The sequence below is a fragment of the Mesorhizobium huakuii genome, assembly GCF_014189455.1.
GTDB lineage: Bacteria > Pseudomonadota > Alphaproteobacteria > Rhizobiales > Rhizobiaceae > Mesorhizobium > Mesorhizobium huakuii_A.
The window spans coordinates 57,672-115,342 of record NZ_CP050299.1; the positions used below are offsets into that span (position 1 = coordinate 57,672).

46 protein-coding genes and 12 pseudogenes (2 of these 58 cut by a window edge) are annotated in these 57,671 nt (G+C 59.7%); 35 read left to right on the plus strand and 23 right to left on the minus strand.

The window, feature by feature from the left end; genetic code table 11:
• A protein-coding gene (locus HB778_RS38080) for an MFS transporter (protein ID WP_183465740.1) crosses the window boundary here: on the plus strand, positions 1-950 show its 3' portion. It extends 268 nt beyond the left edge of the window; 950 of the gene's 1,218 nt are visible here — the last part of the coding sequence; the start codon falls outside the window, past its left edge; it ends in the stop codon at positions 948-950.
• Between the two features lie 1,058 nt (positions 951-2,008).
• Here HB778_RS38080 and HB778_RS38085 read toward each other — a convergent pair.
• Positions 2,009-3,076, minus strand: a complete 1,068-nt coding sequence (locus HB778_RS38085; RefSeq protein ID WP_183455280.1) for a hemin-degrading factor — start codon at positions 3,074-3,076, stop codon at positions 2,009-2,011.
• 701 nt (positions 3,077-3,777) lie between these two features.
• Here HB778_RS38085 and HB778_RS38090 point away from each other — a divergent pair.
• The 17 genes and pseudogenes from HB778_RS38090 to HB778_RS38170 all read left to right on the plus strand — a co-directional run bounded on the left by HB778_RS38090 (position 3,778) and on the right by HB778_RS38170 (position 20,940).
• Positions 3,778-4,098 carry an iron-sulfur cluster assembly accessory protein gene (locus tag HB778_RS38090; RefSeq protein ID WP_183455281.1) on the plus strand — a complete coding sequence of 107 codons (321 nt, stop codon included), beginning with the start codon at positions 3,778-3,780 and terminating at the stop codon, positions 4,096-4,098.
• Positions 4,099-4,853: 755 nt separating this feature from the next.
• Positions 4,854-6,071 (plus strand): cysteine desulfurase NifS, encoded by a 1,218-nt coding sequence (gene nifS / locus HB778_RS38095; protein ID WP_183465741.1) that lies wholly within the window; start codon positions 4,854-4,856, stop codon positions 6,069-6,071.
• Positions 6,068-7,219, plus strand: a complete 1,152-nt coding sequence (gene nifV / locus HB778_RS38100) for a homocitrate synthase (RefSeq protein WP_183455283.1) — start codon at positions 6,068-6,070, stop codon at positions 7,217-7,219. Before nifS ends, nifV begins: the two co-directional genes overlap by 4 nt.
• 6 nt (positions 7,220-7,225) lie before the next feature.
• Positions 7,226-7,501: a hypothetical protein gene (locus HB778_RS38105; protein WP_183455284.1), complete on the plus strand. Its 276-nt coding sequence runs from the start codon at positions 7,226-7,228 to the stop codon at positions 7,499-7,501.
• Between the two features lie 31 nt (positions 7,502-7,532).
• Complete coding sequence (nifW, locus tag HB778_RS38110; protein WP_183465742.1) at positions 7,533-7,913, plus strand: nitrogenase stabilizing/protective protein NifW; 381 nt, start codon at positions 7,533-7,535, stop codon at positions 7,911-7,913.
• A 184-nt stretch (positions 7,914-8,097) separates the two neighbouring features.
• Positions 8,098-8,949, plus strand: a complete 852-nt coding sequence (locus HB778_RS38115) for an electron transfer flavoprotein subunit beta/FixA family protein (RefSeq protein WP_183465743.1) — start codon at positions 8,098-8,100, stop codon at positions 8,947-8,949.
• 16 nt (positions 8,950-8,965) lie between these two features.
• Entirely contained in the window at positions 8,966-10,075 is a 1,110-nt protein-coding gene (locus HB778_RS38120; RefSeq protein ID WP_183455287.1) for an electron transfer flavoprotein subunit alpha/FixB family protein, read from the plus strand.
• A gap of 10 nt (positions 10,076-10,085) precedes the next feature.
• The gene (locus tag HB778_RS38125) at positions 10,086-11,393 is read left to right on the plus strand and encodes an FAD-dependent oxidoreductase (protein ID WP_183455288.1); all 1,308 of its coding nucleotides are present in this window, start codon (positions 10,086-10,088) and stop codon (positions 11,391-11,393) included.
• A gap of 11 nt (positions 11,394-11,404) precedes the next feature.
• Entirely contained in the window at positions 11,405-11,704 is a 300-nt protein-coding gene (locus HB778_RS38130) for a ferredoxin family protein (protein ID WP_183455289.1), read from the plus strand.
• Between the two features lie 167 nt (positions 11,705-11,871).
• A complete protein-coding gene (gene nifA, locus HB778_RS38135; protein WP_183465744.1) occupies positions 11,872-13,611 on the plus strand; it encodes a nif-specific transcriptional activator NifA in 1,740 nt (579 codons plus the stop codon).
• 239 nt (positions 13,612-13,850) lie between these two features.
• Positions 13,851-15,331 (plus strand): annotated as a pseudogene (nifB, locus tag HB778_RS38140) (nitrogenase cofactor biosynthesis protein NifB).
• Positions 15,332-15,361: 30 nt separating this feature from the next.
• Positions 15,362-15,556: a 4Fe-4S binding protein gene (locus HB778_RS38145; RefSeq protein ID WP_183455291.1), complete on the plus strand. Its 195-nt coding sequence runs from the start codon at positions 15,362-15,364 to the stop codon at positions 15,554-15,556.
• Between the two features lie 68 nt (positions 15,557-15,624).
• The gene (locus HB778_RS38150) at positions 15,625-15,945 is read left to right on the plus strand and encodes a nitrogen fixation protein NifZ (protein ID WP_183455454.1); all 321 of its coding nucleotides are present in this window, start codon (positions 15,625-15,627) and stop codon (positions 15,943-15,945) included.
• A complete protein-coding gene (nifT, locus tag HB778_RS38155) occupies positions 15,942-16,154 on the plus strand; it encodes a putative nitrogen fixation protein NifT (protein WP_183455292.1) in 213 nt (70 codons plus the stop codon). The genes HB778_RS38150 and nifT overlap by 4 nt, the downstream gene beginning before the upstream one ends.
• Positions 16,155-16,189: 35 nt before the next feature.
• Positions 16,190-17,101 (plus strand): SIR2 family NAD-dependent protein deacylase, encoded by a 912-nt coding sequence (locus tag HB778_RS38160; RefSeq protein WP_183465745.1) that lies wholly within the window; start codon positions 16,190-16,192, stop codon positions 17,099-17,101.
• A gap of 68 nt (positions 17,102-17,169) precedes the next feature.
• Positions 17,170-19,038, plus strand: a complete 1,869-nt coding sequence (locus tag HB778_RS38165; RefSeq protein ID WP_183455294.1) for an ABC transporter ATP-binding protein — start codon at positions 17,170-17,172, stop codon at positions 19,036-19,038.
• Positions 19,038-20,940: pseudogene (locus tag HB778_RS38170) on the plus strand (ABC transporter ATP-binding protein). The gene HB778_RS38165 and the pseudogene HB778_RS38170 overlap by 1 nt, the downstream one beginning before the upstream one ends.
• 141 nt (positions 20,941-21,081) lie before the next feature.
• Here the strand turns inward: HB778_RS38170 and nifA (HB778_RS38175) are convergent.
• Positions 21,082-22,902: a nif-specific transcriptional activator NifA gene (gene nifA / locus HB778_RS38175; protein ID WP_183465746.1), complete on the minus strand. Its 1,821-nt coding sequence runs from the start codon at positions 22,900-22,902 to the stop codon at positions 21,082-21,084.
• 651 nt (positions 22,903-23,553) lie between these two features.
• Here nifA (HB778_RS38175) and HB778_RS38180 point away from each other — a divergent pair.
• A complete protein-coding gene (locus tag HB778_RS38180; RefSeq protein WP_183465747.1) occupies positions 23,554-24,471 on the plus strand; it encodes a LysR family transcriptional regulator in 918 nt (305 codons plus the stop codon).
• Between the two features lie 527 nt (positions 24,472-24,998).
• Entirely contained in the window at positions 24,999-25,970 is a 972-nt protein-coding gene (locus HB778_RS38185; RefSeq protein ID WP_183465748.1) for a LysR family transcriptional regulator, read from the plus strand.
• On the opposite strand, the gene HB778_RS38190 is transcribed toward HB778_RS38185, so the two are convergent.
• The 5 genes and pseudogenes from HB778_RS38190 to HB778_RS38210 form a co-directional block, all read right to left on the minus strand.
• The gene (locus HB778_RS38190; RefSeq protein WP_183455299.1) at positions 25,967-26,770 is read right to left on the minus strand and encodes a TIM barrel protein; all 804 of its coding nucleotides are present in this window, start codon (positions 26,768-26,770) and stop codon (positions 25,967-25,969) included. The two genes, HB778_RS38185 and HB778_RS38190, sit on opposite strands and share 4 nt — an antisense overlap.
• Before the next feature lie 166 nt (positions 26,771-26,936).
• Complete coding sequence (locus tag HB778_RS38195) at positions 26,937-27,968, minus strand: LacI family DNA-binding transcriptional regulator (protein ID WP_183455300.1); 1,032 nt, start codon at positions 27,966-27,968, stop codon at positions 26,937-26,939.
• A 130-nt stretch (positions 27,969-28,098) separates the two neighbouring features.
• Positions 28,099-29,055 carry an omptin family outer membrane protease gene (locus tag HB778_RS38200; protein WP_183465749.1) on the minus strand — a complete coding sequence of 319 codons (957 nt, stop codon included), beginning with the start codon at positions 29,053-29,055 and terminating at the stop codon, positions 28,099-28,101.
• A 3-nt stretch (positions 29,056-29,058) separates the two neighbouring features.
• Positions 29,059-29,262, minus strand: coding sequence for a PepSY domain-containing protein (locus HB778_RS38205; protein WP_183455302.1), 204 nt, complete (start codon positions 29,260-29,262; stop codon positions 29,059-29,061).
• Positions 29,263-29,367: 105 nt separating this feature from the next.
• Positions 29,368-29,918, minus strand: a pseudogene (locus HB778_RS38210) (coproporphyrinogen III oxidase); the annotation flags it as partial.
• Position 29,919: 1 nt separating this feature from the next.
• On the opposite strand from HB778_RS38210, the pseudogene HB778_RS38215 reads away from it, so the two are divergent.
• A pseudogene (locus HB778_RS38215) lies at positions 29,920-30,120 on the plus strand (hypothetical protein); the annotation flags it as partial.
• Positions 30,121-30,521: 401 nt separating this feature from the next.
• Here the strand turns inward: HB778_RS38215 and HB778_RS42360 are convergent.
• Together HB778_RS42360 and HB778_RS42365 are read right to left on the minus strand one after the other, a co-directional pair.
• Positions 30,522-30,674, minus strand: a complete 153-nt coding sequence (locus tag HB778_RS42360; protein WP_244662219.1) for a hypothetical protein — start codon at positions 30,672-30,674, stop codon at positions 30,522-30,524.
• 122 nt (positions 30,675-30,796) lie between these two features.
• Positions 30,797-30,928, minus strand: a pseudogene (locus tag HB778_RS42365) (transposase); the annotation flags it as partial.
• Between HB778_RS42365 and HB778_RS42370 the strand changes: the two are divergent.
• Entirely contained in the window at positions 30,870-31,040 is a 171-nt protein-coding gene (locus tag HB778_RS42370; protein ID WP_183455496.1) for a hypothetical protein, read from the plus strand. The pseudogene HB778_RS42365 and the gene HB778_RS42370 overlap by 59 nt on opposite strands.
• 32 nt (positions 31,041-31,072) lie before the next feature.
• Here HB778_RS42370 and HB778_RS38225 read toward each other — a convergent pair.
• Positions 31,073-31,540 (minus strand): annotated as a pseudogene (locus tag HB778_RS38225) (IS6 family transposase); the annotation flags it as partial.
• Positions 31,541-31,575: 35 nt separating this feature from the next.
• On the opposite strand from HB778_RS38225, the pseudogene HB778_RS38230 reads away from it, so the two are divergent.
• A pseudogene (locus tag HB778_RS38230) lies at positions 31,576-32,557 on the plus strand (fumarate reductase/succinate dehydrogenase flavoprotein subunit); the annotation flags it as partial.
• A 57-nt stretch (positions 32,558-32,614) separates the two neighbouring features.
• Here the strand turns inward: HB778_RS38230 and HB778_RS43715 are convergent.
• Positions 32,615-33,302 (minus strand): annotated as a pseudogene (locus HB778_RS43715) (IS6 family transposase).
• A gap of 85 nt (positions 33,303-33,387) precedes the next feature.
• Here HB778_RS43715 and cysQ point away from each other — a divergent pair.
• The 3 genes and pseudogenes from cysQ to HB778_RS38250 all read left to right on the plus strand — a co-directional run.
• Entirely contained in the window at positions 33,388-34,044 is a 657-nt protein-coding gene (gene cysQ / locus HB778_RS38240; protein WP_348524815.1) for a 3'(2'),5'-bisphosphate nucleotidase CysQ, read from the plus strand.
• A gap of 288 nt (positions 34,045-34,332) precedes the next feature.
• Positions 34,333-35,217, plus strand: coding sequence for an aldose 1-epimerase family protein (locus HB778_RS38245; protein ID WP_183465751.1), 885 nt, complete (start codon positions 34,333-34,335; stop codon positions 35,215-35,217).
• A 397-nt stretch (positions 35,218-35,614) separates the two neighbouring features.
• Positions 35,615-36,118, plus strand: a pseudogene (locus HB778_RS38250) (IS6 family transposase); the annotation flags it as partial.
• A gap of 273 nt (positions 36,119-36,391) precedes the next feature.
• Here the strand turns inward: HB778_RS38250 and HB778_RS38255 are convergent.
• Positions 36,392-37,615, minus strand: a complete 1,224-nt coding sequence (locus HB778_RS38255; RefSeq protein ID WP_183465752.1) for an IS110 family transposase — start codon at positions 37,613-37,615, stop codon at positions 36,392-36,394.
• A 498-nt stretch (positions 37,616-38,113) separates the two neighbouring features.
• On the opposite strand from HB778_RS38255, the pseudogene HB778_RS38260 reads away from it, so the two are divergent.
• A pseudogene (locus HB778_RS38260) lies at positions 38,114-38,819 on the plus strand (IS6 family transposase).
• Positions 38,820-39,044: 225 nt separating this feature from the next.
• Here HB778_RS38260 and HB778_RS38265 read toward each other — a convergent pair.
• Positions 39,045-40,403, minus strand: a complete 1,359-nt coding sequence (locus tag HB778_RS38265; RefSeq protein ID WP_183455305.1) for a dicarboxylate/amino acid:cation symporter — start codon at positions 40,401-40,403, stop codon at positions 39,045-39,047.
• A 367-nt stretch (positions 40,404-40,770) separates the two neighbouring features.
• Here HB778_RS38265 and HB778_RS38270 point away from each other — a divergent pair, with 367 nt between their 5' ends.
• The gene (locus tag HB778_RS38270) at positions 40,771-41,196 is read left to right on the plus strand and encodes a hypothetical protein (protein ID WP_183465753.1); all 426 of its coding nucleotides are present in this window, start codon (positions 40,771-40,773) and stop codon (positions 41,194-41,196) included.
• Positions 41,197-41,358: 162 nt separating this feature from the next.
• Here the strand turns inward: HB778_RS38270 and HB778_RS43720 are convergent, their stop codons facing one another.
• Entirely contained in the window at positions 41,359-41,736 is a 378-nt protein-coding gene (locus HB778_RS43720) for a DUF309 domain-containing protein (RefSeq protein ID WP_432421299.1), read from the minus strand.
• Between the two features lie 572 nt (positions 41,737-42,308).
• On the opposite strand from HB778_RS43720, the gene tnpA (HB778_RS38280) reads away from it, so the two are divergent.
• The 6 genes and pseudogenes from tnpA (HB778_RS38280) to HB778_RS38305 all read left to right on the plus strand — a co-directional run.
• Positions 42,309-42,758 carry an IS66-like element accessory protein TnpA gene (gene tnpA, locus HB778_RS38280; protein ID WP_183455045.1) on the plus strand — a complete coding sequence of 150 codons (450 nt, stop codon included), beginning with the start codon at positions 42,309-42,311 and terminating at the stop codon, positions 42,756-42,758.
• Positions 42,739-43,047, plus strand: a complete 309-nt coding sequence (gene tnpB, locus HB778_RS43725) for an IS66 family insertion sequence element accessory protein TnpB (RefSeq protein WP_183465754.1) — start codon at positions 42,739-42,741, stop codon at positions 43,045-43,047. Before tnpA (HB778_RS38280) ends, tnpB (HB778_RS43725) begins: the two co-directional genes overlap by 20 nt.
• Before the next feature lie 167 nt (positions 43,048-43,214).
• Positions 43,215-43,403, plus strand: coding sequence for a hypothetical protein (locus HB778_RS38290; protein WP_183465755.1), 189 nt, complete (start codon positions 43,215-43,217; stop codon positions 43,401-43,403).
• Positions 43,381-45,471, plus strand: coding sequence for a recombinase family protein (locus tag HB778_RS38295; RefSeq protein ID WP_183465756.1), 2,091 nt, complete (start codon positions 43,381-43,383; stop codon positions 45,469-45,471). The genes HB778_RS38290 and HB778_RS38295 overlap by 23 nt, the downstream gene beginning before the upstream one ends.
• A gap of 37 nt (positions 45,472-45,508) precedes the next feature.
• Positions 45,509-45,703 carry an IS66 family insertion sequence element accessory protein TnpB gene (tnpB, locus tag HB778_RS38300; RefSeq protein ID WP_183459725.1) on the plus strand — a complete coding sequence of 65 codons (195 nt, stop codon included), beginning with the start codon at positions 45,509-45,511 and terminating at the stop codon, positions 45,701-45,703.
• Positions 45,704-45,757: 54 nt separating this feature from the next.
• Positions 45,758-46,568, plus strand: a pseudogene (locus HB778_RS38305) (IS66 family transposase); the annotation flags it as partial.
• Between the two features lie 70 nt (positions 46,569-46,638).
• Here the strand turns inward: HB778_RS38305 and tnpC (HB778_RS38310) are convergent.
• From tnpC (HB778_RS38310) to tnpA (HB778_RS38320), 3 genes are read right to left on the minus strand one after another with little or no spacing between them, the layout of a single operon-like run.
• Positions 46,639-48,210, minus strand: a complete 1,572-nt coding sequence (gene tnpC, locus HB778_RS38310) for an IS66 family transposase (RefSeq protein ID WP_183454979.1) — start codon at positions 48,208-48,210, stop codon at positions 46,639-46,641.
• A gap of 54 nt (positions 48,211-48,264) precedes the next feature.
• The gene (gene tnpB / locus HB778_RS38315) at positions 48,265-48,618 is read right to left on the minus strand and encodes an IS66 family insertion sequence element accessory protein TnpB (RefSeq protein ID WP_183454978.1); all 354 of its coding nucleotides are present in this window, start codon (positions 48,616-48,618) and stop codon (positions 48,265-48,267) included.
• The gene (gene tnpA, locus HB778_RS38320) at positions 48,599-49,048 is read right to left on the minus strand and encodes an IS66-like element accessory protein TnpA (RefSeq protein ID WP_183455045.1); all 450 of its coding nucleotides are present in this window, start codon (positions 49,046-49,048) and stop codon (positions 48,599-48,601) included. The genes tnpB (HB778_RS38315) and tnpA (HB778_RS38320) overlap by 20 nt, the downstream gene beginning before the upstream one ends.
• 75 nt (positions 49,049-49,123) lie before the next feature.
• Between tnpA (HB778_RS38320) and tnpC (HB778_RS38325) the strand changes: the two are divergent.
• Positions 49,124-49,896 (plus strand): annotated as a pseudogene (gene tnpC / locus HB778_RS38325) (IS66 family transposase); the annotation flags it as partial.
• Between the two features lie 67 nt (positions 49,897-49,963).
• On the opposite strand, the gene HB778_RS43730 reads toward tnpC (HB778_RS38325), so the two are convergent.
• From HB778_RS43730 to HB778_RS38355, 6 genes are all read right to left on the minus strand, one after another.
• Positions 49,964-50,254: a hypothetical protein gene (locus HB778_RS43730; RefSeq protein WP_432421303.1), complete on the minus strand. Its 291-nt coding sequence runs from the start codon at positions 50,252-50,254 to the stop codon at positions 49,964-49,966.
• 170 nt (positions 50,255-50,424) lie between these two features.
• Positions 50,425-51,237 carry a cold-shock protein gene (locus tag HB778_RS43000; RefSeq protein WP_280515989.1) on the minus strand — a complete coding sequence of 271 codons (813 nt, stop codon included), beginning with the start codon at positions 51,235-51,237 and terminating at the stop codon, positions 50,425-50,427.
• 1,256 nt (positions 51,238-52,493) lie between these two features.
• The gene (gene pmtA, locus HB778_RS38340; RefSeq protein WP_183455309.1) at positions 52,494-53,090 is read right to left on the minus strand and encodes a phospholipid N-methyltransferase PmtA; all 597 of its coding nucleotides are present in this window, start codon (positions 53,088-53,090) and stop codon (positions 52,494-52,496) included.
• 435 nt (positions 53,091-53,525) lie between these two features.
• Complete coding sequence (locus tag HB778_RS38345) at positions 53,526-55,154, minus strand: putative bifunctional diguanylate cyclase/phosphodiesterase (RefSeq protein WP_244662175.1); 1,629 nt, start codon at positions 55,152-55,154, stop codon at positions 53,526-53,528.
• Between the two features lie 366 nt (positions 55,155-55,520).
• Positions 55,521-56,467 (minus strand): IS630 family transposase gene (locus HB778_RS38350; protein ID WP_183465598.1). Its coding sequence is split into 2 segments (ribosomal slippage): positions 55,521-56,128 and positions 56,128-56,467, totalling 948 coding nucleotides; the frame shifts between segments, so codons are not numbered across the junction.
• Between the two features lie 342 nt (positions 56,468-56,809).
• Positions 56,810-57,671 carry the 3' end of a bifunctional diguanylate cyclase/phosphodiesterase gene (locus tag HB778_RS38355; protein ID WP_183465759.1) on the minus strand. Its footprint extends 1,559 nt past the window's final position, so 862 of the gene's 2,421 nt are visible here — the last part of the coding sequence; the start codon falls outside the window, past its right edge — the gene reads right to left on this strand; its stop codon occupies positions 56,810-56,812.

Below are 57,671 nucleotides of genomic sequence, written 5' to 3' on the forward strand. Positions count from 1 at the left end.
TGGACCGCAGGATCGTACTGTGGGCGATGACGCTGCTGCAGATCCTGTCCAACGTTCTAGCGGAAGTCGCGTGGTCGCTGCCGGTTTTCCTGGCGGCGCGCGTCGTGCTCGGCATCGCGCTCGGAGGCTTCTGGTCGATTTCGGCATCGGTGGCAATGCGGCTCGTTCCAAATCACCTCCTGCCGCGTGCCATGTCAATCATCCTCACCGGCGTTTCCGTCGCTATCGTTTGCGCGCCTCCAATGGGCGCCTATGTCGGCGACATCTGGGGATGGCGAGCCGCCTTCACGATCGCGGCAGTCGTTAATGCCGTTACACTGCTGGTGCAATTCGTAACGATCCCGATGCTGCCTCCGGTGGAAATAGCTGGATTCCGCAGTCTGCTGGATTTGGCCAATAAGCCGATGATCAAGATGGCGCTTTTGGTCGTCCTGCTGGTCGCTTCTGGGCACTTCGCCAGCTTCACCTACATCCGCGCCTTCCTTGAGAGGATTCCCGCGCTCGATAGCAAGACAATCCCGCTGGTATTGCTCGCTTCCGGCATAGGCGGCTTCTTCGGGAATTTAACCGGCGCATTCCTGGCCAAACATAGCCTCAAGGCAGTCGCGGCCCTGCCACCCTTGCTCATAGCAATAGCCGCTACCTCGCTGCTGATGGTGGGAGCATCGGCCTCCGCCTCGGTGGTAGCAATTGCCGTATGGAGCTTTGCCTTCGGTGCGGTGCCGGTGGGATTACAGACGTGGATGGTGCTGCGCGCCGTTCCCGGGCAGGCCGAAAGCGCTGGTGTGCTGATGGCCGCAACGTTCCAAGTGGCCATCGCGGCCGGCGCGATTTTCGGCGGACTACTGGTGAAATATGCCGGCGTTCACAGTGTCTTTGCCTACAGCGCGGTTGCCACGTTCCTCGCCGCCCTCACAGTTTTCCTGCTTGGCCCGAAGCGCGCAACCTAGACCGCCCGACAGGCAATGCCTTCAGCTCAGCGCGCTGAGAGATGCAATCGCATCAGCCGCCTGGATCGCGGCTACTGTCACTTCAACGTCGGCTTCAGATCGGGCATGGACAAGCGCCAGCGCCCTCACCGGCCCACCTCCGCGCCTACGGGGAGCGGTCAGCGTTCGCCCGGGCGGACTTGGTCAGGGTTACGCAGCCCGGGCGAGCGCGGATCGCGCTTGACAGCTGATGGTGACCAGGCGCGGTTCTAGAAGCGTCGACCCGTTTCCGGTCTCTCGCAATGGCGGCGACACGCTCGAGGAGCGACGTCTCCCCGGATCGCGTTATTCTGGTTGCCAGTTTCGGACGGCTTGATCGCCTCCAGCTCATCTGGTCCCGCCAACCCCGGGCCTCTATCCGGCAACTGGCCCGGCCGTCCAAGGCATGCCGACCTGCTGTACATCCAGCACTACCATCAATGCTGAAAACACTGGATTTTGTCCGTAGCTAGATGTTGCGCCTCCAGAGGTTGTACAGGTCACAGGCAAGGAATGGCGCAATGAATACCTTGCGTGCGGCTGCATAGACCAAGCGTTCGCGGCCTTTCCGCGTCCTTTGATCGAGGCCATCTGCTTTTCGGCCTATGCCCTGTCGGCACCGGACTTCCTGGCCCTGGCGTCGACCGCGCCTTGCTGGCGACGCGGATCTTTCGAGTATGCCTTTGTGGAGGCCGTGCTCTGGCACAGTGATAATGGGACCAATCGATTTCACGTCCATCACTTGCCCTCCGTCGAGCAAGGCCAGAATGTTGGACCCTGGAGCGACAGACCCCCCTGCGCGGGGCAGCTGAGCCATAGCTTCAGCGCGGCGTTCGGGTCGTCGAAACGGGAGCTATGATGACCATACTCTCCAACGGCATAGGCAATCTCGCCGATGGAACCTCCAATCGAGGCGATCCGCGGCGGATCCGAAAAGACAGCTGCGCCCTCGGTGGCAGCGGCAGGCAGAGCGGTAGCCAGCAGAACCCACATTACCGGCGCGGGCACCGAGCGAAAACGGAAATCACCATGCATCGGTCTTACCTCACGCGGTCCGTCGGGGTTGGAATACGCGGCAGGGTCTCGGCCAGGAGCCGCCAGTCGCCGCGCTCGCATTCGCCTTCGGGGCGTTCGCCGAAGAACTGGATGATCATTCTGCCGTCGGCGCCATAGGCTTCGAGTGAGGTGAGGTGACCGTCCCTGGTCGGCTTGCGCACGGCCCAAACCTCGCGGATGTGGTGGGTTGTGAGATGCAGGCGGAAGGTTTCGTCCAGCACATTGATCCGCGGCCCGATGGGCTTGACCGACTTGATCGGGCCGGAATGGATCTGGATGCAGCCACGATTGCCGACGAAGCACATGATCGGCATCTCGTCTTCGCTCGCGCATTGGAACATGGCGCCAACGGCGGCATTGTCGAGTTGCCAGGCGTAATCCTGGCCAACCATGCGCAGCGCCCGGCAGCGACTGAGCTTCAGCGTCTTCAGCATGTCGAAGAACTGATGCACGTCGGTCAGCCGGCTCCAGTGCTCGCGCAGCTCCGTGACCATGGCGGCTTGGTCCGGAATCTCTGCGTCAGAGTCGGCTCCGTTTGCCTTGACCCACAAGATCGGCTCCTGGTTCGAGGATGCGAGCTCCGCCACCAGCTTTTGATAGGCGTAGAGGTTGGAGGCCGGCCTGACATCCACCTGATGCACTGCTGCGCCGGCAGCGTCGAAGAATTGCAGGCTGCGGCGGATGTTGCCGTCGTCGCGCTTTTCAACGGCAAAGCCATGCGCCCAACCCTTCGGGAAGATGCGCAGGTTGATGGCGTCGCCGAGAACCATGGCATGGTGGTTGCCGGTTACGACCTTGTTGTACAAGCCAATCTTCTCGTGCACGGCACTTTGATTTCGGGTCACCGCCCTCACCTCGCCCACGGCTTCGAGGCCTATCAGCAGATCATTGACGCGCGGCTCGATGCGCGCCGCGCCGGAACCGCAATGCGCCGCGACCAGCTCCGCTTCCGAAATGCTCAATTTGGCGGCGAGATCATGCTCGCGGATTTTCGGACTGTCTTCCTGTGCCCGCCGGATTTGGTCCGGAGAGGGTTTCTCGCGCTGGTCCATGTCTTACCCTGCTTCCACATAATTGTTGAGGATCAGCGGTCCTGTTCCAATCGAGCCCGCCCGTGTGCTCGATGCCGATCTCTTGCTCGGCCAGGACCACCGGCTCGAAAGGCGCTGGCTGCTCTACGACGGCACAACGAGACTGACAGTGAGATGTCGGTCTCCCATCAAGCGGTCGCCGGCGACTGGCCGGTAGCGAGCGATTGTAGAGGTCGACGCCAACCGACCGATCCCGCGTTTGGGGGTGGACGGGCGGGGCTGCTTTCCTTCAGAAAGCGGATCTGGTCAAAACCTGACATCTTGCTTCCCTTACATCGTTCCACTGATCGCGAGGCCACCCGCGAATCAGTGTCGGTCGGCAGTTGTGCCGCCTTCCAAAGCGGGGCTTCAAAAGTCGTGCCAATTGCGCAGAAGCGACCTCGGAAAGACGTTCGCATACGGGTCAAGGGTTTAGGCAGGAGTGGCACGACCCACGCCGAGACCACTGTGTCGCGGGTTGTGTCGCCCAGCCGTCTTCCAGGAACGAGGACGGGATTGCTACGGCGCAATTCACGTGACGAGCGACGTGCGCACTTCCGACAATGTCGCATATCCGACACAGGGCTGAAGGGCCAAGCTTTTGTTTTAAAACCGGTTTACTTTGGCATGGCACGTGCACTGTCGTCCGCAAATGCGTAACGGATTGAGGAGAAATTCGAGCCATGATTACGCTCACCCACACCGCAGTTGCTGCCGTCAAGACCGTCCTTTCCCGCGCCAGCGAGCCGGCGGAAGGCTTTCGTATCATGGTCCAGACCGGCGGCTGCGCCGGCTTCAAATACTCGATGGGCCCCGAGAGCGTCTTGCGCGAGGGCGATGCGATCATTGAGGCAGATGGGGTCAAGGTATTCGTGGACGTAGGGTCTCAGCCCCATGTAGCAGGCATGACCGTCGACTTTGTCACGGGGTTGGAGTCCTCCGGCTTCGTCTTCGATAATCCCAACGCGCGGGAGAAGTGCGCTTGCGGCAAGTCCTTCGGCTGATCGCCCGAGAAGCCGCATGTGGAACTTTAGCGGGAAGGCCAAGGAACACTTCAGCCGGACGCATGCCGACGTTCTGGAAACAGCCAATTCAGGAGGTAAGCTCGGGACCATCCGCTACGGCGACATGTTTGAATCTCTCATCGGCATCGACCGGGGGACGTCAAGGATCACTGCCGCCGAGCGCCGGACCTTCAGCGGCCGCGCCGCGGTCGCCTCATTGTCGGCGGCTATCGAACTCACCATCGGCAAACCGCCATGGAGCAGATCAGTTGCTACACAAAGGCTGCCCGCGACTGCCTCGCAGCCATCGTGGAAGTGCTTGTACTGGTCCAGGGAGAAATGCCCGCGGCGGGGTCTATTGCGGCAGAGCAGGTCTAGACGCCCGCCAAAACAGACGCCCGCGCCCTCAATAAGGAGGCAAGGTCGAAGCCCGTCTCGGGACCGGCGATCGCTTCAGGTGGGATGCGCGGAACGTCCCCGCCCGAAACAGTTCAGCTCCTGGAGGGCCCGAAGTTGCCGGCCGCCCAGTGACGGCGCTGCAGCAAACTCGACTGATAGTAGACGCTGTCGGGCGTTAACCGGAGGCCCTCGCCGGGGAGGCGAACTTGACGATATCGACGGCGACCATGTCGACGTCAGACTTTCGGACGCCTGCACCGGCCGCCAGTCTCCACCACCCACCAAGGGCCTGCGCCAGAGCTCCATGCGACCGATCTCCCGCGTCGCTTCGTTCTGGTCAACTGACGGATCACAGCATGAGACCTGTCTATCTCGACAACAACGCCACGACACGGGTCGATCCTGAGGTCGTTCAAACGATGTTGCCGTTCTTTACGGATCGATTCGGCAACCCTTCGTCGACGCATGATTTCGGCGCCTCGGCCTTTGCGGCGGTGAAAAAGGCGCGCCTGCAGCTGCAAGCGCTGATCGGCGCCGAGCTCGACCATGAGATCATCTTCACATCGGGCGGGACGGAAAGCGACAATGCAGCGATTCTTTCGGCGCTGGAGGTGTTGCCCAGCCGGACAGAGATCCTGATTTCGGCGGTCGAGCATCCTGCGGTGCTGACACTCTGCACGCATCTTGAGAAGACGCGGGCCGTCACGGTGCACAGGATCCCGGTGGATCGCCAGGGCCGGCTCGACCTCGACGCCTACAGGGCCGCCCTGAGCCCACGCGTGGCAATCGTCTCGATCATGTGGGCAAACAACGAGACCGGCACGATCTTCCCTGTTGGCGAGCTTGCTGAGTTGGCCAAGGAAGCCGGCGCCCTCTTCCATACTGATGCTGTGCAGGCGGTCGGCAAAGTTCCGATGGACCTGAAATCGACCGCAATCGACATGCTGTCGCTGTCCGGCCACAAGCTGCATGGCCCGAAAGGGATTGGAGCGCTTTTTGTAAAACGTGCCGTGCCCTTCCGCTCGATGATCAAAGGCGGGCACCAAGAGCACGATCGGCGTGGGGGCACCGAGAATACGCCTGGCATAGCCGGGCTGGGCATGGCGGCCCAACTCGCCTTGAAATTCGTGGACGACGCGACCACACGGGTAAAGTCGCTGCGCGACCGCCTTGAAGACGGGATACTCGAGCGCGTCCCAAACACCTTCGTCAATGGCGATCCGCTGGAGCGGTTGCCAAACACCGCAAACATTGGCTTTGCACATGTCGAAGGCGATGGAATCCCACTTCTCCTCAGCCGCGCCGGAATTGCGTGTTCCTCCGGCTCCGCATGCACCTCCGGCTCATTGGAATCGAGCCACGTTCTGAGGGCGATGAAAACGCCGCACGGCGCAGTCCGCTTCTCCCTCGCGCGCGACAACGGCGAAGCGGACATCGACCGAGTGCTCGAGGTCTTGCCGCCGATCGTGGAGAAGGTGCGTGGCTTACCCAGTCCTGGTCCGGCGAGGCGAGGTAATGAAGATCATCAATCGGGTCTAGGCCAGAGCGGCAGCAGAATAGACTTCCTTTCATGAACCGTGGTGTCTTCCTCAACGATACCACCTTGCGCGATGGCGAGCAGGCACCCGGCGTTTCCTTCACCATTGCGGAAAAGCTGGAGCTCGCCGAGTCTCTCGCGGCAGCCGGCATCCCAGAGATCGAGATCGGCACGCCGAGCATGGGCGGCGACGAGATCGAAACAATTCGCGCCGCGGTCGCCAGGAGTCTCCCGGTGCGGCTCACGGCCTGGTGCCGGATGACGTCGCGGGATCTCGAGGCGGCGATCGAGAGCGGCGTCACCGCCGTCAATCTGTCGCTGCCTGCATCGGACATCCAATTGGCCGCCAAACTCGGCCTCGATCAGGGGGCAGCGCTCCAGATCATCGCGCAGATGGTCGGGCGCGCAGCCGCCCACGGCTTTTTCGTTGCCGTCGGCTGCGAGGATGCCTCGCGAGCCGATCGGGATCATCTGGCCCGCGTCATTGAGACGGCCGCGCGAGCCGGCGCAAGCCGCGTCAGGCTGGCCGATACGGTCGGCGTTCTCGACCCTTTTTCGACCTTCGAGATTGTCGCTCAGCTCGCGGCGCTGTCTCCCATCGACCTCGAATTCCATGCACACAACGATCTCGGCCTTGCGGTCGCCAACACGCTGGCAGCAATCCGCGCCGGCGCCCGCCATGCCTCCGTCACCGTCCTGGGGCTCGGAGAGCGGGCGGGCAATGCCGCGCTGGAAGAGGTGGCCACCGCGATGGCCGTTCTCGACGGCGCGGATACAGGCATCGAGCTGACCGCATTGCCGGACCTCGCGGCCCAGGTGGCTTGGGCCGCCTGCCGGCAGACCGCGGCCATGAAGCCGATCGTCGGCGCCGATGTTTTCAGCCACGAGTCCGGCATTCACGTCGCGGGGCTGCTGAAGGACCCGCGTACCTATCAGGGGCTCGATCCGGCTCTCGTGGGCCGTTGCCGGCGAATCGTCATTGGCAAGCATTCCGGTGCGACCGCGATCGCCTATGTGCTGGGCGATAGTGGCCGCGATCTCGACCCGGATCTGGCAGCCGCGATGGTTGCCCGCGTCCGCCGCAAGGCGACCGAGACCAAATCCACCGTCACCGCAACTCAACTGGTCGAGCTCTACGACACACTGCGCAGCGAGGCAGCCGGCCGAGACCTTGGAAAGGAGTAGGTGGCGATGTCATTTATCCTCGACCATTTCCTCCGGATTGGTAGCCGCGCGGGGCGGCGTAAAGCCGCTCGGCTCGCCCTGATGGTCCATAAGGTCATTGCCGATGTGAAGGCGCGCGACCGCCGGGTCGGCGCCCATGCGCTGATGGAGAACGTCCCGCCTCGCGTGACGCTGGTCGGCGTTGCGGCGTTCCTGAATGGCCGCTTCGATCTCGACGTCACCTGCCCGATGACGGCATCCCATTCGCGACTGCAGATTAGCCGGTGCGACGAACGCACCTGACACCACGGTTTCCGACCCAAGGGAGAGTGCAATGACTTGTTCTGCTGATGGCCATACCGTCGACGTGACGGACATTCTCGCGCGACTGAAGGGCCTTTCGGCTGCGGAGGAGTTCTTCGCGGTCCTTGGCGCTTCCTATGACCCGAAGGTGCTCGACGTCTCACGGCTCCATATTATGAAGCGCGTGGGGGAATACCTTGCCGAAGAAGATTTCTCCGGTCTGCCTGACCAGGTGATCGCCGCGCGGGTGCGCACCAAGCTGGAACGCGCCTACGAGGACTTCGCTGCTTCCTCGCCGCTCACGCACCGTGTCTTTAAGGTGCTTAAGGACCACGATCCGAACAAACCTGCCATGCCGGGCCGCACCTTCGTCCCGTTCGACGCCGCATTGAAGCGGTTCGAAAAGGAATGAGCGCGACACGATTGCGACGCGACATTGTCGAGAAGCCGACAAATCCGGTCATCACGACGCCGCCCTCAGCGCAACCAACCGAACTTCCAGGAATATAGGCACGCAAAACAATTGGCACGAATGATGCGGGGGAGAAGATGAACTGCCAAGTCCGTATCCCGATAGGAGCCTAGAGAAACCGCCAATGCACATCGTAATCTGCATCAAGCAGGTGCCGGACTCGGCACAAATACGGGTCCATCCGGTGACGAACACGATCATGCGCCAGGGTGTTCCGACCATCATCAACCCTTATGACTTGTTTGCCCTGGAAGAAGCACTCAGACTGCGCGACGCTTATGGTGGCGAGGTCACCGTGCTCAGCATGGGTCCGCCCATGGCAGAGGACTCGCTACGCAAGGCGCTCGGTTACGGAGCCGATCGGGCGGTGCTCTTGACCGACCGTTATTTTGCCGGCTCGGACACGCTGGCGACCTCCTTCGCTCTTTCCCAAGCAATAGCGAAGGTTGGCGAAACGTTTGGCCCGCCCGACATCGTGTTCACCGGCAAGCAGACGATCGATGGCGACACCGCCCAGGTCGGGCCTGGCATAGCCAAGCGCCTCGACCTCCAACAACTCACCTACGTCGCGAAAATCGGCTCCATTGATCTTGCTGCCCGCGAGATCGAGGTCGAGCGCCGCTGCGAAGGCGGCACGCAGATGCTGAAGAGCAGGCTGCCTTGCCTCATCACCGTGCTGGAAGGCACAAACGAGATCCGGCGGGGCTCGTTCGAGGACGCGCTGTGCGCCGCGCGCAGTCAGATCGTCAAGTGGACTGCGGTCGCCGCTGGCATTGAGGACCTTACCAGATGTGGGCTGCGCGGCTCGCCGACGGTCGTCAAGCGCGTTTTTGCCCCGACTGCGCGGGCGGAAAAAGCGGAGCAAATCGAGACCGCGGAGAAGACCTTGCGCGATGCCGCTGACGAACTCATCGCCGCAATCTTCACCCGTCAGCCGCCGCTGGAACATGAACTCGCCTTCAACAACGGCGCGTGACGGCCAGGAGTAGACAATGTCGACAGCGAATCGAGAACCCGCTCGCCCTGCCGCCGGCCGTGCCGGCATAAAGAAAGAACTGCCTGACCGTTTCAAGGACTACCGGCACGTCTGGGTCTTCATCGAACTCGAACGTGGCCAAGTCCATCCCGTGTCTTTCGAACTGCTCGGCGAAGGCCGCAAGCTGGCCGACAAGCTTGGCGTCCAGCTTGCGGGCGTCGTGCTCGGACCGCCAGGAGAAGCCACCTGGTATGCCGTTGCCGAGGCGTTCGCTTATGGCGCCGACCTTGTCTACATCGCCGAGGCACCGCTGCTCGCCGATTATCGAAATGAGCCGTTTACCAAGGTGATGACGGATCTGGTCGATACCCACAAACCCGAGATCCTTCTTCTCGGAGCGACCACGCTCGGCAGGGATCTTGCCGGGTCCGTGGCGACGACCTTGCAGACCGGGCTCACGGCCGACTGCACCGAACTTGACGTGGATACCGACGGTTCGCTCGCGGCTACCCGTCCGACTTTCGGCGGTTCCTTGTTATGCACGATCTACACGCTCAACTACCGGCCGCAGATGGCGACAGTGCGAGCGAGGGTCATGCCCATGCCGCAGCGCACGGATAAGCCCGTCGGGCGTATCATCCAGCACAAGGTATCTCTGGCCGAGGACGAGATCGTGACCAAAGTCCTCGGCTTCCTGCCTGATAGCCAGTCGGCAAAGGCAAATCTCGCCTATGCCGACGTCGTGGTTGCGGGAGGCCTTGGCCTCGGCGCGGCGGAGAACCTGCAGCTTGTGAAGAATCTCGCTCGAGCAATTGGCGCCGAACATGGCTGTTCGCGCCCGCTGGTCCAGAAAGGCTGGATGCCGGCTGATCGACAGATCGGCCAAACTGGCAAGACCATCCGGCCGAAGCTTTACATTGCGGCGGGGATTTCCGGCGCCATTCAGCACCGGGTTGGAGTTGAGGGCGCCGATCTCATCGTGGCCATCAACACCGACCCGACCGCGCCGATTTTCGATTTTGCCCACCTCGGGATCGTGACCGATGCCATCCGCTTCCTGCCCGCACTTACGGAAGCCTTTACCCGGCGGCTGTCTCCGCACAGTCGCGACAAGCTTGCAAGCTAAGGAAGAGGATATGATCGAGGAGAAATTCGACGCCATCGTCGTCGGGGCCGGCATGTCCGGGAACGCAGCTGCTTACATCATGGCAAGCAACGGCCTGAACGTGCTGCAATTGGAGCGCGGTGAATATCCGGGCTCCAAGAACGTTCAGGGCGCCATCATGTACGCGAACATGCTGGAGAAGATCATCCCCGATTTCCGGGATGATGCGCCTCTTGAGCGGCATCTGGTTGAACAGCGGCTTTGGGTGATGGACGAGACCTCCCACACCGGGATTCACTATCGGTCGGATGACTTCAACGAGGTAAAGCCCAACCGCTACACGATCATACGCGCCCAGTTCGACAAATGGTTTTCGCGCAAGGTGCGCGAGGCCGGGGCGACGGTTCTGTGCGAGACGACCGTAACGGAACTCGTCCGTGATGCCCAGGACAAGGTGGTCGGCGTCCGCACGGACCGGGCCGGCGGGCCGATCTTCGCGGACGTGGTCGTTCTCGCAGAAGGTGTCTCGGGACTGCTTGGCACGCGCGCCGGCCTGCGCAAGATGCCGAAACCAGAAACCGTGGCGCTCGCCGTAAAGGAAATGCATTTCCTGCCCGAAGAGGTCATTGAGCAGCGGTTCGGCGTCAAGGGCGATGAAGGCTGTGTCATCGAGGCGGTGGGGACGATCTCCCGCAGCATGGCTGGGCTCGGCTTCCTCTACACCAACAAGGAGTCAATCTCATTGGGCATAGGCTGCCTCGTCTCCGATTTCGCCGCGACGATGGAGAGCCCTTACGTCCTTCTCGATGCGTTCAAAAACCACCCATCGATCCGGCCGCTGATCGCCGGCTCTGAGGTGAAGGAATATGCCGCGCATCTCATTCCCGAAGGCGGCCACAAGGCGATTCCGCAGCTCTTTGGCGACGGCTGGGTCGTGGTCGGTGATGCCGCCCAATTAAACAACGCGATTCACCGCGAAGGTTCGAACCTCGCCATGACCTCCGGCCGGATCGCGGCTGAGGCAATCGTCGGGGTCAAGCGCCGCAACAATCCGATGACCAGACGAAACCTCACCATCTACAAGACCATGCTGGACAACTCCTTCGTGGTCAAAGACCTTCGGAAATACAAAGACATGCCGGCCTTGATCCACACGAATTCCAGCAACTTCTTCACGACCTATCCGCGCTTGATATCCCTGGCCGCGCAGAACTTGATGCGTGTCGACGGCACACCGAAGATTGAAAAGGAAAAGGCCACCACGCGCGCCTTTATCAACGTGCGTTCTCGCTGGGGGCTGGTCAGCGACGCGGTCCGCCTGGCATTGGCCTGGCGCTGAAGGAAGACAGGATGACGATCGCAGTGACGAATTTACGCGTCGAGGACAAGCTTTACCAGAACCGCTATCTGGTCGATCCTGGCCGGCCGCATATCAAAGTGCGACCGCACGAGAGCCCGAGCGCGAACTTGCGCGCGCTTACCCACATCTGCCCGGCGAAATGCTATGAGTTGAACGACAAGGGTCAAGTGGAGATCACCGCCGACGGCTGCATGGAGTGCGGCACTTGCCGGATATTGTGCGAGAGCAATGGCGAGATCGAGTGGAACTACCCGCGCGGCGGCTTCGGTGTCCTCTTCAAATTCGGGTGATCGGCGATCGCACCGTTTCGGCTGCACCTGAAATGCAAGCAAACGCCAAACCATTTTTTAGACCGATCTCGCAGTTTGAGAGGAGCTCATGAATTCTGTGCTTTCGAATTTCAGAATCCAAAATGGCGCATGGAAGGAGCACTCTGGAAGACCCCTGAGGTGTTTCCATGGCTCTCATGCCGAGCGATAGGCTCGAAGAAGAAGGACCTTCGAACACCCTGCCTGAACCACGGATCAACTCCATCCACGAACCGGACATCTCCCCCAGGGGATTCTACGAAATATCGCAGGTCCTGACTGCCCCCACCCGGCTTGAGATTACGATCGCCAATGTCGTGAATACCCTTTCTTCATTTGTGCAATTGCGCCATGGAGCCATCGTCGTCCTGGACGCCGAAGCAGCGCCGGGGATTACCGCAATCGTCGGCAGTTCCCACCCATCTCAATCAGAAATTGGCCGCGTCATACCGCAAGCCGCGATAGACCGGATCGTCGCTACGGAGGCGCCGCTCATAATACAGGACGTTGGCAAGTCCGAACTATTTCAGGCTGAGGTTCAGCCGTCTTCGAGTGGCGGCACGATCCCAATTACCTTCATCGGAATCCCGCTAGTAGCTGAGCACGAGATCCTTGGAACATTGTCGATCGACCGCGTCGGTGAGGGCGAGAGCATCTCTTCCGGCGACGAGGACGTACGGTTCCTGACCATGGTGGCCAACCTTGTCGGCCGCACCATTCGTCTCCATCGTATGCTGAGTATGGATGGTCAGCGATACATTGGGGAGCAAGGGCGACCGGAGAAGTCGTTCGACGAGAACAGGGCCGACGCAGCCCGGCATCGGCATATCAAAATCGACGGGATCATCGGGGAAAGTCTCGCACTCAAGCGGGTACTCGAAACCGTCTCGGTCGTGGCGAGAACCAATTCCACAGTGCTTCTGCGGGGCGAAAGCGGCACTGGCAAGGAATTCTTTGCCCAAGCCATCCACAAGCTTTCAGCCCGGGGGAAGAAGGCTTTCGTCAAATTAAACTGCGCAGCACTGTCTGAAAGCGTTCTGGAATCAGAGTTGTTTGGGCACGAAAAGGGCTCCTTCACCGGGGCTATCTCGCAGCGCGCCGGCCGCTTCGAACTGGCAAATGGCGGAACGCTGCTACTTGATGAAATCGGCGAGATTTCGCCTGCCTTTCAAGCCAAGCTGTTGCGCGTCCTGCAGGAAGGCGAACTAGAGCGAGTCGGCGGCACGAGAACGCTTCAGGTCGATGTCCGGCTCATATGCGCCACCAACAAGGATCTTGAGACGGCTGTCTTAAATGGGGAGTTCAGGGCCGACCTTTATTACCGCATCAATGTCGTGCCAATCATTCTACCCCCGCTCAGAAAGCGCGCCGGCGATATTCCACGCCTTGCGAACGCGTTCCTCGAGCGGTTCAACAAGGAAAACCATCGCGAGCTCGCCTTCGCGCCGCTGGCGCTTGACCTGATCTCGCAATGCTATTTCCCTGGCAATGTCCGCGAGTTGGAAAACTGCGTTCAAAGGACAGCTACACTTGCGCGTTCGACGACGATCACTCCATCGGATTTCGCTTGCCAGAACAACCAATGCCTTTCTTCGCTTCTCTGGAAAGGTGCCGGCCCTTCGCATGGCGGCAATGCCACGGACGAGCTCTCGAAGATGCCGATCCGGCGCATCGAGGCCCCGGAAGGGTTCTCGCCCGTGAAGGCCTGCGATCCCAATGATCCCGCTTGCCCAGCAAAGGGCCGGCACCTGACGGAACGCGAGCGGCTGACCGACGCGATGCAGAAGGCCGGTTGGGTTCAGGCCAAGGCGGCTCGTGTCCTGGGCCTCACGCCGCGGCAGGTCGGCTACGCTCTGCGCCGGTATGGTATCGAGGTGAAGAAATTCTAGCCAGGCGTGCTGGCGACTTCAAACGTCAGTTCGGAGTGTCTTCCTCACGCTGTGCGTGCCCAGGACGCGGTGCCTCCTCGACCCGATTGGCTTGTGCACTGTCACAAGCCGGACAAAATTGTGCCGGAGCAAACCGACAGAATGCGACACTCAGAGCCAATCGGGAACTAGAACCGCTCTTTGAGCCGGCATAACTCTTGCGCCTTGAACTGCGACGTTACCAGCAACGGAGCCGTTTGATGTCCGCACCGACAATTTCGCTTGAGGGCCTGACCAGCACGACAGGCTTCGACGAGTTGCTGGCGACCGCGAGATCCGGTGGCTGCGCATCTTCAACCTGCGGCGTGGCGGGAAAGCCGGAGGACATGGATCCGGCTGTCTGGGACAAGATCAAGGATCACCCGTGCTTTTCGGAAGAAGCGCATCACTTTTTCGCGCGCATGCACGTCGCGGTCGCACCGGCCTGCAATGTCCAGTGCAACTACTGCAATCGCAAATATGACTGCGCCAACGAAAGTCGGCCTGGCGTCGTTTCGGAAAAACTGACACCCGACCAGGCGCTGCGCAAGGTGATCGCGGTCGCCAACGAGGTGCCGCAGCTTTCCGTACTCGGGATCGCCGGACCGGGCGATGCCTGTTACGACTGGAAAAAGACAAGGGCAACCTTCGAAAGCGTCGCCAGAGAGATCCCCGACATCAAGCTTTGCGTCTCAACCAATGGGCTCGCGCTGCCTGACCATGTCGCCGAGCTCGCCGACATGAACGTCGATCACGTGACTATCACCATCAACATGGTCGACCCGGAAGTCGGCGCAAAGATCTATCCTTGGATCTTTTACGATCATCGGCGCTACGCCGGCATCGAGGCCGCCCGAATCCTGCACGAGCGGCAGATGTTGGGCCTGGAGATGCTCACCGCGCGCGGCATCCTCACGAAAATCAATTCGGTGATGATTCCCGGCGTCAACGACGAGCATCTGATCGACGTGAACAAATTGGTCAAGGAGCGTGGCGCGTTCCTGCATAACGTCATGCCGCTGATTTCCGACCCGGCGCACGGTACGCACTACGGCCTGACTGGGCAGCGCGGTCCAAATGCAACAGAGTTGAAGGCGCTTCAGGATCGTCTCGACGGCGGCGCCAAGTTGATGCGCCACTGCCGGCAGTGCCGGGCCGATGCCGTCGGCCTGCTCGGCGGGGATCGTGGCCAGGAATTCACGCTCGACCGGATTGCCGGCAAGGACACCTACGACTCCAGCAAGCGCGAGGCCTATCGACAGGTGGTCGCGCACGAGCGCCGTGATCATGTGGCGGCCAGGAGCGCGGCGATCGGAATGGTCAAGGCAGCAGGCTCCGGCAAGTCCCTTCTCGTCGCGGTGGCGACTAAGGGGGTGGCCGTGTCAATGAACACTTCGGCCATGCAAGGGAATTCCAACTTTTTGAAGCCTCGCCGAAAGGGATCAGAATTGTTGGGCATCGCAAGGTCGAGCAGTATTGCGTCGGCGGCTGGGGCGAAAAAGCCACCCTCGACGGCGTCATCGCTGCGCTGGAAGGCATAGACATCGTGCTCTGCGCCAAGATCGGAAATTGCCCGAAGGATCAGCTCGCGGAAGCGGGAATCCGAGCAACGGACGCTTATGGTCATGACTACATCGAAACCGCAATTAGCGCAGTTTACGCCACCGCGTTTGCGATCGGACCACTGGCTGCAACGGCCTAGCCGTCTCATTCCAATCCACCAGGAGATAAAATGGCTTTCAAGATCATCGCGTCCCAATGCACCCAATGCGGCGCCTGCGAGTTCGAATGTCCCTCTGTAGCGATCAAATTCAAGGGCGAGGCCTATGTGATCGATCCCAACAAGTGCACCGAATGCAAGGAGGCCGCCGACACGCAGCAATGCGTATCGGTATGTCCGGTGCCGAAGACCTGCGTTCCTGCTTGACTCCGTTTCGGCTTCGCCGCGACCGCGTCGCCTCAGAAGGAGGCTCTAACTCGAAAGGAATGAATCGCATGTGGCTCGGACGCGAACAGGACATCGAAATCCGCAAGCCGCCGCGATTTACGCCGGGTGAGCGGGTGCGTGCCACACGACACATAAAGAATGACGGCACCTATCCTGGCAGGGAGATCGGCGAAAACCTCGTGCGGAAGGGCGACGAAGGTTATGTGCGCGACATTGGCACCTTTCTCCAGCAGTTCTTCATCTATGCGGTCGAATGGATCGATCGCGGCACGGTGGTCGGCATGCGAGCGCGTGAACTGATGAGCCTCGACAAAGCGGAGGCTCCTTGCAGTGCCGAAAGCAGTGCCCGTGAAGGAACGGCTCGATGAAAGTCATGATCCGCAGGACCGGTGCTGGCTTGTCGGCGTATCTCCCAAAGAAGGATTGCGAAGAGGCCATCATCAAGCTGGAGAACGAACATTTGTGGGGCGGGGCCATAACACTCAGGAACGGCTGGCAGTTCGTCCTACCCGACCTTCCGCCCGATACGCGTTTGCCGATCACCGTCGAGGCAAGAAAGATCTCCGACGAGGACTGATGTTGCGGGTGGAAGAGGGTGCGAGAGGAATGAGCATGAACACGATCCTGAACTTGGGCCACCTCGTCGTCATCCAGGGCAGTTTTGCCGAAAAGCTGCTTGACCTAGCGCGCAACGCGCTCGGGGCCGATGAGATGATCCCATATCTCGGTCCGGGCCTTCTCCGCCTCAGTTCCGCTGAACCGTCGGTACCGTGCACGCCGGAAGCCATCGCCGCGGCGCTAAATAGCCGGGCGCCAGCCCCTTCAAAGATTCGCACCAATATGTGGTCCGTCGCGCAGTTCATCGAACAGCGCCGGCATCGCCGGACGCTTCAGGCATGGATGGCCGAGATATTCGCAGCGCCGGCGGCGCCGACTGTTCTCCACACCTGGCTCGCGAGGCTGCCGCTCTCCCTGATCATCGATAGCTGGTACGACAGTGCCATGCGCACGACCCTCGCAGAGGCCGGCCGAACGGACGTCGTTGAGATACAAGGCGTCACGCGGGCGAACGAATTCGGTGACATTTGGACGAAAGCCTACGACTTGTCTGGGACCGAACTCGAACCCGGATCAGCCGCAAAGACGGTTCTCTATACGCCTCACGGCAGCATTAGGCCGGCCGCAAACTTTCTGGTCGCGGATTCCGATTATGTCGAAGTGCTCACCGAGATCGATCTCCAGACGCCGATTCCTGATGTGGTGAAGGAACGGCGCACCTATCGAGGCCTTTTCTTCGTCGGTTGCCGTTTCAACGATCAGATGCTGCGCACCTTCGCCCGACAGATAATGAAGCGCTCCAAAGGTCCACACTATGCGGTGATGGACGCGGCAATACTGACCAAGAACGAACGCCGTTTCCTTGCTGCAAGCGCAATTACGGTCATCGATATGCCCTTAGGTGAAGCCGCTGCTCGCCTCGTCGGATCGGGCACTGCTGTAGATGGTGGCCAAGATTTTCGTTAACGGGCGTCGTTAGTTGTGGGTCTCTCGCTTGCCTCAGGAAGCGTCGGAATTCAGTCTGGAACATACACGTGGGTACTGATGCAATTGGCGGCGCGACGAAGCCTCTGAATTCGTCCAAGCATGAGCAAGCGGCCGGGTGGGGCCGTGGCTTCAGCACGCTGCTGCGCATTACCCGCATGAATTTGCGGAACCGGTGGCAGGTCGCCTTCGCTTTCGGATCGACGATCGTAGCGGCAATCCTCCAGCTGCTCATTCCCCAGCTTCTCGGCCGGGCTGTCGACCTGACTCAGATAGCGATTGGGGGCGGTATTGCGGCGATCGCCGCACAACAAGCGCTCTGGACTTCGGCTCTCCTGCTGCTCGCCGCGAGTACGCTACGCGGCCTGTTCACGATGGCGCAGAACTATTTTGCGGAGGCCGTCGGGCATCACGTCGCGTACGAACTGCGACTTGCTTGCTACGACAAGATCCAACGTCTCAGCTTTTCTTTTCACGACCGGGTTCATTCAGGCGATCTAATCACCCTCGGCATGCTCGATCTCGACGGCGTGCGGATGTATTTTTCCACCGCCCTGGTTCGTATGCTTCTGCTCACCATGCTGATGGGCATCGGCGCCTACACGATGATATCAACCGACCCGATGCTCGGGGTGATCGCGCTGAGTTTCGTCCCTTTCGTAGCCTGGCGCTCGTCGGTCACACAGCTAAAGCTACGCGCCACCTGGCTCGACCTGCAGGAGCGGCTTTCGGTTCTAGGCCGCGTGATGGAGGAGAATCTCGCAGGCATCCGCGTTGTCCGCGCGTTTTCGGCACAGGCCTATGAGATGGTGAAGTTCGACCGCGCCTCGAAGAACGCGCTCGCCCTCGCCCACGAGCAGGTTGACGTCTACGTGCCCAACACGTCGGCGATGACGCTGTCATTCTTTTTGGCCATGGGGTTGGTCCTCTGGATCGGTTGCAACAAGCTCATCGCGGGCCAAATCAGCGTCGGAACGCTCGCCACGTTCCTTGCGTTTATGACCATTCTGCAAATGCCCGTCCGGCAGATCGGCCTAATGGTCAATGGCTTCGCCCGCGCTTACACTTGCGGCTCGCGCCTCTTCGGTCTGCTCGACCAGGACATCACGATAAGGGATGCTTCCGGCGCCAAACCGCTCGAGATCAGTGAAGGCACTCTGAGCTTCCATAATGTCTCGTTTGTATATCCCGGCACCGGAAACCGCCCCATTCTGAAGAATATCAGCTTTTGCGCCCGTAGAGGCGAAACGATCGCTATCGTCGGTCCGCCGGGTTCGGGCAAATCGACAATCGCTCACCTGATCGCCCGCTTTTATGACGTCACCGGGGGCACCATCACGCTTGACGGGCAGGACATCCGCGCGGTCACCCTTGCCACACTTCGCAAGGAAGTCGCAGTCGTACAGCAGGATGCATTCCTGTTCACTACCACGATCGAGAACAACATCGCTTATGGCGATCCCTGGGCGAAAGAACAGCGAATCAAGCGCGCCAGCGAATCCGCCCAGTTGCACGATTACATCCTCAGCCTCCCCGCAGGCTACAAGACGGTCGTTGGCGAACGCGGCGCCTCCCTCTCGGGCGGCCAGCGCCAGCGTCTCACGATAGCTCGCACAATGATGCTGCGCCCATCAATCGTCATTTTCGACGACTCAACGGCCGCGATCGACGCCGCCACTGAGCAGCGCATCCGCGCGGCGATACGGCGATTCGCCAAGGATAGGGTGACGATCATCATTGCCCACCGGCTGAGTTCGCTCAGGCACGCCGACCGGATCCTGTTTATTGACAATGGCGAGATCGTGGAACGCGGCACCCATCAAGAGCTGTTGGCTAAGCGAGGACGCTATAAGGCCCTTTATGATCTCCAGTTGCGCCCGGAAGATGACAGTGCGATCACGCACAGAGGCGCGCCCTGATGACCAAGGGGCACGCCGCCGAACTTGAAATCGAACCTAATGACGGCGGCGGACGCCCCCGCACGCGGTGGTCGGCTCCCACCGCATCAAGGAGGAGATGTTCGGCAGGGCTTTCGACAAGAGCATCGTTCGACGCATCTGGGCTTTCGTTCGTCCCTACCGTGCTAGGGTAGTCATCTCGAGTGCCGCATTGCTGATCTTCGTCGGCACGCAGCTTCTCATCCCCTGATCATCCGCCGCGCGATCGATCACGCCATAACTCCGGCAGGCGTTGATCGCTCCGCCCTGCTCAGGGCCGCCGGCGCGTTTGCGCTCGCTATTCTGGTTAATTTCGGCGCCGCCTACGCGCAGGAAACCGTAGTCGGAAAAATGGCTGACAACGTCCTCTTCGATATCCGCCGCGCAATGTTTGCCCATCTGCAGAAAGTTTCGCTCTCCTTCATGGACAAGACCGAGGTGGGACGCCTGATGTCCCGCCTTCAAGGCGACGTTAGCTCGATCCACGAATTCGTCGAGACCTCAGTCTATTCCGTAGGAGACATTGCTCTTCTCTTCGGCATCGTTTTCGTGATGCTGTGCCTCGACTTCCGCCTCGGCTTCCTGACACTCTCGGTCTTGCCGGCCCTGTTGATCATCCGCATCGTATGGCTGCCGCGTGCCCGCGAAGCCTTCATGGCGGCACACGAAACCAATTCGGTCGTCAATGGCGCGCTGGCGGAAGCCATTCACGGCGTGCGCACCGTCCAGTGCATGGACCGCCAGCAGATAAATTTCATGCTTTATGACGACAAGGCGCATGCCGACCTCAGTGCTCACCTGACCGCTGCCAAGTATGCACAGGTGATGGTGCCGATCGTCGATGGCCTCACCGGGCTCGCCATGGCTATCGTCATCGTGGCCGGCGGCTCCATGATCATGAATGGTCGCATCGACGTGGGCGTTTTGGTCGCCTACCTATTCTATATCCAGCGCTTCTTTGACCCAATTCGCTCCCTTACCCTCCAGTATTCGGTCATGCAGCGCGCCATGGCATCCGGCAAGCGGCTGACCGATGTGCTGGACGTTAGGATCGAGGTTCAGGACAAACCGAATGCCAGAGTGCTTTCGCCGGAAATGGATGGCTCGGTCGAGTTCAGGAACGTCACGTTCGGCTACAAATCCGGCCATCCGGTGCTGAAAAACGTTTCCTTCAGGGTCATGCCTAGCGAGACGGTCGCTTTGGTCGGGCCGACCGGTTCTGGTAAATCGAGCGCGATGGCCCTCGTCCACCGCTTCTATGATGTTCAGCAGGGCCAAGTGCTGGTCGGCGGATACGATGTGCGAGATCTCACCCAGGAATCGCTCGGCCGAGAGGTCGCCATGGTGCTGCAGGAGCCGTTCCTGTTCACCGGGACGGTCTTCGAAAACATTCGCTACCACAAGAAGGAGGCCACGTGGCACAACGTGATCGAGGCCGCCAAAGCAGTCGGCGCCCATGACTTCATTATGAGCCTTGCAGACGGATACGATACCCAGCTCGGCGAACGCGGCGGCAACCTTTCTCTCGGCCAGCGCCAGCTCGTCAGTTTCGCGCGTGCTCTCGTTGCGGACGCCAAGATTCTCGTTCTTGACGAGGCCACCGCCAATATCGACAGCTACACGGAAATGCTGATCCAGAAGGCTCTTTCAAAACTGCTTAAAGGCCGCACTGGCCTCATCATCGCCCACCGGCTCGCCACGATCCGCAGTGCCGATCGCATCATCGTGCTTCAGAACGGCCAAGTCCTTGAGACCGGAAACCACGACCAACTAACGGCCCTGGGTGGGCTCTATTCCAAGCTATACAATCTCAACTACTCATCCTTCGACGACATTCCCGAAAAGAAATCCGATACGGGGGTGCAAGCCTCCTCTTCGACCTAATGCAAACTTCTGCGCTGTGACGCCAATTGATCTCCAAGCGAATTTCCTGGTCTAGTTGGCGCCTGCCTCTTCCATTTGGCGCATGGCCCCCACTGAAACACCAGCGCATGAATTGTCTTGGTTATTGGCTTAGCCGTCCTTTCACAGACGCTTGATCTCGATGCCGTATTTCCTCAGCACGTAGCCGATCTGGCGTGGCGACAGTCCAAGCAGGCGTGCCGCCTTTGCCTGGACCCAGCCACATGTTTCCATGGCCGCAATGACACGCTCGGCATCGGTCATTGTCGTACCATTGAAGTGGACTGCGCCGGCAGGCCCTCGCAGCGGCTGCCCTATGGTTTCAGGTGGGACTGCGACGGCGGCAGAACTAGCGGCCGCAGCCGGCGGTATCGCCGGAATCACCGGCAGCGGCACGATCGGCCCGGGTTGCATCGCGACGTTGCCAGATCTGGATTTACGCAGCGCCGCAGCGAAGCATTGGCCCTGGCGGCAGGCAAAGTCGTCTCTTCCGATTGATGGTCCCGCCGCCAGGACCGCTGTCCGATACACGCAGTTTTCGAGCTCGCGAATGTTGCCGGGAAAATCGCAGTTTATCAGTACCTCTATCGCACTCGGATCGAAGGTCAGCATGCGGCCGTTCTCATCGTTAAAATTCTTGAGAAACTCAGCCGCGAGGAGCGGAATATCACTGCGCCTTTCGCGTAGCGCCGGCACCAGTAAGGGAACCACACTGAGGCGGTAATAGAGGTCGGCGCGGAACTCGTTTCTTGCAACTGCCTCTTCCAGGTCCTTGTTCGTGGCTGCGATCACGCGAACATCAACTTTAATGGTCTGGTTGCCGCCGACGCGCTCAAATTCCTGCTCCTGCAGCACGCGCAAGAGCTTTGCCTGGAACGAGGCCGAGATCTCGCCGATCTCGTCCAGGAACAACGTCCCCTTGTCGGCGAGCTCAAAACGCCCCTTGCGCGAATTGAAAGCGCTTGTGAATGCACCCTTCTCATGACCAAACAATTCGGACTCCAGGACTGTCTCGGACAGCGCCGCGCAATTGAGCTTGATGAAGGGCCGCTTGGCACGCGGCGACAACTCGTGAATGGCCTTGGCGACCAGCTCCTTCCCGGTACCGGATTCGCCCCGCAACAGAACCGTAATCTTTGCCTTGGCTACGACCGTGACCTTCTGACGCAGACCGCGCAGCGCCGAACTGTCGCCAATCATCCCCTTGACGTGAATCTGGTTAGGCTCCCGCGCCGGGTGCTGGAGCTCGGAGAACCCCTTTTGCTGCCGGTCCTTCTCTGAGATCGGATGCACGCGGTCGCCCAAGTAGGAGCGATGCAACTTCACTGCTTGTCCCACTAGGTTGGCGATTAGGGGGAGCAGATGGAGGTTGTAATCGAGCCAAAATCTTGAGCCACTGTCCACTACGCGGTCAATGGTCAGCGTACCCACGACATTTGCATCGACGCGAATGGGAACGCCGATGAACGACACTGGTATATTGTCCGAGACCCCGAGCGCATCCAAGTCGGCGGTGGTGAAGGCCGAATGAACCGCAATGTTCTCGGCCATCAGGGGCATAGCCGTCGTCAGAATCTGGTCGATTGCCTTCCGCGGCATGTACATCCGGCCGCGCTCATTGCAGCTCTCGTTGCAGCTGGCGCCAACGGTGGTTTCCAGTTCGCCATCACCGTCGAAGAGAGAGATCATGCCGTGCCGCATCTGCACAAACGACCGCAGGAGACCTACGACCTTGGCCAACGCGACTTCGAGCCGAGAGTCGGCGGTGAGTGCTTGCGATATTTCGGAGATGCCCGAAAGCGCGCTCTCTTGCGACGGCACCACAGCGACCGCGTTGATCGTCGCGGATTTGGAGTCGTCCGTTTTCGCGCCCAGCGATGTGCAGCATATCGGCGTCTGCTCAGCAGTCGGTTCGGATTCCCGATTATTTTTCAGGTCTAGCATGTCATCCTCGATCTCGGGCGGCGAAAGCAACACTCGCGCAATATGAGCCTGCGACGCCGCAGCGCGTAGACGCTCCCGTCAAGTGGCGTGGCGCGTTTCAGGCTCCTCCCGAGCGCAACCATACTTTGGTCTACAGACGGGAAGGAGGGAGGCTAGTCAACCGAGCTTTCTTTTATTTGTGAAAGCAAACTCGACGCCCATGAGGGAATCCCATCATGTAATTTTCGGGCAGGTGGATGTAACGGCCGTGCTCGTCGCTGCCAAGGCTACGGACCTGCGGCCTCGCGCGGGCCCACTACGGCCGCTTCGAATGGCTTCGTAGAAGGCGCAGGCTGACGATAAGCACAACGTCCACCGCACTCCCTGCGCATGGAAAGACCTCGTAACTTTTCGTATTTCCTTGAGTAGGCGCCTACGCACACATCGAGCTGACGCGATGTAGCTTGCGCAGATCAGCGAGGGGCTTAGCAGGAACCGACGTGCGATCCGGCTGTTCGGCCTAAACCGGAAGGCATACGTCAGATAAATGTGCTCGCAGCCAACGCAGACATCAAGTTTTGTTTAGGGCGCTTTTGAAAGTTGCGCTTGCGACGTTCTGCAAAACTGTGATTGTTTCGCCGAAATATATCCGCCATGTGGATAACGGAAGACATGCGTTTCAAAGGGCTTGACCTAAATCTCCTCGTTGTGCTCGACGCGCTGCTGGCGGAGCGCGGCCTCACGGCGGCGGCCCGCCGCATCAACCTCAGTCAGCCGGCCATGAGTGCGGCCGTCGCCCGGCTCCGCGATTATTTCGGCGATGAACTGTTTACGACAAGCGGCCGCGAACGTTTTCTGACCCCGCGTGCGACAGCACTTGCCCCCGCGGTTCGCGACGCTCTCCTGCACATCCATTGCTCGATTATCTCCTCGGATCCGTTTAACCCAGCTCAATCCGATCGCCGCTTCAGGATCATTATTTCCGATTTCGCCACGCTCGTGTTTTTAGAAAAAGTCGTGGAGCGTGTTGCACGCGAAGCCCCCGCCGTCAGCTTCGAATTGCTGCCTGTCGACGACGGCCCCGATGAGCTTCTCCAGCGCGGTGACGTCGATTTTCTAATTCTTCCGGATTTCTTCATGTCGAGCCCCCATCCAAGCGTGGCGCTGTTCGATGAGACACTCGTATGCGTAGGCTGTCCCACCAACAAGCAGTTGCCACGGCAGCTTACATTCGAGAGATACATGTCGATGAGGCACGTCTCGGTCAGGTTCGGGCGTATGCTGAAGCCGGCTTTTGAGGAATGGTTTTTGCTTGAGCATGGTATTAAAAGACGTGTCGAGGTCGTCGTGCATGGCTTCAGCATGATCCCGCCGATGGTGTCCGGCACGGCCCGTATCGCGACCATGCCCTTGCGGCTGGTCAGGCATTTCAAAAAAACGTTCCCCTTGCGGATCGTCGAACTTCCGCTGCCGCTTCCCGCGTTCACCGAAGCCGTCCAATGGCCGGCTCACCACAGCAGCGATCCGGCAAGCATCTGGATGCGGGAGATCATGATGCAGGAGGCATCTCGGATGGCTGCTCCGCTGTGAAACCAAGGGAGGCTCCAGGCGCTCCTGGATTTACTCAGCGTCACGCCACCCACTCTCACGTCGTTGTCAGGAGTGAAGAGACGACGGACTCTGATCCGCGGGTCGGAGCGCCCCTTTCCTGAAGACCGTCGCGTCGCGAGAATTCGCCTCAAGCTTGTCCGACGGACCGAGCCCAGCAATCGTAGAAGCCGCAGTGAGTTCCGGCCGGGCTACGGCGGAGGCTCCGATGATGAGGGACGTGAGTCGCTGCCAATTGCGTGAACCTCCGCGCTCGCGCTGCGCAGGCTTTTTGGAAAAGGGCGGATTCGACATGCTTAGCCAGTTGCAAGCCATTCTCCCCGCACAACCCCACCCCACTTCGCAGTAAATAGAAAATTTTTCTCTTTCGAGCTGGTCATAAGGCACAGGTCACGCGATAGAGCAGCGGGTGATCGGTGCGTCAGGTGTTTTGTCCATGCGAGATTTCGGAAAAGTGATAAAATGGTTTGTTTCGATCAACGGCATCCACGCTATGGATAGCTAAAGACATGCGTTTCAAAGGGCTTGACCTAAATCTCCTCGTTGTGCTCGACGCGCTGCTGGGGGAGCGCAATCTCTCGGCGGCGGCCCGCCGCATCAACCTCAGCCAGCCGGCCATGAGTGCGGCCGTCGCCCGGCTGCGCGATTATTTCGGCGATGAACTGTTTACGACGAGCGGCCGCGAACGTTTTCTGACCCCGCGTGCGGCAGCACTTGCCCCCGCGGTTCGCGACGCTCTCCTGCAGATCCAGTGCTCGATTATTTCCTCGGATACGTTTCACCCAGCTCAATCCGACCGCCGTTTCAGGATCATTCTTTCCGATTTCGCCACGCTCGTGTTTTTTGAGAAAGTCGTTGAGCGTGTTGCGCGCGAAGCCCCCGGCGTCAGCTTCGAATTGCTGCCTGTCGACGACGGCCCCGATGAGCTTCTCCAGCGCGGTGACGTCGATTTTCTAATTCTTCCGGATTTGTTCACGTCGAGCGCGCACTCAAGCGTGGCACTGTTTGAGGAGAGACTCGTGTGCGTAGGCTGTCGCACCAACAAGCAGTTGCCACGGCAGCTTACGTTCGAGAGATACATGTCGATGAGGCACGTCTCGGTCAGGTTCGGGCGTCTAATGAAGCCCTCCATCGAGGAATGGTTCTTGCTTGAACATGGCCTCAAGAGACGTGTCGAGGTCGCCGTGCAGGGCTTCAGCATGGTCCCGCCGATGGTGTCCGGCACGGCCCGTATCGCGACCATCCCCTCCCGGCTGGTCAGGCATTTCGAAAAATCGTTCCCCCTGCAGATCGTCGAACTTCCGCTGCCGCTTCCCGCATTCACCGAGACCCTCTGTTGGCCGTCACTCCACAACAGCGATCCGGCAAGCATCTGGATGCGGGAGATTATGATGCAGGAGGCATCTCGGATGGCTCCTCCGCTGTCAAACCACGGGAGGCTTCCAGGCGAACTTACATTTGGTACCCCTGCCACTCCTTAATCTGGCGTCAATAGCCGGCGCTGAATGAAGTCAATGCTGGCAGCAAGTGCGCCTGCAAGATCGTCCAGCGTGCGGACCACCTCGATCAGCTCGAACGAGAAGGGTCCCTCATAGCCGCCATCAAGCAGCGCCTGGATCTGGCTGCCATTGTCGGAACCTCCAAGGAAGCGATCCGGGTAAATCCAGAACGTCGGGTCATTCACACCTGAAATGTGCACCAGGCCGGTAAGCTCGGAGAACAAGAACGTCTCCCCGGCCAGGGTGTGGTGGAACGTGTCGTGCACGAGGCGGAACACTGACTGGCCGTCAACCGCGGCAATGGCCTCGGCCGCTTGCTTCTTTGATCGAAGCGAGCAGGTGCGAAAGCCCAGCGGCTCGATGAGACCTATCAGACCGCGCGGCTGGAGGATCGGCTTGAGCGCGTTGAGAGCGACGCGCAGACTGTCATGGCGCTCGCCATTGCACGCCCACGAGCCGTCGTTGACCGGTTCCAGCACGACCGTCTTGGCCCCGCACGCCGCCGCATAGTCGGCGAGCTTGATCGCCGCCGACTGACGCGTGGGAGTCCAGTCGTTGAAGCGCTGCAAGGCGTTGACCGAGATTATGGTTACGCCAGCTTCGGTGGCGGCAGACCGGACGTCCGCAGCAGGAATGGCGCATGCAACAGGATTGCTGAAATGAAGGTCACGGATTTGAACATCGGTTAGGCCCTGGTCACGCGCAAGCGCGAAAAATGCACTGACGTCAAGAGGGGGCGCTGCCATGTGGTTGACCGCAAAGCGGGGAGATACCTGGCGCATGGCTTGGCTTTCCTTTCAGAAGTGCGGCCGCCAGTTTGCCTGTCTGGCTTATGCCGCGCCCCCCAGCGCAGGCCGATGCACAAGCCTGATTGAAGCAAGCCAGTCAATCGAGCGTTCCTTGCATTTATGAAAGGAATTTGGGCTCCGTGATAGAAACACATCAATGTCAGATGTTTTCCGGGACATAGATGTCGAACGGCAGAAATGTCTCGCCCGGCATTTCCGCGGTGCCGGTCTTGATGCCTCGGTCTATGAGTAACATCAGCTCCTGGCAAAGCCGACGCAGTGGAGTGGCGACGGCCATGGTGACGATTTCATCTGCGAGCGCTGCCCGCGACTCGGGCGTGATTTCATTCACGATCGCGACAAGATCCACACCTTTGCCCTCTTCGCGCAGGGCGGAGATAGCGCCCTCCATGCCCCCGCCGGCCATATAGAAGCCCACGAGCTCAGGTTCCCGCTGAATGAGATCCAGCATGGCTTCGTAAGTGATCTGCCGCTCTTCCAGGTTCACGAGCGTATCGAGCACTTCGAAGGTAGGTGCGTTCTCACGGAAATAGGAACGAAAGGCGACCTCCCGGAGCTCATGCCCCTGGAAACGGTGGCTGCCAACAAACACGGCCACCTTCCCAGGCCGTTTGGCGGCCTTGGAAAACATCCAAGCGGCCGTCCGCCCGACTTTGCGATTATTAAGACCGATGTAACCCTCGCGCACCCCGCAGGCGAAGTCAGAAAGCAGCGAGAACACCGGGATGCCTTTCGCCTTGAGCTCCTCGACCGCTGCCGTGATCTTCGGGTGGTCCGGCGCCACCATGGCGATCGCATCGCAGCGGTTCCCAAGGCTCTTAAGGAGCGGGATCAGATCCCCGGGCAAATGTGACGGAGCAAATTCGATGAGCGGAATGCCGAGGAAGGATTGGGACAAACTTACCGAGGCCTCGACCTCGCGCGCGAACTCTTGGTAGAAATGCTGGGCCGGTTTTCTCAAGATGAAGCCCAGCCGGTAGTGCGGCAGGTGCCGCTTCAAGCGGTGCTTGATGAGACCGGCATTATGATAGCCGATCGCGTGGGCTGCTTCGTGGACGCGCCGCGCAGTCTCCTCGCGCACAGGAAGGCGGGCGTTCAGAACCCGATCGACCGTTGCAACACTGACCCCGGCTTCGCGGGCAAGATCGACAATTGTGGGACGTTTGGCCATTATCAAATCTGAGTGGTTATGAGCGGCGCGGCTCTATGATCGAGCAGCCTGGGCGGTGATCCCAGACTGCAAGTGAAGGCATTTCTCCATGTGGCTGACGCTGGGCCGCCGTTTCCGTGGCTCCACGGCTTTAGAAGGTCAGCTTGAAGCTGGCCGACAGGGTAAGGGCATAGAAGTCGATGCCGGCGACAAACTCTTCGGTTCCTCGTTTGCCGGTCGCTATATCGTACACCGCCCTATCGCCTTTCTCGTGGAAATACTTATCGAAATTGCCGGCCAGGAAGAAGCTGGCGCGATCGGTCATCTGATAACCGGTCTTGGCGCCGACCGAGATGAACGGCACCGTGTCGAGGTCTGCCTCAAATCGCAGGCCACGGACCCAGTGATGGTCAACATCGCTTGCATCAACGGTGAAGCCGCTGCGGAGCAGGCCCGAGAGCGTCCAGTTGCCGAGCGTCGTGGCCGCTTCCGCGCCAAGGAAAAGGCCAGGATAGCGCTGCTCGTAGCTGCTGCCGAGTTGGCGATCGGGGAAGTTGCCGACACTGTCCCGGAAGGCATACTTACTATAAGTGTACGGGCCACCAAAGGCGTTCCACTTCACGTTGGTGTATTTGAAGCCACCATGAAGGTTGATGGTCGTGGCATCGTTGATCGCGAAGTCTCGGCCTGCTGCGATATCAAAATTGATGTAGTGGACAAGGTCGGTGTCGGGGTGGATCGAGCGATGCGACCAATCCCCTTCAGCAAAGCTCGGCGCAAGGTCGGACCAATCATAGTCTTCCATATGGCTGTTGCCGGGGAAACCGAAGACGGCGTTAGCTGAAATTGTCCAGTTGTTCCAGACCTCCGCCTTGAGGCTGGTGGTCAGAACCGGCGCGTCGGTTTCCCAGATCAATTTGCTGACAACATTGCCCTCGTCATCGTAGAAAAGCTCGTTACCTTTTAGCCAGGTGTAGCCGACGCCACCAACAAACACGACGCTCCTGTCTGGCGCAGCATAGATGGTTTGATCCGCCGCCGTGGCGACGGCCGACGTGGCGCAGAAAGCGCCAAAAGTCAAAATTGGGAATGAAGTGCAGCGATTCACGAATTACCCCTCCTTCGAGCCGACGGCATAAGCCGTGTGGCAGCCGTCTTCCTGATCCTTGATCGAACGGATCTGCCGTCCGTCAGCTTCAGGCTTGGTCTGCAGCGCTTCGCGCGATTGCGATTTGGCGATCGGCACGTCCCATTTCCCGCCGGCCAGTGCGGGGCCGACGGCGGTCACGTTCAGAAAAAGTGCTGAGATCTCCATCTGGGGTCCCTTCTTTGGTTGTTCAGATTACAACCTTCTGGCAGCCGTAGCTGACAGCAACCTGAAAGCTTCGGCGATGTTTGCGCGACGTCGGTTCACCCTGCGTCAGGTTGTGCGCTCCGGGCACCGGTTGAAGCCGATCCGAATACGCTGCTTGGACCGGGCAACCCGATCGAGAAATGCATCGAATGCGGCAGCAACAGCGCGAATTACAAAGCGATGCTCCTGCGGCACGCGGATGAAACCGCTTTCGATGTCCACGATCCCGTCCTCGGCCAGCATCGCCAAGCGTTCAGCTGGAAAGAGAAGACGCATCGGATCAAATCCGTGGGCGGCACAGATTGCCGGCACATCGACCGCGAGATTGCACATCAGCCGCTCGATGATTGCGGCTCGCACGCGGTCTTCGTCAGCGAGACGGTAGCCCTTCGACGTCGCCAGACGGCCAGCTGCGATGTGGTGGGTGTACGAATCGCGTGTAACATCGTTTTGGACGTAACCCTCGCCGACACGCCCGATAGCCGACGCGCCGAAACCGATCAGGGTTTTGCAGGTGTCGGCCGAGTAACCCAGCGATTACGCCGCAGGCGCCCGGCAGTCTGCGCTAGGGTGAGTTCGTCGTCTGGCAAGGCGAAATGGTCGAGCCCTATCTCTCGGACGCGCCGGCGCCTGAAACACGGCGTCTTCCACCCCGTCGTCGATCTCCAGGCCGCCATCAACCGCTTCATCACGGAGCACAACCAAGAGCCGAGGCCCTTCATCTGGAAGGCCGATCCCGACGAAATCATCGCCGCCGTCAGGCGCGCGAACTTCGCGCCAAAACGATCGCCTCAAGCCGCGTCCTGTCCGATGCCGTAACGTCGATGCCGATACCTGTGCGCATCCCGGCAGCCTCGCATGCCACGCTCCAGGATGGAATCCCCGCCGGACTCTTTTGTCTCGATCAATCCACTCTCATGATTGCTGACAATGGCCTTTGATAAGCTGCGGCCAGCCGATCCGATCGGCGGTCGAGGCCCATGTACGGCGGATATGAGGTGCAAGAGGCGGGAATTGAACGTCGGTCAACAATCTCTCATCCGCGGGTCGGGCCCCATGACCTGGTTTCGTTTGGGGCTGCCTCTGTCTAGGTGGCGAGCGTCGAGGCTCATAGTGGAGACGAGGGCTCCCCGGCATTGTCCCACCTCCAGCGCCGCATATCGCGCCGAGGCTGATCTTGGGGTTTGCATCTCCTCTGCTGGCTGTCTGTCAAATAGCGGTCACGCCGCCTTTGGCGCGGCTTGAACCGTGCAGGCGATCGACCAGATGAAGCCCACCATCTCGCGTGCGATGGCGACGGTGACGACGTTGGCGTTCTGCCGCGCGCACTCAGCCGACGGTATCGGGTGCACAGCCGAACCTGCGCTTTCCATCCGATGTCGCGAACGACTTTTGGCAACGCCTCGATCCGGTCGACCTTGTGCCGGCCGATGCGTGCCCTCATCCGGTAAGCCCAGGCGCCTTCGACCAGCGCGCGCCGGGCATGGGTGTTGCCGGTCTTGGTGATGCCGCCGCGCCAGACGGTCTCGCCACTCAATTGCTCACCAGGGACCAGGCCGAAATAGGCCATGAGCTGGCGTGGGCTTGAGAAGCGTGTGAAGTCGCCGACCTCCGCGACCAGCACCACGGCATTGATCAGCGCGATGCCGCATTGCCTGCAAGGCATCAACGACCGGGCGCTGGTCCCATTCTGGGAGCAGGCTGAGTATCTGTTCCTCGGGCGTTGTCACGTTGTTTGAAATGTGGCCGCGTGAGGCCGACACCGCGCTTTTCAGGCAGGCCGTGCACTCACGGCTTCCCACGCGGCCATGGCTTGGCGTCGATGGGTTCGAATTTGTGCTGCCGAGCGGTTGGTCTGGGAGGGGACGAAGAGATTTCGGACGGCGGAGAAGATCGACACGAAATGCTGCAATGAGCCGACCGACCGGAAACCCTGTCGCGTTCGTTCCCGTTTTCGGAACGGCAGGTGAGAATTCTCCGCCCGGTTGTTCAAGCCTTTATGCGAGCGGTGTTCCACGTTCGGCATGAGCTGGCGTTTGGCCGCCCCGTAGGAGCGCAATTTGTCGGTGATCATACGCTTTGGCGGCAGACCCTGCTTCTTCAGAAGTCGCGTCAGCAGGCGCCTGGCGCCCTTGGTGTTGCGACGCGTCTGGACAATCTCGTCGAGCACATATCCGTCCTGATCAACCGCTCTCCACAACCAGCACTTCTGACCGTTGATGCGCACCACGACTTCATCGCCAAATCGCCGATTCTGAGGCTTGAGGAACGAGAATGGATAATTTTGTCGAAGGGCTGTCGGAAGTCACCTGCGATGTGCTGGTGATCGGCGGCGGCACAGCCGGACCGATGGCGGCGCTCAAGGCAAAGCAGAAAAATCCCGCTCTGAATGTCGTCCTGCTCGAAAGGCCAATGTGAAGCGTTCGGGAGCTATCTGCATGGGCATGGACGGGCTGAACAGCGCCGTCGTCCCGGGATATGCGACGCCCGAGCAATACACCAAGGAGATCACCATCGCCAATGACGGCATCGTCGATCAGGCGCCGGTCTTCAAATATGCCTCGCGCTGCTATGACATCATCCAGGAACTTGACCGTTTCGGCATCCGTTTCCAGAAGAACGCCAATGGCGATTTCGACCTGAAGAAGGTCCACCATCTGGGAACCTATGTGCTGCCTATGCCGAATGGCGATACCGTCAAGAAGGCGCTCTACCGGCAGATCAAGCGCGAAAGGATATTGGTCTCCAACCGCTTCATGGCAACGCGCCTGTTGACCGCCAACGACGGCAGGATCGCGGGCGCCACTGCTGTGAACACGCGCACGGCTGAATTCCTCGTGCTGCGTGCCAAGACCGTGATCCTGTGCATGGGCGCGGCGGGCCGGCTCGGATTGCCGCATTCCGGCTATCTCTTCGGAACCTATGAGAATCCGACCAATTCCGGGGACGGCTATGCCATGGCCTACCATGCGGGTGCCGCGCTCGTCTCGAATGCTATCAGATCAATCCGCTGATCAAGGACTATAACGGCCCGGCTTGCGCTTACGTGGCCGGTCCGTTCGGAGCCTATACCGCCAACAGTGAAGGCAATCGCTTCATCGAAAGCGACTACTGGTCGGGACAGATGATGCAGGAATTCTACAACGAACTACAGTCCGGCAAGGGGCCAGTGTTCCTGAAGCTCAACCACCTTCATGCCGACACGGTCGGCGAGATCGAAGAGATCCTGCACAAGGTCGAGCGCCCGTCGCGCGGCGGGGCTCTGTCGCAATTCCGGGATGTGGACGGGAAGAGCGTCGCCTGGGAGCATTGATCAGGCGGTGAGCATTTCGAATTGCTCGGCAATTGACGGACTCGGATTGTAGGCGAACCTCGCCTGTCGCTTTCGCATCATGTGGACCAGCTCGATGCCGGAGAGGGTGATCTGGGCATTCTCCATAGACTTGAAGCCGAGCATGGATCGAACGCGGCGCTTGATGCGCCGGTGATCCTGTTCGATCCGTGAGGTATTGGCTCTTGCGGATATGGATCGGTGGTTTGTGTGATCGCTCCCGCAGACGGCTTTCAGTATCGCAGGAAATGATTGCCTCACGATTGGTCTGACTGCCGTCGACGACGATGCGGTTCGGGCGTCCATGGTGTGCAAGCGTCTTGCGCAGGAAGCGTTTGGCCGCCGGAAGATCACGGTGTTCGCTGAAGAAGAATTCGACCGTGTCGCCGACGCTGTCGATGGCGCGGTAAAGGTACATCCAACGGCCGCGAACCTTGATATAGGTCTCGTCCATATGCCACTTGCCGGTGACGGTCCGCTTGCGTTTGTTGAAACGCTCCAGAAGCTGGGGCGAGAAGTGGACGACCCAACGATGCACGGTGGAGTGGTCGACGTTCAGGCCTCGCTCGGCCATCATCTCTTCCAGATCACGCAAGCTCAGATTGTAGGCCAGATACCACCGCACGCACTGAAGGATCACGGATCGATCGAAGTGCCTGCCTTTGAACATTGAGCGCTCCCGAAAATCGAAGAGCTGTCATGCCCCAGTCAAGTTACCGAAAAGTTTGCGACACATCCAGGCGGATGCCTCGTCGGTGACCGAGGCGGACCGTGCGGCTGAGCGGGTGATCCTTGAAGGGCTGCGCGAGGCGCTGGCCGGCGTAACTTGTGTGGCGGAAGAGGAAATCGCCGCCGGCGTGGTGCCGGTGCTCGAAGGCGATGCGATCCTGCTGATCGATCCGCTCGACGGCACCAAGGGATTCATCAACCGCAACAGCGACTTCACGGTGAATATCGCGCTTGTCCGCCAAGGCGTTCCGGAATTAGGCGTAGTTTATGCTCCGGCAAAGGGTGTGTTGTACTCCGGCCGTCCGGGCGAAGCGACCGAGGTATCAATTGCGCCGGATTTCCAGCCGGCGGCCCGCCGCAAGATATCCGTACGAAGGGCAGCCAAGCGGCTCACCATCGTCGCGAGCCGCCCCCACCGCACGCCCGAGACCGACGAATTCATCGCCAGGTTCCCGGGCGCGGAGATCGTCTCTGTGGGCTCTTCGTTGAAGTTCTGCCTTTTGGCGAGCGGAGCGGCTGATCTTTATCCGCGCTTCGGTCGTAGTATGGAATGGGATACTGCGGCCGGCGATGCCGTGCTGCGGGCGGCTGGTGGACGAACAACGCTTCTCGAAGGCGGCCCGCTTCGCTACGGCAAACTGGGGCAACAGGACGAGGCGGATTTCGCCAATTCCTGTTCATAGCAGACACGTCACCGGCTGCGATTGATCAAAGTTCGCACTCTGGAGAATAACTCAACCGATTGGTCGGAGTGGAACAGACGCTCGTCACTTCATCAACATCTGCCAGTTGCTGCTGAATTTCACTGGGGAGCGTGAGCAGCGACTGTCCGTTGTGCGGCGATAGCGAGGTAACCGGAGAGATCCTCCGGCCACAATTTGTTCTCGCAAAACCCGGCCACACCTTGAGTCGCCAAGAGCTTTTGCTAGTCTGCCACAGCACCGGCCTTCAACAGCGGCCCGCGAGGATATGTGCCACAAGACAGTCAAACCCTTCATGGCGACGGCATCTCGGCTGTTATAGTCGGCCAGGGCGCCGAACTGGTGTCGCTGCAGGATGCGCAAGGATTTGAGTTCCTCTGGCAGGCCGGTCCGGCCTGGCGGCGCCATTCTCCGTTGCTGTTTCCGATTGTCGGCCGGCTGAAGGGCGATCAACTGCGTCACCGCGGCCAGACCTATACGATGAAGCAGCACGGCTTCGCGCGCGACAAGCCTTTTGTGTGGGCGGACAGGGGACCTCGATCCTGCACGCTGGTTCTTACCGACGACGCCGACAGCCGCGCGCACTACCCCTTCGCGTTTCGCCTGGCCGTGACTTACACGCTGGAACGCCAGCAACTCGGGGTGACCTTCGAGGTCACCAACATAGGCGACGAGCTGTTGCCGGCCTCAATCGGCGCGCACCCGGCGTTCAATTGGCCGTTGCTGTCGGAGTTACCTAAGGAGGCCTACCACCTGACATTTGCCGATGATGAGCCGGCGCCAGTTCCTCGCCTTAGCGATGGCCTCCTGCTCGCAGCACCGCGGCCGACGCCCATCGAAGGCAGGACGCTTGCACTATCCGAACGGCTGTTCGATGACGACGCCGTCATCCTGGATCGTCCCGCAAGCACCAGCGTGCGCTACGCGGCCGAGCGTGGTCCGGCGATCGAAGTATCATGGCAGGGATTTTCAGAACTGGGCATCTGGTCAAAGCCGGGCGGCGCCCCGTTCCTGTGCTTCGAACCCTGGCATGGCATAGCAAGCCCTGTGGACTTCGATGGCAACTTCATCGATAAGCCGGGCCTGATGCTGGTCGCACCGGGGGCGAAGCGGTCGCTTAATTACGAGATCAGACTGGAGCAGGGGCCATGGTGATCCCCGGACCATCCGGAGAAGCAACGCTCGTGGGGTACCCAATCAAACTTGGCTTCGTCGGCAGCCATGCGCTTACTTCGCCATTGTTATCGGCTGAAATCCCATCAAGGGCGATCCGGTATCGATCTTGTTGTCGCCTTCCAACGAAGAGATCGCGGCAAACTCGCTTCGCGCTATCCGAATGTGGGGGTTGCCGCAGACAACCAGGCTGTGCTCGAAGAACGCGACACTATCACGCTGACGGTCCGGCCGCAGATTGCCCCCAGCTGTTGTCCGAATTGCGGTTTCGGCGCGACCACCACTTTATCAGCCTGATCGCCACGCTATCGGGATGTGTCGCAAACTTTTCGGTAACTTGACTGGGGCATGACAGCTCTTCGATTTTCGGGAGCGCTCAATGTTCAAAGGCAGGCACTTCGATCGATCCGTGATCCTTCAGTGCGTGCGGTGGTATCTGGCCTACAATCTGAGCTTGCGTGATCTGGAAGAGATGATGGCCGAGCGAGGCCTGAACGTCGACCACTCCACCGTGCATCGTTGGGTCGTCCACTTCTCGCCCCAGCTTCTGGAGCGTTTCAACAAACGCAAGCGGACCGTCACCGGCAAGTGGCATATGGACGAGACCTATATCAAGGTTCGCGGCCGTTGGATGTACCTTTACCGCGCCATCGACAGCGTCGGCGACACGGTCGAATTCTTCTTCAGCGAACACCGTGATCTTCCGGCGGCCAAACGCTTCCTGCGCAAGGCGCTTGCACACCATGGACGCCCGAACCGCATCGTCGTCGACGGCAGTCAGACCAATCGTGAGGCAATCATTTCCTGCGATACTGAAAGCCGTCTGCGGGAGCGATCACACAAACCACCGATCCATATCCGCAAGAGCCAATACCTCACGGATGTTGACAAGGGCCGTTCTGCTCTGATGTCCTGGAAGTGTGCTCTCAGGGCGTTCTGTCCCGGCAGACGGTCGAGACCGCGGCGCGCGCAGCAAAGTCAGGGCTGGCCGGCAGGCCAGCGAGCAGTATGCACGACTTGGCCTTGACGGAGCGAGCACGTCGCTATCGTTCGCCGGCTGCGGGATGGATCGGCGAAGCTGTTTTTGTTATTCTGTCGCGGCTCGGGTGACCGGGTGGCGAAGAACAGGGTCGAGGTTGCAACCCTGTCGCGCACCCTATGATCGTCGCACCTCATGTGCGGCGCCCGAGCGCCCCTTCGGCGATTGCTGTTTCCATGTAGCGACGAAGCGACGGTAGACTTCCTCGGCGTTGCCGATCGTCTCGCGCTCGCTCTCGCGTACCGACTTGTTGCTGTAGTCGGCAGCAGATTCCTTTGCCCTGCCGCCGCGATGAGACGGATAGCCGGCGGTCAATTCCAGCTTTCGGAGCTTCCAATCCAGCAGCGCCGAGCGGCTCCAGATGTAGTTTTCGTCCTTGGTCAGCATGTGCCAGACGATGACCGCCAGCTTGCGCGCAGTCGCGACCGCGGCAACGTGCTTACCTCGCTTGTCGCGGATGCGCATGAAGAAGGCCCGCAGCGGGCCAGGCACGCCGGAAATGACCCACGCCGCCTCGACCAGCATCGACCGCGCGTGGGCTCGGCCTTGTTTGGTGATGCGGCCGTGATAGGCCGGCTTGTCGCCGGACTGCCGGACCCGCGGGTTGAGCCCAAAATAGCTGACAAGCTTTTCCGGTGATGAGAACCGTTCGACATCGCCAATGGCCGCCACGATACTCAGCGCGACCGTGACGTTCACGCCGGTGATCGTCATCAGTCGCTTGACCCGAGGCTCCTGGAGGGCCGTCTGCGCGAGACTCTTGTCTACTTGTGCAAGCTCACCACCAAGGCGATCGAGTTCACCGGCATGGCGAAGGACGACACGGCGCTGATCCTCGGCGAGCGGCTGAGCCTCCAGCCAAGCCCTGCCCCGCTTTGAGAACAGGGTGCCCTTGTAGGGCGGGATCAGGTTGGCGTGCAGAACGGAATGGATTCGGTTTTTGAGACGGGTCATCTGGGAGACGAGCTGCGTTCGTTCGGCCACCACGCGACGACGCGTCTCGGTTTCCTCGTCCGGCATCCAGACTTCAGGCAGAAAGCCACTCGCATGAAGCTTCGCCAGCACTGCCGCGTCGATCTTGTCGGTCTTGACCTTGGCCCAGGCGATGGCCCGGACCAGGATCGGATTGGCTATAACCACCCGGGACTGGGTCTCCGTGCCCTTCTTTATCCACTTCCGAAGAAGGTTCGCATTGACCCCATGTTCGAGTGCAAGCCTCGACACCGACACGCTAGGCTCAAGGCAGGCCGAGACAAGACGGTCCTTTGATGCAGGGTCGTATCGGCGTCGCCCGTTCCGACCAACAAGCCTTACCAGCAGTTTCTGATCATCTTCTTCCATCACAAGGTGTCCACCTATTTTGGTGGACACCTCATGCATCAGAGCACTCAACACCAAAAGGTGCGGGGAAATTCGCGCCTACCACCAAACTGTCTGGCGGGCACGTTGTCGTCAGGTTCTCGACAGCTTCCCTATGTCAGATCCAAGCCCAGCTTCAAGCTGGCTTATATTGCTGAAAGTGAGAACGGATGGATTTCACCTCGACCAAGCGGGTGCGCGGACAATCGAACAGGAACGGCCTGCAAGAGAGCTCACGTGCGGCTCCGTCCGCAGGTGCGGCGGCATTTGAGCGGCAACTGAGCGAGATCGCCAATTCAGGTGGAGGTGGTGGAGCAATGCCGGCCGGCTCGGCGCCGCAGACGGCTCAGTCAACTCGATCCAGAAGGCTCAACAAGCGCCCTCTTCATCCCGAGGATGCTCTGCTTATTTCGGGGTTTGAGGAGGCCCGGTGCTGTCACATTGATTGAGGGGTAAGGAAATTGAGGTAGCAGCGCGCCCATGACCGTGAGTGCACCGACCTACAAGAACCACCGCTATCCGATCGAAATCGTGGCCCGTGCTGTCTGGCTCTACTTCCGCTTCAATCTGAGCCTGCGCGATGTCGAGGAAATGCTGCTCGATCGCGGGATCGTCGTTTCCTACGAGACCATCCGCCGATGGTGCCGAAAGCACGGCCCTGATTATGCGCGCCGCATACGCCGCTAGTCGCCGACGGAAAGATGATGTCTGGCACCTGGATGAAGTCGCGGTGCGCATCAACGGTCAGAAGTGCTGGTTGTGGAGAGCGGTTGATCAGGACGGATATGTGCTCGACGAGATCGTCCAGACGCGTCGCAACAGCAAGGCCGCCAGGCGCCTGCTGACGCGACTTCTGAAGAAGCAGGGGCTGCCGCCAAAGCGTATGATCACCGACAAATTGCGCTCCTACGGGGCGGCCAAACGCCAGCTCATGCCGAACGTGGAACACCGCTCGCATAAAGGCTTGAACAACCGGGCGGAGAATTCTCATCTGCCGTTCCGAAAACGGGAACGAACGCGACAGGGTTTCCGGTCGGTCGGCTCATTGCAGCATTTCGTGTCGATCTTCTCCGCCGTCCGAAATCTCTTCGTCCCATCCCAGACCAACCGCTCCGCAGCACAAATTCGAGCCCATCGACGCCAGGCAATGGCCGCGTGGGAAGCCGTGCGTGCACGGCCTGCCTGAAAAGCGCGGTGTCGGCCTCACGCGGCCACATTTCAAACAACGTGACAACGCCCTCGGCATGCCCGTGGTCGACATCATTATCGTGGACAGCACTGCGAGCGCGTATCAGAATACGATTCGGTTTGCTTAGGCCACTTATAATATGCACTCACCGCTTTTAACGCTCCTGATGGCATTTAGCGGCCAAGCGCTTTTTCAGGCCAGCGAGGCGATCGTTAGATCTAGTCACGGGCCCGGCCACTTAGCAGGCGCGCTGGGCGCACGATCGATCGGCCGGTTTAATGTCTCCGCAAGCTGATGACCGGAGAAGGCGGCTTCCAACTGCGCTTTGTCCAATTCGCCCTCCCAGCGGGCGATGACGAGCGCTGCCACCGCGTTGCCGACCAAGTTCGTCAGCGCTCGGCACTCCGACATAAAGCGGTCGACGCCAAGGATAAGAGCGAGGCCAGCGACGGGGACACTGGGTACTACGGCGAGCGTAGCAGCAAGCGTGATGAAGCCCGCACCTGTTACGCCTGCAGAACCCTTTGAGGAAAGCATCGCAACGAGCAGCAGGAGCACCTGATCGACGATCGACAGATCCGTGTTCGTCGCTTGTGCTATGAAGAGGGCGGCCAGCGTCATATAAATATTGGTGCCGTCCAAATTGAATGAATATCCTGCCGGGATGACGAGACCCACGACAGAACGTTTGGCGCCAGCCCGCTCAATCTTCTCCATGAGCGAGGGGAGCGCGGCCTCCGAAGAGGACGTTGCCAGAACAAGCAGCAGCTCTTCCTTGATGTAGCGAATGAGAGAAAAGATGGAGAAGCCGTTGTAACGGCAGACCGCGCCGAGCACCCCGAACACGAATAGGAACGCGGTGAGATAGAACGTCGCCACCAGCATGGCGAGGTTGACCATCGAACCGATTCCATATTTGCCGATGGTGAAGGCCATCGCGCCGAAAGCCCCGATCGGTGCGGCCTTCATCAGAATGCCGACCAGCTTGAACACCGGCGCGATGAGCGCCTGGAGCAGAGAAAGCACAGGCTTCCCCGTCTCTCCACCCTTTGCCAGGGCGATGCCGAACAGAACCGAGAAGAACAGGACCTGCAGGATGTCGCCCTCCGCGAAGGCACCGACGACCGTTGACGGGATGATGTTCATCAGGAAGCCGATCACCGACTGCTGGTGCGCCTTTGCGGCATAGGTGCTCACCGCCTGGGCATCGAGCGAGGCCGGATCGATGTTGAGGCCGGCCCCGGGTTGAACGACATTGGCAACTATGAGGCCGACGATCAGTGCCAGCGTCGAGAAGGTTAGGAAATAGAACATCGCCTTCCCGGCGACCCGGCCCAACTTCTGAAGATCGTTCATGCCGGCGATGCCGGTCGCAATTGTCAGGAAGATGACAGGCGCGATGACCATCTTGACGAGCTTGATGAATGCATCTCCGAGCGGCTTCACGCTTTCGCCGATCTCCGGATAGAAATAGCCAAGTGCGACGCCAAGCGCGATTGCGGCAAGCACCTGCACGTAAAGCCGCGCAAAATGGGGTTTATGAGGGCCTGCGTTCGCGCTGCGGATCTCTGGAGCTAACACTGTCTCTCTCCCTGACCGGGTCGGGGCGGGCGCTTCCTCCCTTCCCAGGCTTCTCCCACGCGGCGCCCCGGTCCAGCGCTGCTGCCATCTCGGTCGCAAGTGCCGTGCCAAATGAAAACCTTCGCCAGACGCCCCTCAGGCTTGCGGTTTTGCCAGCAGTTGGATGTGTGATCGTCGTCGATCTTGCTGAGAGCCGGTCAAGAGATCGGGAGCGCGGGCCCGGGCGCCGGCGGTGACCCGCTTGAGTCGTGGCTTGGACGGCGGAAACGTCTCCGAAACCGTTGGAAAATGCGTGGCGGCGGGTGGACAAGGGCGTAGCGATCGGCCTAGACGACGTTCGCAACTCCCTGAAATCCGCGAGAACACTATGAGGCAGCAGAAGCGACCCTTTGTCGTCGAGATCAAACAGAAGCGTGGGCTCGTGAAGCGGCCACAGTCGATCTGGGGCGGCATCGACCTGGCCACCATCTCGAGCGAAGTCGCGGAAGCGAAGACGGAAGATGCGATCGCTGAAGCGACGCCGCAGCCGATTTTCCCTGGTGAAGATGTTCGTTCTGAGCCGATGCTCGCCATCGGTGAAGCAGAAAGCGACGTTAAGCACGTGATCACGCCCGACGCGGCGCTTCCCGAGCCGCCAACGGTTGAGGAAGCGCCGGTTCCAGAGGCATCGAATGCACCGGGTGGAGACAGACAGACCCGCAGGAAGAAGCGGTGGCAGGACGATGTGCCTTTGCCGCGAGGTGAACGATGGAAGCGGCGCCTACCATGGGTGCTACGCCAGCGCCGGCGTTAGCGCCAGGATCGACTGCGTCAGGATTGAAGCTGCCTTTATCGAACTGCCTATGACAGGCCGCGAGTGCTACAATGAAATAAGGAAGGGCTTGAAGGGGTACGGAAGGGGTTTGCCTATCAGCCGCTCTGGGATTTTGGTGCGAGAATGAAATCGAAAACTGGCTCAGGCTGGCCAAGGCATCGACTCCCGCAAAACAGCCGGGGAAGTAATGGCCGCTTCGGCATATACTGCAAGCGCGGCAGGTTTCATTCTGAGTGCGGCCTCAAAGTCCCGGTTCGGCAAATCAATCACCTGGCGAAAAAGCGCTGCAGCCCTTGCCGCATGGCGCGCGGCAGCGACCCGCTTTGCCTCGCGGATTTTCACCCCGGCCGCGCTAACAGAATCAATCCCTTGAAGAGCAGGCGATGCTGAGCGCTTTTTTCGCAGCGTGCCAAATGGGCTCCCAAGCCTCGTGAGCTTCCCAGTAATACCGTCGTTGAAAAGGTCGATACCCCATCGAAACTCGTTTGAGCTGAGTGCTTCGTCAACGGCGACGGTCACCGGGTCGCTGTCGTACTGTGACCCAACGGGTCGCGCACAGGATGCGGATGTTTGCCAGGCAGGTATGCGTAGCTCGGGAAATTCTTTTCGGGCAGCAAGCGAGAACGTGACCTAGACCCAGCAATCATTAAAGCCACGTGGATGGCAATTCACATGGAATCTGATGGGATAGCTGCGCACGCCCGTTCCACAGGACGTATCTCCCGCGGCGCCCCCTCCTGGCGCTTAAGCTGCGAGATCGAAGCGGTGACATGGTCAGCGAGCACGAAAAACTTGCGGCACGCACGTGGAGATCAAGTCGCAGTTTGGTCGATATACCTCCATCGCGCCCTATAGGAGTCGAGCAGGAATTTGGCCGCCAGGTAAGAGCAGCGCCGGGCCGGCTAGAGACGGCCGAAGTGACCTGAGCGACGAAGCTTCGCTAGCAGGATGCTGGCCGTTCCGGAGTGATCAAGCCTCGCTTGCTCACTCAGCGGAGACGCATTCCAGGCGAAAGCGCGAATTTCTCTGCACCTTTTTCCATTGAGCGTGTTTTGGCATGAAGTGTCCACTTTGGAGGTGGACACCACGTGATTGAGGACGATGAACAGAAACTGCTGGTGAGGCGAATTTTGCGTAACGGCCGCCGGCGGTACGACGCGGCGTCAAAAGAGCGGCTCGTTGCGGCCTGCCTTGAGCCTGGCGTGTCGGTATCGGGACTTGCGCTTGAACATGGGATCAATGCCAACCTTCTTCGGAAGTGGATAAAGACGACCAAAGACGCCGTTGCTTTGCCGCCACCTGCGCCGTCGGCGTTCATTCCAGTTCAAGTCAGCGCCGCGGAGTACAGCCTGCCTATGCAGGGCAATTCGGTAGAGAGGCCTGCCACGCGTGGTGAAGAGCGGCTGTCGAAGTCGTCGCCACTCCCAGCCAAGGTGAGCGCGTCTTTGCCGAACGGCGTGAAGTTGACGCTGGAATGCGGTGATGTGGATGCATTGACGGCGATCATCGGAGCACTGGGTCATGTTCAGACTGGGCGCTGACCTGACAGTCTACCTGCATCGCGAACCGATCGACTTCCGCGCCGGCATCAACAGCCTTGCGGTCCTGGTTCAGGAGGTGATGGAGCTCGACCCGTTTGCGCCTGCGGTCTTTGCCTTTTGCAATCGCCGTCGCCAACGACCGACATTCTACATACGGTTTTCGTTTTGCGACGATCGCCTATCCGTGGCATCCACTATTCGGCTGCAAGGTGCAGGTCTCGCGTTATCGGCGCGGCAAGACCCTGATGTGCATCTATACGGACGAGCGTCCCGATCACCTCTCCCGTGAGTTGCCGAACTGGATGTTCGACGAGAGTTATTGCAGCGGAATGAGGCTTGGACCACCCGAGATAAGCATTGATGGCCTGAATGAATTGGGGGCCGCGTTGGCGTCGTTCGGCGCGACTCAGGCAGGAGGCGCAAGCTCTCGTCCTTCGAGGAAGAAGGAGAAGGGTGATGCGAAACAGGCGACATCAAAATCGCGACCAACTCGTTTTGGAGTTGGAGCGTCAAAATCGTCAGGTTCCGGTGGTCAAGAACGTCAAAGGACTGGTGGAGACGCTGGCGGATCTTCTGTTGGAGGCTTTGGAAGCGAGCAAAACGGCGAAGACGGGAGGCGTAGATGAACACGAAGATCACGTCTGACCATCTGGGCCGCGCCGCGGTTGTCTATGTCCGCCAGTCAACCATGGCGCAAGTGATGGGCAATCTCGAAAGCCAGCGCCGGCAATATGATCTGGCTGGTGCCGCCGCAACGACCGGGTTTGCATCGGTAACTGTGATCGATGATGACCTTGGACGCTCAGGCTCAGGCAGCGTGGAGCGACCTGGGTTTGAGCGGCTTGTCGCGCTGGTCTGCTCAGGTAACGTAGGAGCGGTCTATTGCATCGAGGCATCGCGTCTGGCGCGCAATGGGCGGGACTGGCATCATCTGATCGATCTGTGCGCGCTCACTGGTACGCTGGTCATCGATCCAGATGGCGCCTTTGATCCAAGGCTTGTCAATGATCGTCTGCTGCTTGGGCTGAAAGGCACGATGGCGGAGTACGAACTGAGTTTGATCCGTCAGCGCGGCATTGCCGCGCGCGATTCCAAGGCGGGACGCGGGGAGTTCCGGTTCATGTTGCCTCCGGGCTTCTGCTGGAGTGAGGCGGGCAAGATCGAGATCGATCCGGACGAACATGTGGCGGAGACGATCAGGCTCGTCTTTGACAAATTCCGGGAACTGGGAAGTGGGCGACAAGTCTTTTTGTGGCTGCGGTCGGCCGATATCAAGATGCCCGTCGTCTTGCACAACGTGGAAGTGCGCAAGCTCGTCTGGAAGGCGCCAGCTTATCATAGCGTCATGCAGATCCTCCACAATCCACTCTACGCGGGCGCCTATGCCTTCGGAAGGCGAGCACAACGAACGTTGATCATCGATGGTCGCGCTCGCAAGGCCAACGGGCTGCGCAAGCCCAGGGATGAATGGAGTGTATTGCTGCGCGACAATCATCAAGGTTACATCACCTGGCGGGAGTATGAAGAGAACCAGAAGCTTCTGACCGAGAACGCACACATGAAGAGGAATTGTGATCGCAAATCGGCGCGTGGCGGTCGTGCGCTGTTGACGGGACTGATGCGATGCGGCCGCTGTGGCCGAATGATGCGTGTCTTCTACGGCAGCGCAAAGGGCAACGCGCATCGCTATCAATGCCGCGGCGACGACGCTCGTGTGGGTCTCGGGCTTTGCATCGGAATTGGCGGCGTGAGGGTCGATCGTGCCGTGGCCACTCAGATTCTGGAAGCGGTTTCGGATCGCGCTGTCGAAGCGGCGATCTTCGCCTCGGATCAGGTTGAGCGGTCCGCAAGAGATGTTATAGCGGCAATTGAGCGGGACCTTGAAGGCGCACGCTATGAGGCGTCACTGGCCGGACGCAGATACGAGCTGGTCGATCCGGCCAAACGTCATGTCGCACGCGAACTGGAAGCCCGTTGGAACGATGCACTGGAACGTGTGAGCGTGCTTGAGCGCAAGATCGAAGAATTGTCCGCGCTGTCCGCAGCACGTCCAGCAATTGATCGTGGCCGGCTTCTACAGCTTGCCCATGACTTACCGACAGCCTGGAATGCACCGTCAACCGATACGCGGACAAAGCAGCGGCTCATCCATATTCTGGTCCAGGAGATCATCTGCGATCTCGACGATACGACCAACGAGGCTGTGCTGCTGATCCATTGGACCGGTGGCCGCCATACTGAGGTACGCGTGGCGCGTGTCAAGACTGGCCGATATCCGAGCGATATGGCCCCGCCCGCCGTAGAGGCACTACGAAAGCTGGGCGGACATTGGCCAGATCGGGAGCTCGCAGTGTCCCTCAATCGGATGCTTTGCAAGACCGGTGATGGTGAGGGTTGGACGGCGGTGCGTGTTCGTGACATGCGCGAGCGGTTGGGCATTCCAGAATATGATCCCACAAAAGCGGGCAGTCCCGTGATTAGCCTGATGAAAGCTGCCGAAAGGCTCGGTATCTGCATCGGATCGGCGAAAAGCCTTGTAAAGAAGGGCATCTTGCCCGCAACGCAAATCTTGCCGGGCTCACAGTGGATGGTTCCGATTGAAGCACTAACCTCAGAGGCTGTTCTGATAGGGGTGCAGGGTGTGGTTGGGCGACGGCCACAGATTTATGAATATTATCAATATGATAAGGTTGTCCGATTGCCCGGACTCTAACAGAGGGAAGCATTATGAAACGCGCTGGCGCGACCGGATGAAACTCTTGTTCTTTGACCGGTCCGGCTTCGTGCTGGTTCTAAAGCGGCTGACCGAGGACAAGTTCCGGTGGCCGCGCCGGGAGACGGCGGTGGTTACGCTGACGACCGAGCAGCTCCATTGGATTCTCGACGGCATCGACATCGACGCAATGGTGCGCCATCCGGTGCGGCAATATCAGGTTGCGGGCTGACGGCTCCCGAATTGTGCGGTTGACGCGTCGGTGCGGTTCAGATTCAAAACTACGATGAATCGACCTGGTGAACCGACTGTTGAGGAGTTGATGGCGCGCATTGCTGCGCTGCAGGCGCAGAACCGCCAGCTCGCAGAACGCGTGGCCAAGCTCGAGGAAGAGTTGGCGCTAGCGCGGCTGCATCGTTTTGCGCCGAAGAGCGAAAAGCACGTTGATCGCCTCTTCAATGAAGCCGAACAGATTGCCGATGAAGACGACGCCGGCAGCGAAGATGGCAATGTCGTCGACCTGCCGGACACCGGCTTTCCGTCCACCGAAAAGCCGGAGGGAAAGAAGCGTGGCCGCAAGCCTCTGCCGGAACACCTGCCGCGCGAGCGCGTCGAGTATGACCTTGCCGACGGTCAGAAGGCCTGTCCTTGCTGCCGCCACCAGATGCATCGCATGGGTGAGGCCGTCACCGAGCAGCTCCATATCGAGGTGAAGGCGAAGGTCCTGCAGAATGTGCGGTTCAAGTATGCATGCCGCCATTGCGACCGGACCGGCATCAATACGCCTGTTGTCATTGCCCCGATGCCCGCGCAGCCCTTGCCGGGCAGCATCGCCACGGCCTCGACGCTGGCCTTTGCGCTCGTCCACAAATATGTCGATGACGCCGCTCTACCGTCTGGCCCAGGCCTTCGAGCGTGCCGGCGTTCCCGTCAGCCGCGGCGCTCTGGGCCATTGGGTGATCGGATCGAGCGAGAGGCATCTCTCCCGCATCTATGATGCCCTGAAGCTACGGCTTCGGTCACAACCGCTCATCCATGGTGACGAGACGACGGTCCAGGTCCTGAAGGAAAAGGACAGGGAAGCCACCAGCACATCGTAAGCGCTCATTTCCATGCGCGTTGACGCGGCCCGTTTGACCGGGGTCGTTGTCGGCCAGTTGCATCGGATCAAGTAGCGGCGGTTTTGGCGAAGTTGAATGGCAAGAGATCGGTGATGTCGGCATTGTCCGCGCGCTGCGGCAATTCCGTGAGGACGTGGCGCAAATAGGCCAAGGGCTCGATGCCGCATGCTCGGCATGTCAGCATGAGGCTGTAGACGACGGCACTGGCCCTGGCTCCGTCCACAGTGTCGCTGAACAGCCAACTCTTTCTTCCAGTGGCAAAAATCCTGATGTCGCGCTCAAGCAGGTTGTTGTCGATCGGCATCCTGCCGTCTTCGGTGTAGCGCGTCAGGTACTCCCACTGGTTCAGGGTGTAGGACACGGCGTCGCCGATCTTGCTGTCGGGCAGGACCTTCGGGGCTATGTCGTCGAGCCATGCCTTGAGAGCGTTCATGATGGGGACGCTGTGTTGCTGGCGGAAACGGCGGATGCATTGATGTCGCGTTTCGCCCTTGTCCGGCTTTTCGTTGCGCGTCTGGCTTTCAATCCGGTAGAGCTTTTCGAAGAACTTCAGCGCCTGCTCCGGCGGGCCGCCGCCTTTCTTTCTGGTCTTCAGTGCATCGACGAAGCGACGTCTGGAATGGGCCATGCACCCCAGATGGGTCGCTCCTGCCAGCGTGCGCCAGGCGGTATAGCCATCGCTCATCAGGATGCCGCGGTAATCACCGAGGAAGGCCTGCGGATAGATCTGGCCGCGGCCGGGCTGATAGTCGAGCAGCACGATCGGTTCGTCGCTGTCCTCTCCACTCCGATACGCCCACATGAAGGATGTGCTGGTGGCTTCCCTGTCCTTTTCCTTCAGGACCTGGACCGTCGTCTCGTCACCATGGATGAGCGGTTGTGACCGAAGCCGTAGCTTCAGGGCATCATAGATGCGGGAGAGATGCCTCTCGCTCGATCCGATCACCCAATGGCCCAGAGCGCCGCGGCTGACGGGAACGCCGGCACGCTCGAAGGCCTGGGCCAGACGGTAGAGCGGCGTGCCATCGACATATTTGTGGACGAGCGCAAAGGCCAGCGTCGAGGCCGTGGCGATGCTGCCCGGCAAGGGCTGCGCGGGCATCGGGGCAATGACAACAGGCGTATTGATGCCGGTCCGGTCGCAATGGCGGCATGCATACTTGAACCGCACATTCTGCAGGACCTTCGCCTTCACCTCGATATGGAGCTGCTCGGTGACGGCCTCACCCATGCGATGCATCTGGTGGCGGCAGCAAGGACAGGCCTTCTGACCGTCGGCAAGGTCATACTCGACGCGCTCGCGCGGCAGGTGTTCCGGCAGAGGCTTGCGGCCACGCTTCTTTCCCTCCGGCTTTTCGGTGGACGGAAAGCCGGTGTCCGGCAGGTCGACGACATTGCCATCTTCGCTGCCGGCGTCGTCTTCATCGGCAATCTGTTCGGCTTCATTGAAGAGGCGATCAACGTGCTTTTCGCTCTTCGGCGCAAAACGATGCAGCCGCGCTAGCGCCAACTCTTCCTCGAGCTTGGCCACGCGTTCTGCGAGCTGGCGGTTCTGCGCCTGCAGCGCAGCAATGCGCGCCATCAACTCCTCAACAGTCGGTTCGCCAGGTCGATTCATCGTAGTTTTGAATCTGAACCGCACCGACGCGTCAACCGCACAATTCGGGAGCCGTCAGCCCGCAACCTGATATTGCCGCACCGGATGGCGCACCATTGCGTCGATGTCGATGCCGTCGAGAATCCAATGGAGCTGCTCGGTCGTCAGCGTAACCACCGCCGTCTCCCGGCGCGGCCACCGGAACTTGTCCTCGGTCAGCCGCTTTAGAACCAGCACGAAGCCGGACCGGTCAAAGAACAAGAGTTTCATCCGGTCGCGACGGCGATTGCAAAAGGCAAAGACCGCAGGCGCAAACGGGTCGAGCTCCATCACCTCCTGAACCAGGACCGCAAGGCTGTTGATGCCGGCGCGGAAGTCGATCGGTTCGCGATGCAGGTAGACTGTCAGGTCAGCGCCCAGTCTGAACATGACCCAGTGCTCCGATGATCGCCGTCAATGCATCCACATCACCGCATTCCAGCGTCAACTTCACGCCGTTCGGCAAAGACGCGCTCACCTTGGCTGGGAGTGGCGACGACTTCGACAGCCGCTCTTCACCACGCGTGGCAGGCCTCTCTACCGAATTGCCCTGCATAGGCAGGCTGTACTCCGCGGCGCTGACTTGAACTGGAATGAACGCCGACGGCGCAGGTGGCGGCAAAGCAACGGCGTCTTTGGTCGTCTTTATCCACTTCCTAAGAAGGTTGGCATTGATCCCATGTTCAAGCGCAAGTCCCGATACCGACACGCCAGGCTCAAGGCAGGCCGCAACGAGCCGCTCTTTTGACGCCGCGTCGTACCGCCGGCGGCCGTTACGCAAAATTCGCCTCACCAGCAGTTTCTGTTCATCGTCCTCAATCACGTGGTGTCCACCTCCAAAGTGGACACTTCATGCCAAAACACGCTCAATGGAAAAAGGTGCAGAGAAATTCGCGCTTTCAGCACATCCTTCATGTGGGCGTATCGGAGTGGAGAGGACAGCGACGAACCGATCGTGCTGCTCGACTATCAGCCCGGCCGCGCCAGATCTATCCGCAGGCCTTCCTCGGTGATTACCGCGGCATCCTGATGAGCGATGGCTATACCGCCTGGCGCACGCTGGCAGGAGCGACCCATCTGGGGTGCATGGCCCATGCCAGACGTCGCTTCGTCGATGCACTGAAGACCAGAAAGAAAGGCGGCGGCCCGCCGGAGCAGGCGCTGAAGTTCTTCGAACAGCTCTACCGGATTGAAAGCCAGACGCGCAACGAAAAGCCGGACAAGGGCGAAACGCGACATCAATGCATCCGCCGTTTCCGCCAGCAACACAGCGTCCCCATCATGAACGCTCTCAAGGCATGGCTCGACGACATAGCCCCGAAGGTCCTGCCCGACAGCAAGATCGGCGACGCCGTGTCCTACACCCTGAACCAGTGGGAGTACCTGACGCGCTACACCGAAGACGGCAGGATGCCGATCGACAACAACCTGCTTGAGCGCGACATCAGGATTTTTGCCACTGGAAGAAAGAGTTGGCTGTTCAGCGACACTGTGGACGGAGCCAGGGCCAGTGCCGTCGTCTACAGCCTCATGCTGACATGCCGAGCATGCGGCATCGAGCCCTTGGCCTATTTGCGCCACGTCCTCACGGAATTGCCGCAGCGCGCGGACAATGCCGACATCACCGATCTCTTGCCATTCAACTTCGCCAAAACCGCCGCTACTTGATCCGATGCAACTGGCCGACAACGACCCCGGTCAAACGGGCCGCGTCAACGCGCATGGAAATGAGCGCTTACTTCCAGGCGGCCAATTCTGCTACCAGAAGTGCGGTGTCTCCGTTTATGGATGCGCATCTAAGGTGTCCGTTCTTCTCCATCACTATTATCGCCGTGCCGGTTTCGCCATAGCCAATCGCAGCCATCCGCTGGACCCAGGTATCGCCGTCGACGCGAACATCGAACAGAACCGACCCTGCGGTTTTTTCTGCGGCGTCAGCCACACGATCACAGAAGGGTCGATTGAGGCCCTCGATATTCCCGAGTGACTGCTCAAACAGGGCCAATTCAACATGCTCCGCCACCATGGCTGCGAGAGTGCGCGCCGGCTGGCGCAATCGGCAAGACGCCAACGCTGATTATCCACACACCAGCCGCCTACCCGGCCTTTTTTATAGTCAACAACAGGCGCGCCTCCGCGTAAGCACCGTCTTGCCGGCGACCGAGAGCAATAACCGCTCGACGTGCTCGAAATGGGTCAGGGCCCACGACAATCCCGTCGCGACACTGCGCGCGATCGCGGAAGCTCAGTCTCTCGGATCGGCAACAGGCAGATTGGTGCCCGCGGACATCTGGAAACACAGCGCGACACATCCTCGAGCGATTTTGCGACCAGCTCGCGGGCGTCTGGCGTCGAGACCAACCCGTAAATTGTGTATTGCAATATCTTCGTACGGGCCGTGGCAATGCGCAGTCTAGGGCGAATGCTCCGGACTTCCAAGCCTTTCTTGCCTTGCCCGCATTCGACAAACACCTTTTGTCCCTCCACCAGCACGCTGAGCCCTGAGCGGGTCAGGGTGCTGGCATGAACGAAGACGTCCTTCTCACCGTTGTCAGGGGCTTGGAAGCCGAAACCCTTTTCGGGTTTGTACCACTTGACCGTGCCCCCGCTCTCTAGCTGCGCACCCGTCTCGACCATGGTCCCTCCGGCGACGCGCGTATGTGACGGAGTGTTCGCGATCTCATCGCCGATCTCCAGCACCTGCGCGACTTGATGACCTTTTGGACTTTTTTCGACCGTGACCTTCAGAAGCGTGCCCTCGGCAACATCTCGGCTTCCGGCCGCCTCCAACACTCGGACGTGCAGATAGGCCTCCGTGCCGTCCGACAGTTTGACGAAGCCAAAACCCTTGCTGACTGTGAACCACAATACCTCGGCGTCGACGGGGTGGACGGTCACGGTCGCCGGGCGCTGAAAGTAGCTTGGCTCGGAGGTCCGTTCCGAAAAGGAAACGGGGTCATCATCATGGCGGTGCCCGCGTGGCTCGCGATGGTCTCGATAATTGCCCATGATCATCTCGACTGGCATGGATGGCGAACTACTCTACCGTCAAGACAATCTCAATCGGGCGACGCGTTTATGTCAAATGGCCGTGATGGCCGCAGCTGTGCCCAGCCTATCGGTCGAACCCTTTGAAACTAGATTCATTTCACCTGAAACAATAGTGCCGGCGAGTCGATTTATTGACTCGCATAGGCTGTGCTGGAGTGCGCGTGCGATGATGGCGGCGCGGGCGAACTGGCAGGGCCTTCAAATTCGGAGAGGTTGCCGGGGCGTTGCGCCATGCGCGAAGCCAAGCTGTTTGTATTCGAGAAGCTCCCGAAGCAGCCATATGACAGCGAATGACCGTTTTGCAGTGGTTTGCCGATCACTCGCAACGGCTGGGCTGGCGACCTCCCTTCGCCAACGAAAGCGAGTTCAAGCGCTTTGCAAGAACCGGAAGGGCTCCCGTTTCCTTTTTTCGCGGTCCGCGGAAAGTCTTCAAACACGACTATTGTGGTTCGCCTGTCGTATTTCCCAAGGCCATCGCACGGTAGAGTGACGGCGCTTCGCCGCGAGCGCGGGCAGGGAATGGCAGAATGCCATGCCAAGCATGGCAAGACGGCGTAGACCGTCACGCTCTTCAAGCAAGAATATTCGCCAGGGGATTGTCATCTTTGATCCGGCTGTCGGAAGGCTCGGACGGCTGAAAGAGGGCGATGGCTATGATATGGTCAGGAACGGAATCGCATTGTTTCCGCCAGGTACCTGCGCGGATCACCTCCCAAAAATGGGGGCCGGTCCGGGCACCGTCGCGGGATTTTCGCGGCCGGGGTGGCTGTCTGTCGCCCGCAGGGCGAAGCGCAGCCGATGAGGACCTCCCGGAGACTCAATGCGACCGAACTGTGCATGCTCTATAAGAGACATCGGCTGAGGTTGCCGAGTTTGGCAGCGATGCCGAAAGCGTAGTGCGGCGACCACCGTCTTGCGAGCGAGCTTGTCGAGCTCCCCTGATCCGTGACGCCGAACCCCCTAGTGATAGATGATTTCGGATGCATGCTGCTCGCGATCCGCCTCGGTTTCGTTCGAAACGCCAGTTTGATCAAATACGCGCCCGAGGAGCGCGATTTCTTCGGGAGTGAGCACCTCCCCGCTAAAGGGCATAGGGCCTCCTCAAAACAGGTGGCAGTGACAAAGGCGCCCTTGATGCGAAGCTATGACGACCACCGTCCTGTCCTTCGGCATGATTTTGCGAAGGCCCGCGGTCTCCCGCGCGTCGGGCGCCGTCAGACTGCTCGTCGATATGTCCAGAGCTGTGCGGGCGGGATATTGCGGACCACGAAATCATAGTGAGACACGACGTAGCGGTCGGGCATTTTGATCACCGGGGACAAAGGTCCGTAGGTGATCTGAATCACAGGTCTGCCAGCAGGAATGCGGGCTAGCAAATCCTCGAGCAAGGCAATGCGCTGTTCCATCGGAAAGCTCAACATCGGCACCGCACTTATGACACAGTCGAATTGCTCCCCGCTCCGCTCGGCAAGCACTTCCCCCAGCGCGAACGCATCGCCCAATCGAAAGTCCACGCCTGGAAAGCCTCGCGTCAAGCGATGATAGAAATCTTTCGAATATTCGACCGAAATCAGCTGATGCGGCTTGATGCCCCTTTCCAGGATAGCCTTGGTGATGACGCCAGTTCCGGCACCAAGTTCCAGAACCGGCAATCCGGATGCTGGGTTAATTACGCTTGCCATACGGCGCGCGGCATGCACGGACGTTGGCATGAGCGCGCCCACTCGTTTCTTGTCCTTCTGCCAGCCCTTGAAGAATTGCACTTCCTCTTCAAACTTCCTGCCGAGCCGCTCCTTCAATCGAAAGACCATATCCACTCCCTGCTACCACTATTTGTCTGGGTCGTGACGACGCACGTTTGTACAAGCGTTGCGGCATTTTCAAGCCCGGGTACGAGGGATTCCCTCTCCTGAGAGCGGCAATTTCTCTAATGAGCTGCCTGTTGGCATAGACTCCGCGGCTCTGCCCTCTCCGCAAAAGCTGGCTCATATGAATGCCGGTCGATCGCGCGACCAAACACTGGCCCCGGCCTCAACGTTGCTGCGACCAGCCGCCCCCCTCTCCTCCCGAGACCAGCTTCGGCGCTGCTCGACCGACGTGATCACCTCGATCAGATGCTTCGTCACAGGGCTACTCCCAGTGCTTGCACTAGGACTTGCAGCCTTCAGCATACCCCAGGAAGGCGGCCGTCACCGTCGGAATACGAGACAACCAGACCATCGCCCCCAAAGTGCCGGTTCTGCTATTCAAACACCTAGCTCCTGACCAAACTGCTTCGCAGCAATGCCAGGAATGTCGCCGATCCCGACAGGTTTCCCGATTAAATAGCCTTGAGCTTCATCGCATCTGACGCGGCGCAGATAGTCGAGCTGTTCGGGAGTTTCTACGCCTTCGGCCGTTACCTCAATTCGAAGCTCATGCGCCAACTCAACCAATGATCTTACAATCGCGGCGCAGTCCGCATCGGTGAGCATATCCTGGACGAAAGATCGGTCGATCTTGAGCCGCGAAAGAGGCAATTTACGAAGATAAGTGAGTGATGAATAGCCGGTGCCAAAATCGTCAAGAGCAACTGTTACGGATAGAGAACCTAACGATTGTAATAATGAAATCGTTTCTTCAAAATTCGAAATCAGCACAGTTTCTGTGATCTCGACCTCCAGTCTTCGGGGCTCCAAACCGGCTTCAGCCAAGGCCACCACAATTCCATCCAGTAAGGCTTTATTCTTAAGCTGTACTACCGACAAGTTGACGGAGACCCGCAAGTCGTGCGGCCAACGGGCAGCCGCCAAACAAGCCGTTTTGACGACCCAGTGTCCGATGGAGTGAATCAAACCCGTTTCTTCAGCGATAGATATGAACTCCGACGGTGGGATCGCGCCAAGGGTCGGATGGTGCCACCGCAGAAGCGCTTCAAAACCTCGGATGCGATCGCTGCTGAGGTCGAGAAAGGGTTGAAATGCGAGCGAAAGCTGGCCATTGGCCAGCGCAGATGCCAGATCGCGTTCAAGGGCATGGCGCCTTGCAGCAGCTTCATCGTCGCTTCCGCTGAAAAACTGGATGGAGCCCGCCCCCAGCGTCTTAGCCCTGTACAGCGCGGTGTCGACGCACCGCAAGAGTTGGTTGGCATCCAAACCGTCCGTGGGCGCCAAAGCGATACCAATAGAGGCCCTGCAATATATTTCGCGCCCTTCGATCAAGAAAGGCGCGCGCACGGCATCTATGATCTGTTTGGCTAAAGACCCGATTTGATCTGGCCTGATATCGCGCGTAGCGATTATTGCAAATTCGTCGCCCTCCAATCTCGCAATGCCGTCGCTCTCCCGTGTCGATTTCCGAAGTCTCGCAGCCACTTCGACCAAAAGGACATCCGCTATTGCTCGGCCAAAACGATCGTTCACCTCGTCGAAATTGTTAAGATCGAACAAAAGTAGCGCAAAGTGCTGGTCAAACTGCCTTGCGTCCACCAACGCGCTGTCCAGCCGCTCATTGAAGCTGAACCGGTTTGGCAAACTCGTTAGAATGTCCCTGCGAATGGCATTTTCGCTTTCCGCTTGCAGAATGAAGCGTTGGGTAAATTCGAACGCGTGAGCAAGCACTGCACGAAATAGCGTGATGGCGTAGCTTACTATCAGGATTGCGACGGGCAGATTGACGGCGTCTCCCACCCACACAATCGCCACCGCCGAACCGACGAAGATCGGTAGCGTATACGCGACGGCCGCAATAGGAATTGTGGAAAAAGAAGCGGCACCGCCTGCGATCATCCCCGCACTCAGGCAGGTAATGACGACCTGGGCTGCGCTTGTTGCCCCGCTGAAGAACAGAACGGGAAGTGCTCCCCACCAAGTGCCGAACAAGAAGGCGTTGCGCACCAGGTTTTGCGTTGTCCGGCGAGACACTGACCTTGGTTTGACTGACTGAAACGATGATCTCGCTCTTAAGCCTACGACAGCTGAGGCTACGATGATAACACTCGCCCAGAGGACGGCATTCGTTTGGTCGGGCGAGCCCCAAAGCGCCATAACAAAAGTGGCCGCATTGAGTATGTTCGCAACCATGCCAAGAGGCGTGTTGCGAAGAACGAGACTGACCTGCTCCGCCCTGATTCGGCTGGCAAGGGGTTCGATTGTCGAGGGCCCGCCAAAAACTCGCAGGTCTCCCGCCAGAAGGTCACCGAACCTTGCGGCAGAGAGACGCTGCCTCACTCTTTCACTCCCCCGCCCTAGAGCAGATTCGACTTACTCCGGGTCATACCCGGCTGCCTCGAAGTAGTTTCGGCATTCGGCCGGTTTGAAGGCGTCGAGGCAGTCGGCGATGACGGACCAGAGTTGATCGATGGAGCGGGCGGCTGCTTTTCTGAGTAGGGCTTTGAGCTTCGAGAACGCCATCTCGATGGGATTGAAGTCGGGCGAATATGGCGGCAGCAACAGAAGCCGTGCGCCGGTCCTTTGGATGGCCTCGCGAACGCCGGTGATCTTGTGAGCCGGCAGGTTGTCCATGACGACGATGTCGCCGGGAGAAAGTTCAGGCGCGAGCACCTGTTCGGCATAGGCCAGGAAGGCGGCGCCGTTCATCGGCCCGTCGAGCAGCATCGGTGCGGTCAGGCCGTTCAGCCGCAGTCCAGCGGTGAAGGTCGTGGTCTTCCAATGACCATGAGGAACCGGCGCACGGCAGCGTTCGCCACATTTGGCCCGCCCGCGCAGCCGCGCCATCTTGGTGGAGGCCGCAGTCTCATCAATGAAGATCAGCTTCTCGGGGTCGAGATCGAGCTGGCCGTCGAACCAGGCGCAACGGCGCGCCTTGACGTCGGGGCGCTGTTGTTCGCTGGCATGCGCCGTCTTTTTTTAAACGTGACGCAGCGCCTGTCGAGAAACATCCAGATCGTCGAAGGAACCACGCGCACGCCATGCCCGGCCGCCAGCCTCTCGGCAATCTCCGCCAGAGTGATGTCGGGCGTCTCCTCGATCAGGCCGAGGATGAAGGCTTCGTGAGGATCAAGCTTCGAGCGCGACGGTTGGCCCTGCTTGCGTGCCGCCATCTCACCCGTCTCGCGATAGCGGCGATACCAGTTCCCCGCCGTAGCAATCCCGATCCGGAACCGGCGTGCTGCCTCCCGCGTCGAAACACCCTCCGATATAGCCAAAATCACCCGACCGCGAAGGTCCGCACTCAAGCTGCGTGTCATCGTCATCTCCCTGCAAATCACAGGGAAAATGAAACAGACTTCCGCCACCGCGTGAATCCCAAATGTGACTCGGCGTTCACGGAAAATGCTCTAGAGTAGTAGCTGCGTGTTTGTTCCCTAGCACAGAACAATTCGGAAAAAAGTAAATTTCAACCGCAAAATTTGGACAGCTCAGTTGGGAAGCCAAGGGCTCCCTAATTCGAAGATAGCGAAACGCGATGCTCCCTTAGGACCTCGCTGCCGTATTGCGCCGCCATCTCGGCATAGCGGTTGACCTGCGTAACACTGCACCATCTACGAACGCTCGCGAGTATTACCACGAACGTGCGACCCGCTTCCGCACTAGGCCGCGCTGTTCTTGACCACGCGCAGTTCGTGGTTGCTCAGCCGTCGGGAAGCGGGCGTCAGGCCTTTGCCGCTCGTATGCTGAGCGAAGTCGGAAATCGGGCAGGGTCGGCCAAGTAGGTAACCCTGGATCGCATCGCAGGCTTCTTGCCGCAGGAAGGTCAGCTCCGCGTCCGTTTCGACGCCCTCTGCCAGGACCGGGAGCTTGAGGCCCCGAGCGAGGCCAAAGACCGCACGCATTACGGCAGCCGCCTCATCACTGGTATCCACCGCCCGGACTAGAGACTGGTCGACTTTGATCTTATCAAACGGGAATGCCCGCAGATTCGATAGCGACGAGTATCCGGTGCCAAAATCATCCATGGCGATTTGAACCCCAAGGCTTTTGAGCTGACGCAGGGCAGAGAGCGCCCGCCCGATATCCTTGATCAGGCAAGTTTCGGTAATCTCCAGCTCGAGGCGGAACGGATCGAGACCGGTTTCTTTCAGCACTGCCCCGACCAGCTCGGGCAAATTCCCGCCGTGGAGTTGCATGGCCGAAACGTTGACGCTGATTGCTAGCGGTTGTTGCCAGCTTGCCGCTTCGGCGCAGGCGGTCCGCAGCACCCATTCACCGATCTTCAGAATGGCGCCACACTCTTCCGCGATCGGGATGAACACGGCCGGCGGAACGGCGCCGCGTTCCGGATGATCCCACCGGAGCAGCGCTTCGAAACCGAAGACCTTGTTGGACAGGAGTTCCGCCTGCGGTTGATAGACGAGGCGGAGTTCCTTGCGCGAGATCGCGTGACGGATGTCGTGCTCGAACTGGCGGCGATCGCGCAGGTGCTCACCCATGGACGGCTCGAAAACGCAATAA

Bases quoted from the DNA above. Each gene is read 5' to 3' on its own strand.
- HB778_RS38085 (WP_183455280.1), bottom strand. From the start codon at position 3,076: ATGGACCAGCGCGAGAAACCCTCTCCGGACCAAATCCGGCGGGCACAG.
- HB778_RS38090 (WP_183455281.1), top strand. From the start codon at position 3,778: ATGATTACGCTCACCCACACCGCAGTTGCTGCCGTCAAGACCGTCCTT.
- nifS (WP_183465741.1), top strand. From the start codon at position 4,854: ATGAGACCTGTCTATCTCGACAACAACGCCACGACACGGGTCGATCCT.
- nifV (WP_183455283.1), top strand. From the start codon at position 6,068: ATGAACCGTGGTGTCTTCCTCAACGATACCACCTTGCGCGATGGCGAG.
- HB778_RS38105 (WP_183455284.1), top strand. From the start codon at position 7,226: ATGTCATTTATCCTCGACCATTTCCTCCGGATTGGTAGCCGCGCGGGG.
- nifW (WP_183465742.1), top strand. From the start codon at position 7,533: ATGACTTGTTCTGCTGATGGCCATACCGTCGACGTGACGGACATTCTC.
- HB778_RS38115 (WP_183465743.1), top strand. From the start codon at position 8,098: ATGCACATCGTAATCTGCATCAAGCAGGTGCCGGACTCGGCACAAATA.
- HB778_RS38120 (WP_183455287.1), top strand. From the start codon at position 8,966: ATGTCGACAGCGAATCGAGAACCCGCTCGCCCTGCCGCCGGCCGTGCC.
- HB778_RS38125 (WP_183455288.1), top strand. From the start codon at position 10,086: ATGATCGAGGAGAAATTCGACGCCATCGTCGTCGGGGCCGGCATGTCC.
- HB778_RS38130 (WP_183455289.1), top strand. From the start codon at position 11,405: ATGACGATCGCAGTGACGAATTTACGCGTCGAGGACAAGCTTTACCAG.
- nifA (WP_183465744.1), top strand. From the start codon at position 11,872: ATGGCTCTCATGCCGAGCGATAGGCTCGAAGAAGAAGGACCTTCGAAC.
- HB778_RS38145 (WP_183455291.1), top strand. From the start codon at position 15,362: ATGGCTTTCAAGATCATCGCGTCCCAATGCACCCAATGCGGCGCCTGC.
- HB778_RS38150 (WP_183455454.1), top strand. From the start codon at position 15,625: ATGTGGCTCGGACGCGAACAGGACATCGAAATCCGCAAGCCGCCGCGA.
- nifT (WP_183455292.1), top strand. From the start codon at position 15,942: ATGAAAGTCATGATCCGCAGGACCGGTGCTGGCTTGTCGGCGTATCTC.
- HB778_RS38160 (WP_183465745.1), top strand. From the start codon at position 16,190: ATGAACACGATCCTGAACTTGGGCCACCTCGTCGTCATCCAGGGCAGT.
- nifA (WP_183465746.1), bottom strand. From the start codon at position 22,902: ATGCTAGACCTGAAAAATAATCGGGAATCCGAACCGACTGCTGAGCAG.
- HB778_RS38180 (WP_183465747.1), top strand. From the start codon at position 23,554: ATGCGTTTCAAAGGGCTTGACCTAAATCTCCTCGTTGTGCTCGACGCG.
- HB778_RS38185 (WP_183465748.1), top strand. From the start codon at position 24,999: ATGCGTTTCAAAGGGCTTGACCTAAATCTCCTCGTTGTGCTCGACGCG.
- HB778_RS38190 (WP_183455299.1), bottom strand. From the start codon at position 26,770: ATGCGCCAGGTATCTCCCCGCTTTGCGGTCAACCACATGGCAGCGCCC.
- HB778_RS38195 (WP_183455300.1), bottom strand. From the start codon at position 27,968: ATGGCCAAACGTCCCACAATTGTCGATCTTGCCCGCGAAGCCGGGGTC.
- HB778_RS38205 (WP_183455302.1), bottom strand. From the start codon at position 29,262: ATGGAGATCTCAGCACTTTTTCTGAACGTGACCGCCGTCGGCCCCGCA.
- HB778_RS42360 (WP_244662219.1), bottom strand. From the start codon at position 30,674: ATGGAAAGCGCAGGTTCGGCTGTGCACCCGATACCGTCGGCTGAGTGC.
- HB778_RS42370 (WP_183455496.1), top strand. From the start codon at position 30,870: ATGAGCTGGCGTGGGCTTGAGAAGCGTGTGAAGTCGCCGACCTCCGCG.
- HB778_RS38255 (WP_183465752.1), bottom strand. From the start codon at position 37,615: ATGGAAGAAGATGATCAGAAACTGCTGGTAAGGCTTGTTGGTCGGAAC.
- HB778_RS38270 (WP_183465753.1), top strand. From the start codon at position 40,771: ATGAGGCAGCAGAAGCGACCCTTTGTCGTCGAGATCAAACAGAAGCGT.
- tnpB (WP_183465754.1), top strand. From the start codon at position 42,739: ATGTTCAGACTGGGCGCTGACCTGACAGTCTACCTGCATCGCGAACCG.
- HB778_RS38290 (WP_183465755.1), top strand. From the start codon at position 43,215: ATGCGAAACAGGCGACATCAAAATCGCGACCAACTCGTTTTGGAGTTG.
- HB778_RS38295 (WP_183465756.1), top strand. From the start codon at position 43,381: ATGAACACGAAGATCACGTCTGACCATCTGGGCCGCGCCGCGGTTGTC.
- tnpB (WP_183459725.1), top strand. From the start codon at position 45,509: ATGAAACTCTTGTTCTTTGACCGGTCCGGCTTCGTGCTGGTTCTAAAG.
- tnpC (WP_183454979.1), bottom strand. From the start codon at position 48,210: ATGAATCGACCTGGCGAACCGACTGTTGAGGAGTTGATGGCGCGCATT.
- tnpB (WP_183454978.1), bottom strand. From the start codon at position 48,618: ATGTTCAGACTGGGCGCTGACCTGACAGTCTACCTGCATCGCGAACCG.
- HB778_RS43730 (WP_432421303.1), bottom strand. From the start codon at position 50,254: ATGGTGGCGGAGCATGTTGAATTGGCCCTGTTTGAGCAGTCACTCGGG.
- HB778_RS43000 (WP_280515989.1), bottom strand. From the start codon at position 51,237: ATGGGCAATTATCGAGACCATCGCGAGCCACGCGGGCACCGCCATGAT.
- pmtA (WP_183455309.1), bottom strand. From the start codon at position 53,090: ATGGTCTTTCGATTGAAGGAGCGGCTCGGCAGGAAGTTTGAAGAGGAA.